The sequence below is a fragment of the Arenibacter algicola genome (assembly GCF_000733925.1).
Classification (GTDB): Bacteria; Bacteroidota; Bacteroidia; order Flavobacteriales; family Flavobacteriaceae; genus Arenibacter; species Arenibacter algicola.
Genome location: NZ_JPOO01000001.1, coordinates 1,730,144 through 1,787,814 on the forward strand (window position 1 = coordinate 1,730,144; position 57,671 = coordinate 1,787,814).

Annotated in this window: 39 protein-coding genes (1 of these 39 cut by a window edge); 26 read left to right on the plus strand and 13 right to left on the minus strand. The window is 41.0% G+C overall.

Annotated elements, in window-relative coordinates:
* The 8 genes from U735_RS0107440 to U735_RS0107475 all read left to right on the plus strand — a co-directional run.
* Window positions 1–763, plus strand: the 3' end of a protein-coding gene (locus tag U735_RS0107440; RefSeq protein ID WP_031443219.1) for a DUF1549 domain-containing protein. The gene continues 2,075 nt to the left of window position 1, outside the view; only the last 763 of its 2,838 coding nucleotides appear in the window; the start codon falls outside the window, past its left edge; it ends in the stop codon at window positions 761–763.
* 8 nt (window positions 764–771) lie between these two features.
* Window positions 772–2,223, plus strand: a complete 1,452-nt coding sequence (locus tag U735_RS0107445; protein ID WP_031443220.1) for a DUF1501 domain-containing protein — start codon at window positions 772–774, stop codon at window positions 2,221–2,223.
* A gap of 20 nt (window positions 2,224–2,243) precedes the next feature.
* On the plus strand, window positions 2,244–5,066 hold the full coding sequence (locus tag U735_RS0107450) for a DUF1553 domain-containing protein (RefSeq protein WP_051891909.1): 2,823 nt from the start codon (window positions 2,244–2,246) through the stop codon (window positions 5,064–5,066).
* Window positions 5,067–5,076: 10 nt separating this feature from the next.
* Entirely contained in the window at window positions 5,077–6,531 is a 1,455-nt protein-coding gene (locus tag U735_RS0107455; RefSeq protein WP_031443222.1) for a DUF1501 domain-containing protein, read from the plus strand.
* 11 nt (window positions 6,532–6,542) lie between these two features.
* Window positions 6,543–7,910, plus strand: a complete 1,368-nt coding sequence (locus U735_RS0107460; protein WP_031443223.1) for a DUF2231 domain-containing protein — start codon at window positions 6,543–6,545, stop codon at window positions 7,908–7,910.
* Window positions 7,911–8,028: 118 nt separating this feature from the next.
* Window positions 8,029–8,280 (plus strand): toxin-antitoxin system YwqK family antitoxin, encoded by a 252-nt coding sequence (locus U735_RS0107465; RefSeq protein WP_031443224.1) that lies wholly within the window; start codon window positions 8,029–8,031, stop codon window positions 8,278–8,280.
* A 609-nt stretch (window positions 8,281–8,889) separates the two neighbouring features.
* Window positions 8,890–10,329, plus strand: coding sequence for a sulfatase family protein (locus U735_RS0107470; RefSeq protein WP_034248086.1), 1,440 nt, complete (start codon window positions 8,890–8,892; stop codon window positions 10,327–10,329).
* 138 nt (window positions 10,330–10,467) lie between these two features.
* Entirely contained in the window at window positions 10,468–12,318 is a 1,851-nt protein-coding gene (locus tag U735_RS0107475; protein ID WP_031443226.1) for a sulfatase family protein, read from the plus strand.
* 171 nt (window positions 12,319–12,489) lie between these two features.
* Here the strand turns inward: U735_RS0107475 and U735_RS0107480 are convergent, their stop codons facing one another.
* From U735_RS0107480 to U735_RS0107515, 7 genes are all read right to left on the minus strand, one after another.
* Window positions 12,490–16,011, minus strand: coding sequence for a sulfatase-like hydrolase/transferase (locus U735_RS0107480; protein ID WP_031443227.1), 3,522 nt, complete (start codon window positions 16,009–16,011; stop codon window positions 12,490–12,492).
* 798 nt (window positions 16,012–16,809) lie between these two features.
* Window positions 16,810–17,613: a 3-keto-disaccharide hydrolase gene (locus U735_RS25545; RefSeq protein WP_034248087.1), complete on the minus strand. Its 804-nt coding sequence runs from the start codon at window positions 17,611–17,613 to the stop codon at window positions 16,810–16,812.
* A 3-nt stretch (window positions 17,614–17,616) separates the two neighbouring features.
* A complete protein-coding gene (locus tag U735_RS25550; protein WP_198036619.1) occupies window positions 17,617–18,846 on the minus strand; it encodes an FG-GAP repeat domain-containing protein in 1,230 nt (409 codons plus the stop codon).
* Window positions 18,847–18,848: 2 nt separating this feature from the next.
* Window positions 18,849–21,530: a c-type cytochrome gene (locus tag U735_RS0107495; RefSeq protein ID WP_031443230.1), complete on the minus strand. Its 2,682-nt coding sequence runs from the start codon at window positions 21,528–21,530 to the stop codon at window positions 18,849–18,851.
* Window positions 21,531–21,563: 33 nt separating this feature from the next.
* Window positions 21,564–23,057, minus strand: a complete 1,494-nt coding sequence (locus U735_RS0107500; protein ID WP_031443231.1) for a RagB/SusD family nutrient uptake outer membrane protein — start codon at window positions 23,055–23,057, stop codon at window positions 21,564–21,566.
* A gap of 58 nt (window positions 23,058–23,115) precedes the next feature.
* Entirely contained in the window at window positions 23,116–26,211 is a 3,096-nt protein-coding gene (locus tag U735_RS0107505; protein ID WP_031443232.1) for a SusC/RagA family TonB-linked outer membrane protein, read from the minus strand.
* A gap of 960 nt (window positions 26,212–27,171) precedes the next feature.
* Entirely contained in the window at window positions 27,172–28,212 is a 1,041-nt protein-coding gene (locus U735_RS0107515) for a GntR family transcriptional regulator (RefSeq protein WP_031443234.1), read from the minus strand.
* 216 nt (window positions 28,213–28,428) lie between these two features.
* On the opposite strand from U735_RS0107515, the gene U735_RS0107520 reads away from it, so the two are divergent.
* The 4 genes from U735_RS0107520 (at window position 28,429) to U735_RS0107535 (ending at window position 34,799) form a co-directional block, all read left to right on the plus strand.
* Entirely contained in the window at window positions 28,429–30,534 is a 2,106-nt protein-coding gene (locus tag U735_RS0107520; RefSeq protein ID WP_031443235.1) for a bifunctional rhamnulose-1-phosphate aldolase/short-chain dehydrogenase, read from the plus strand.
* Window positions 30,535–30,619: 85 nt separating this feature from the next.
* Entirely contained in the window at window positions 30,620–31,900 is a 1,281-nt protein-coding gene (locus tag U735_RS0107525) for a TIM barrel protein (protein WP_031443236.1), read from the plus strand.
* 9 nt (window positions 31,901–31,909) lie between these two features.
* The gene (locus U735_RS0107530; protein ID WP_034248089.1) at window positions 31,910–33,325 is read left to right on the plus strand and encodes an FGGY-family carbohydrate kinase; all 1,416 of its coding nucleotides are present in this window, start codon (window positions 31,910–31,912) and stop codon (window positions 33,323–33,325) included.
* A 67-nt stretch (window positions 33,326–33,392) separates the two neighbouring features.
* Complete coding sequence (locus U735_RS0107535; RefSeq protein WP_031443238.1) at window positions 33,393–34,799, plus strand: purine-cytosine permease family protein; 1,407 nt, start codon at window positions 33,393–33,395, stop codon at window positions 34,797–34,799.
* 51 nt (window positions 34,800–34,850) lie between these two features.
* Here the strand turns inward: U735_RS0107535 and U735_RS0107540 are convergent, their stop codons facing one another.
* Complete coding sequence (locus U735_RS0107540) at window positions 34,851–35,573, minus strand: head GIN domain-containing protein (protein ID WP_031443239.1); 723 nt, start codon at window positions 35,571–35,573, stop codon at window positions 34,851–34,853.
* Between the two features lie 225 nt (window positions 35,574–35,798).
* Between U735_RS0107540 and U735_RS0107550 the strand changes: the two genes are divergently transcribed.
* Entirely contained in the window at window positions 35,799–36,290 is a 492-nt protein-coding gene (locus U735_RS0107550; RefSeq protein WP_031443240.1) for a Cif family virulence factor, read from the plus strand.
* 245 nt (window positions 36,291–36,535) lie between these two features.
* Here the strand turns inward: U735_RS0107550 and U735_RS0107555 are convergent, their stop codons facing one another.
* Window positions 36,536–37,987, minus strand: a complete 1,452-nt coding sequence (locus tag U735_RS0107555) for a sulfatase (protein ID WP_034248091.1) — start codon at window positions 37,985–37,987, stop codon at window positions 36,536–36,538.
* Window positions 37,988–38,469: 482 nt separating this feature from the next.
* Between U735_RS0107555 and rhaM the strand changes: the two genes are divergently transcribed.
* The 4 genes from rhaM to U735_RS0107580 all read left to right on the plus strand — a co-directional run bounded on the left by rhaM (window position 38,470) and on the right by U735_RS0107580 (window position 42,078).
* Entirely contained in the window at window positions 38,470–38,784 is a 315-nt protein-coding gene (gene rhaM / locus U735_RS0107560; protein WP_031443242.1) for an L-rhamnose mutarotase, read from the plus strand.
* 222 nt (window positions 38,785–39,006) lie between these two features.
* Entirely contained in the window at window positions 39,007–40,020 is a 1,014-nt protein-coding gene (gene fbp, locus U735_RS0107565; protein WP_031443243.1) for a class 1 fructose-bisphosphatase, read from the plus strand.
* Window positions 40,021–40,289: 269 nt separating this feature from the next.
* A complete protein-coding gene (mgrA, locus tag U735_RS0107575; RefSeq protein WP_031443244.1) occupies window positions 40,290–41,306 on the plus strand; it encodes an L-glyceraldehyde 3-phosphate reductase in 1,017 nt (338 codons plus the stop codon).
* Between the two features lie 91 nt (window positions 41,307–41,397).
* Window positions 41,398–42,078: an FAD-binding oxidoreductase gene (locus tag U735_RS0107580; RefSeq protein ID WP_031443245.1), complete on the plus strand. Its 681-nt coding sequence runs from the start codon at window positions 41,398–41,400 to the stop codon at window positions 42,076–42,078.
* A gap of 120 nt (window positions 42,079–42,198) precedes the next feature.
* On the opposite strand, the gene katG is transcribed toward U735_RS0107580, so the two are convergent.
* Window positions 42,199–44,454, minus strand: a complete 2,256-nt coding sequence (katG, locus tag U735_RS0107585) for a catalase/peroxidase HPI (RefSeq protein WP_031443246.1) — start codon at window positions 44,452–44,454, stop codon at window positions 42,199–42,201.
* Between the two features lie 416 nt (window positions 44,455–44,870).
* On the opposite strand from katG, the gene U735_RS0107590 reads away from it, so the two are divergent.
* From U735_RS0107590 to U735_RS0107630, 9 genes are all read left to right on the plus strand, one after another.
* Entirely contained in the window at window positions 44,871–45,740 is an 870-nt protein-coding gene (locus tag U735_RS0107590; protein WP_232233196.1) for a class I SAM-dependent methyltransferase, read from the plus strand.
* Window positions 45,741–45,815: 75 nt separating this feature from the next.
* The gene (locus U735_RS0107595; RefSeq protein WP_031443248.1) at window positions 45,816–47,315 is read left to right on the plus strand and encodes a YfcC family protein; all 1,500 of its coding nucleotides are present in this window, start codon (window positions 45,816–45,818) and stop codon (window positions 47,313–47,315) included.
* A gap of 221 nt (window positions 47,316–47,536) precedes the next feature.
* Window positions 47,537–47,953 carry an SRPBCC family protein gene (locus U735_RS0107600; protein ID WP_031443249.1) on the plus strand — a complete coding sequence of 139 codons (417 nt, stop codon included), beginning with the start codon at window positions 47,537–47,539 and terminating at the stop codon, window positions 47,951–47,953.
* A gap of 138 nt (window positions 47,954–48,091) precedes the next feature.
* Window positions 48,092–48,463 (plus strand): hypothetical protein, encoded by a 372-nt coding sequence (locus U735_RS24940; RefSeq protein ID WP_157365013.1) that lies wholly within the window; start codon window positions 48,092–48,094, stop codon window positions 48,461–48,463.
* A gap of 126 nt (window positions 48,464–48,589) precedes the next feature.
* Window positions 48,590–49,450, plus strand: coding sequence for a DUF3347 domain-containing protein (locus U735_RS0107610; RefSeq protein ID WP_031443251.1), 861 nt, complete (start codon window positions 48,590–48,592; stop codon window positions 49,448–49,450).
* 7 nt (window positions 49,451–49,457) lie between these two features.
* Window positions 49,458–51,680 carry a multicopper oxidase family protein gene (locus U735_RS0107615; protein ID WP_031443252.1) on the plus strand — a complete coding sequence of 741 codons (2,223 nt, stop codon included), beginning with the start codon at window positions 49,458–49,460 and terminating at the stop codon, window positions 51,678–51,680.
* A gap of 180 nt (window positions 51,681–51,860) precedes the next feature.
* Window positions 51,861–52,406 (plus strand): GNAT family N-acetyltransferase, encoded by a 546-nt coding sequence (locus tag U735_RS0107620; protein ID WP_031443253.1) that lies wholly within the window; start codon window positions 51,861–51,863, stop codon window positions 52,404–52,406.
* 172 nt (window positions 52,407–52,578) lie between these two features.
* Window positions 52,579–53,436: a sugar phosphate isomerase/epimerase family protein gene (locus U735_RS0107625; RefSeq protein ID WP_031443254.1), complete on the plus strand. Its 858-nt coding sequence runs from the start codon at window positions 52,579–52,581 to the stop codon at window positions 53,434–53,436.
* A 13-nt stretch (window positions 53,437–53,449) separates the two neighbouring features.
* Window positions 53,450–54,457 (plus strand): phosphotriesterase family protein, encoded by a 1,008-nt coding sequence (locus U735_RS0107630; protein ID WP_031443255.1) that lies wholly within the window; start codon window positions 53,450–53,452, stop codon window positions 54,455–54,457.
* A 104-nt stretch (window positions 54,458–54,561) separates the two neighbouring features.
* On the opposite strand, the gene U735_RS0107635 is transcribed toward U735_RS0107630, so the two are convergent.
* From U735_RS0107635 to U735_RS0107645, 3 genes are all read right to left on the minus strand, one after another.
* Window positions 54,562–56,049, minus strand: a complete 1,488-nt coding sequence (locus tag U735_RS0107635) for a cryptochrome/photolyase family protein (RefSeq protein ID WP_031443256.1) — start codon at window positions 56,047–56,049, stop codon at window positions 54,562–54,564.
* Complete coding sequence (locus U735_RS25245) at window positions 56,033–56,179, minus strand: DUF2256 domain-containing protein (protein WP_084681077.1); 147 nt, start codon at window positions 56,177–56,179, stop codon at window positions 56,033–56,035. The genes U735_RS0107635 and U735_RS25245 overlap by 17 nt, the downstream gene beginning before the upstream one ends.
* Window positions 56,180–56,544: 365 nt before the next feature.
* On the minus strand, window positions 56,545–57,633 hold the full coding sequence (locus tag U735_RS0107645) for an FAD-binding domain-containing protein (protein WP_232233197.1): 1,089 nt from the start codon (window positions 57,631–57,633) through the stop codon (window positions 56,545–56,547).
* Between the last annotated feature and the right edge of the window lie 38 nt (window positions 57,634–57,671).

Consider the following 57,671-nt stretch of genomic DNA (forward strand, 5'->3'; position numbering starts at 1 on the left):
CAAACCTATAGCGAGTGCAGCCGTCCTGATTTCCGTAGATCATTCATATACGCTTTACATCAATGAAAAAAAGATATCAGAGGGAACGGATTGGACGAAAGTGGATAAACTGAAGGTACAAAACGCTTTGACCAAAGGAACAAATACAATCGCTATCGAAGGTGTTAATGAAGGGAATATTGCAAATCCAGCTGGAATACTGTTCTCCATGAAAATAAGTTATGCAGATGGCAGTAAGATGATTTTGAATTCCGATAGCAGTTGGAAAAGTACGGCCATCAAACCAAATGAAGATTGGACAAGTGCCGGATATAATGATTATGCATGGAAGGAAGTCCGCAATTACGGTACGTCAAATTGGGGCAATCTGATAGATTTTACTTTTGATGACCATGACGGGGAATTTGCCAGGGCCAGCCTTGTGGAGCAGCACCCGTTCCTGAAAGCTTTGGGGCGACCAAGTAGGGAAAATGTAACCACTTCACGTGACGAACAGGCCACTTTATTGCAGGCCTTGGAATTGACCAATGGAGAGTTTTTCAACAACGTTCTCGAAGAGGGAGCAATTATATGGCTTGAAAGGTACGGAGGTGATAGTGAAAAAATTGTAGAGGAACTCTATCAGAAATCGTTGGGCAGGGAAGCCAGTGATCAAGAAAAGAAAATAATGATTTCAGTATTGGGGAGCGAACCAAAAAAAGAGGCCTTACAGGATTTGTTTTGGTCAACCTTGATATCTCCTGAATTTCAATTTATCAATTAAACCCGGCAATGGATAAACTAAACGCCCGTAGGGATTTTATAAAAAAAATGACGGCTGCCAGTTTGGCCGCCTCAGCAACAACCATACCAATGGCCAGCTTTTTAAGCTCGTGCACTAACCCGGTTCCGAAGATCCCATCTACGGCAGATACAGTTATTTTGTTGTGGATGGCCGGAGGAATGGCCCACACGGAAACCTTCGACCCCAAGGCCTATGTCCCTTATGAGAAAGGAGTTGAAAGTAAAAGGGTATTAAGTACTTTTCCGAAGGTGCCCACCATAGTGGCCGGTCTCGATTTTTCGAAGGGACTGGAATCAATTGCAGGAGTAATGGATAAAGGTGCCATCATTCGTTCATATAAATCTGCTGATCTTGGTTCTATATTGCACACAAGACATCAGTATCATTGGCATACCTGTTACGAGCCGCCACAGTCTGTACAGGCTCCGCATATTGGTGCATGGATAGCTAAGGAACTTGGGCCAGCCAACCCCGTTATTCCTCCATTCATTGCAATGGGACAGCGATTTACTGTTGGAGAGGCTGAAGAATTGAAAGCTTTTCATTCAGCTGGATTCCTAGGAAGTGAATTTGGCCCATTCCTGATACCAGACCCATCTTCTGGTTTGGACAGTGTTAGACCTCCACAAGGGATGTCATTAAAAAGGTTCGAGGCCCGTTATAAGCTATTTAAGGAATTGGCCAACAAGAGCAAGGTCATGGAGAAGGGTAGCGATTACCAGCGCGAGTCCTTGATGCGTTCCATGGAATCATCGTATCGGTTGCTAAATTCCCCGGAGGCCAAAGTATTTGATCTGAGCCAAGAACCAAAGGAGGTGTACGACACCTATAATACGGGAAGATTCGGTTTGGGATGCCTTCTCGCCAAAAGGCTGGCCATGAACGGTGGTAGGTTCATAAGTGTCTCCACCGAATACGAACCGTTCCTTGGTTGGGATACGCACGAAAATGGACATACCCGTGCAGCGAAGATGAAAGAGCTCATTGACAGGCCAGTTGCCCAGTTGATCAAGGATCTGGATGAAAGTGGTCATTTGGACAGGACGTTGATTATTTTGGCCAGTGAGTTCAGCCGAGATGCAATTATGGAAGGTCGCCCTGGCGAGCCTGTTAAAGACCAAGTAGATCAACCGGATATAATTGAAGATGAGAAATTCTATGGGATGCACAGACATTTTACTGATGGTAGTTCTATACTGATGTGGGGCGGGGGGATCAAAAAGGGCCTCGTATATGGTAAAACGGCCGATGAAAGACCTTGTTCCTCAATTGAAAATCCTGTGGTAATTGATCAAGTACATCAGAGCATATATCATGCCCTGGGAATACACCCGGAAACACATTATACGATAGAAGGAAGGCCATTTTACACGACCCCGGACGGGCATGGAACCCCTATACTAGATTTATTTGGTAATCCAATAGCTAGGACAACATAAAACCTTAAAGGCATTTATTAATGAGATATATTTACACATTACAAAAGATAAAATTTATTGCTACCAATAGCTTATATACACTTTCTTGGGTTTTGACCATCCTATTTTTAGGATCCTGTAATGACTCATCAAACAATGAAATAAGTTTTAATCGCGATGTTCGCCCCATCTTAAATAACAAATGTTTAAGATGTCATGGAGGAGTCAAAGCTAGCGGGGAGTTTAGTTTATTATTCGAAGAGGATGCTTTTAGTGAAACTCAATCTGGCAAACCTGCCATTGTGCGGGGAAATCATGAAAAAAGTGAACTATATAGAAGATTGGTGTCCAAAGATCCAGAGATTAGAATGCCGTTTGAGTCTCCACAACTCTCACAGGAAGAAATTGATATCTTGGCTAAATGGATCGATCAAGGGGCGAAATGGGAAAAACACTGGGCCTATATTCCGCCTAAAGAAAACATCATTCCCCCTGTTGTCGCGGATAGTGGTTGGTCCAATAATTCAATAGATCAATTTGTATTTTCCAAATTAAATAAAAAGGGACTATCTCCTTCAACGAGAGCAGACAAGAATACCTTGTTAAGAAGGCTTTATTTGGATCTAACGGGACTTCCTCCGACCGTTGAACAGGCCAAGACCTTTTTAGAGGATAATTCTTCCGATGCATACAAAAAATTGGTAGATGAATTATTGAGGTCTCCGCATTTCGGTGAAAGATGGGCCAGTATGTGGTTGGATCTGGCACGATATGCAGATTCCAAAGGATTTGAAAAGGATACCAACAGGGAAATTTGGAAATTCCGGGATTGGGTAATAACCGCCTTTAACAAAGACATGCCTTTTGATCAATTTTCTGTTGAACAGTTGGCGGGAGATCTGTTACCCGAACCAACCCAGGAGCAGTTGATTGCAACGGCCTTTCACAGAAATACACTTGCCAATGACGAAGGTGGAACGGATAATGAAGAATTCAGAGTGGCCTCTGTTGTAGACAGGGTATCAACAACCTACGAAGTATGGCAAGGAACTACAATGGCTTGCGTTCAATGTCATAGTCACCCATATGACCCTTTTAGGCATGAGGAGTTTTACGAATCCATGGCTTTTTTTAATAATGCGGTTGATGACGATTCGTATTTTGAACGTCCCAAACTTTTTACCTATTCCCATGAGAATAAAAAAGAAGTAGAAGGCCTTTTGGAATATATAAATGGTCATTTGTCTGCAAATGACAAACAGACTGCAAAGCCACGTTTCTTGTATGATCAAAAAGAGGCCTTGTTAACGCATCTGGGATATCGGTTTGTAGAAGCGGAAGCATTTGATAAAACCAGTCCATTTATTGAGTTGGATGGGAGCTTAAATTTTTTATGGCAGATCCAGGATAGTTCGTGGGCGAGCTATAATAATGTGGATTTGAGGAAAGTTAATAAAATGGGCTTTTTGGCCTCTGCTTCCCTTGATTATGCAGGGGATATTTCCATTCATTTGGATTCCCTTAATGGAAAAAAAATTGGGGAAGTGCGCATTAGCAGTACGGAAAGTTCCAATCGTGAGGAAAACGGGTTGAAATTAAAGGAGTTTATCGCGGATATACCGGAGATTACAAGTGAACATGATGTTTATTTACAGTTCCACAAAGGCGACAGCTACGTAGCTCATCTTTTCTATTTGGATAAGATTTTCTATTATGAAAAAGAACCTCTTATGGAGAAATATAATAAGGAAATTAAACAAAAACTAGGGGAACTTGCCCAAATCCCAACGACAAGTACTCCCATAATCCAAGAACTGCAAGAAGACAAAGCCCGTAAAACTTTTGTATTTGACCGTGGTAGTTGGCTAAATTTAGGGGAAGAGGTCAATGTGGGGATTCCAAATATCTATGATATACCGGAAACTGAAGAGCCGAGTAATAGGTTGGAATTTGCCAAGTGGATGGTAAGTGATAAAAACCCGCTTTCCGCACGCGTTTTGGTAAATCGTTTTTGGGAACAGATCTTTGGCAGGGGCTTAGTCGAGTCTATGGAGGAATTTGGTTCGCAGGGTAAAAATCCAAGTCATCCGGAGTTGTTGGATTGGTTGGCAGTAAAACTAATGAAGGAATATAATTGGCAGATAAAACTTTTGTTGCGCGACTTTGTTCTTTCGGCAACATATCAACAATCATCTATTGTTAGCGCCAAACAATTAGAATTGGACCCAAGTAATAACTATCTTTCCAGAGGGTCGCGAAAACGTCTATCTGCTGAGCAGATCCGTGATGAAATCCTGTTGGTGAGCGGCTTGTTGAATAAAACGATCGGAGGGCCAAGTGTAATAAATTCAGATGTTGAAATCGCAGGTGGGTGGAACACCCTTCCTGATTACGTTATAAAAGGTGATGAAGCTAAGTATAGGCGCTCGCTATATACCTTTTGGAAACGGGTCAACCCACCAATGAACATGATTGTATTCGATAGTCCGGATAGGTCGGCTTGTGTTTCCAGTCGTGTACTGACTAATACACCTTTACAGGCCCTTAGCTTGTTAAATGACAAAACTTTCTTTGAAGCATCGCAGGAATTGGCAAAACAGATGTTCGAGGCTGATAATCAGCTAAAAAATCAAATAAAATTTGGGTATTTTAAAGTAATGAACAAAGACATAGAAGAAGACAAATTGTTAGAATTGTCCAAACTCTATAATGATGCATTATTGCATTATGAAAATAATACAGGAACTATAGAATTTCCCGAGGCTGCATTGCACTATTCAGGAAAAAACAAGTATAAGTTGGCGGCACTGACCATGGTGGCCAATGTATTCTTGAATATGGATGAATTTATTGTTAAAGTATAATTTATTTATTATGAATATTTTAGACGAGGCTCATTATCGGGAGAGCGAATATAATACCCGGAGGCACTTCTTAAAAAACTGTATTTCAGGCATGGGAGCGTTAACACTAGGTTCTATGTTAGGTGGAGATTTGTTTGCCAACAATTCAACTGCCCTAATGTCCGAGGGCCGAATCCCACATTTTTTGCCCAGAGTAAAGCATGTTATCTATTTGCACATGGCTGGCGGACCTTCACAGTTAGAACTATTTGATTATAAACCGGTGCTAAATACCTTAGATGGACAGGATTGTCCTCCATCCTTGTTGGAAGGCAAACGGTTTGCATTTATTAGAGGTACTCCTAAAATGCTGGGCTCTCAGGCCAGTTTTAAACAGTACGGAGAATCCCGTACTTGGATATCAAATTACTTGCCAAATTTTGCAAAGGTGGTCGATGAAGTTAGTTTTCTAAAAGCAGTTCATACAGATGAGTTTAACCATGCCCCAGCACAGTTTTTAATGCAGACGGGATCACCCAGACAAGGAAGACCGTCAATTGGTAGTTGGGCAACATATGGGCTGGGTTCCTCCAATGAAGACTTGCCCGGTTTCATTGTTTTGCTTTCCGGAGGGGTGGTCACCGGAGGGAAACGTCTATGGGGAAGTGGATTTCTACCTAGTGTATATCAAGGTGTACAATGTCAATCAAAAGGACCCGCGGTTAGAAACCTACAAAACCCGAAGGGCGTCGATGCGGAATTAAGAAAGCGATCCGTTGATGCCATAAATAAAATAAATGAACTAGAATATCAAGAATCCCAAGATCCTGAAATTTTAACTCGAATGTCACAATATGAGTTGGCGTTTAAAATGCAAACATCAGTACCAGGTGTTATGAGTATAGATGATGAACCTGATTATATCAAAAAGTTATATGGAGTAACGCCAGGGGAAAGCTCCTTTGCAAATAATTGTCTTCTAGCAAGGAGGTTGGTAGAAAATGGGGTGCGTTTTGTTCAGCTTTATGACGAAGGTTGGGATACACATGGAGTTGGAGCTGGCAATGGGGTGGATGTTGGTTTAAACTCGAAATGTAGTCGTATAGACCAGAGTATGACAGCTCTTCTTACCGATTTAAAACAAAGGGGGCTTTTGGAAGAAACCCTGATTGTTTGGGGCGGGGAGTTTGGCAGAACTCCTATGATGGAGGCCAGGTCGGGGCAAGGTTTCTATGGGCGGGACCACCATGCAGAGGCCTTTACCATGTGGATGGCAGGAGGAGGAATTAAGAAAGGGACCACCTTTGGCGAAACTGATGAGATAGGATATTCGGCAATAAGAGATAAGGTTCATGTTCATGACGTACAGGCAACAATTCTTAACCAATTGGGTTTGGATCACGAAAGGCTTACGTACCATTTTCAAGGTAGGGATTTTAGACTTACAGATGTAAGCGGACATGTAGTAAAAGATATTTTAACATAGTAGTAGTACTTATGGAGTTGGACTTGTTTTTGGGGAGATTTCACCCCGTGGTTGTACACTTGCCCATCGGGTTTATTGTGTTGGCTGTAATTATTGAAAGCATTGGTCTATTTAAGAAAGATAGGCAGATATACAACCGGATTGTTCAATATGCTCTAATAGCAGTTATAGTGTCCAGTCTTATTACGGTTACTACCGGACTCCTTTTGTCCCAGGGAGGGGAATACAATGCGGAAACACTTAGTCAGCACAAATGGCTGGGAATCGGGGTGGTGGTATATTCTATTTTGGCATTGGTCCTTAAAAGGAAAATACCTAACTACGATCGAAAGCATTCCATGATAATATCTTCGGTATTTATAATCCTTGTTGGACTAACAGGGCATCAGGGCGGTGTGCTTACTCATGGTGAAGAATACCTTCTTACCTATGCCCCGGATGCCATAAAGAATATGGCAGGATTTGAAATTGCGGATTCGAAAAAAGGAATCCAACTAAAAAATCAAGATTCAATTCTAATTTATAAGGATATTGTTCAACCTATGTTCGTCCAAAAGTGCACGTCTTGTCATAATAATGATAAACAAAAAGGGGGGCTTAATCTCTTGGGATATAAGGACTTATTCACTGAAGCAGAAAGTGGATATCCAATTGTACAAGGGATTTTGGAAGAAAGTGAATTATTTCGGCGTATAAGTTTACCATTGAATAACAAAAAATTTATGCCTCCAAAGGGTAAGCCTTTAAGTTATAGTGAAATAAAAATTCTTGAATATTGGATAAATACAGGAGCGGATAGCTTGGCAGTGTTCGACCATAAAAATATGACAACAGAATTGTTGCAACTCATGATCAGGGATTATAATTTGGACTACAATCCCAGGCCCTATATAGAAACTATTGTAGTCGAGGAGGTTGATCAACAAAAAGTGGCGTTATTGACCGAAAATGGATTTTCGGTCAATAGGTTAGGAGAAGATAATTTTTTATTGGATGTAAGTTACGACCAATCAATTATAGGTGAGAAACAAATTGAATTATTGAAACAAATTGGTGAAAATATTACATTTTTAAACCTATCCAATTGCAGACTGACTGACGATATGCTTGCAAATTTACCGGAATTAAGCCATCTAACCAAAATTGATTTACATTCAAATCCAATCTCCGATAATGCAATTCAGCAATTACAAAAGTATATGCATTTAGAAGTGATCAACCTTTACGACACGGAGGTTTCCGACCAGGGCTTAAAATTATTATTGAACATTGAATCTTTACAAAGGTTGTATTTATGGAAAACTAAGGTAACCCAACAGATGATTGACAAAAAAGTTAATAGCGGAAATGTTTTAATTGATCTAGGAGTTGCCATTTAAACCCTAATATCCCCGAGTATGGTATAAACAAGGTACTATTTAATGATTTATTGCAACCAATTGGCCTAAGAATTGAAACCATAATTTGAAATATATTTATCATAAACAACTCATAGGTATGACAATAAGTAAAAATGATAATCCAAAAAAAACTGAAATTGTTGACGGCTTCACAATTAAGTATCATGCAAACGGAAAAACTATTTGGTCAAAAGGTAAAATAATAAATGATCAGCCAGATGGTTATTGGGAATGGTATCGCATAGACGGTACAATTAAACGCTCAGGACACTTTAACCATGGCCATCAAATAGGTGAATGGACTACATATGACAAAAATGGAAAAGTGTATAAAGTGACAAAAAAATGATATCCACTGAATAACACCTTTCACAAAAATATTATTTTCTTAAGGATAGACTGGTTATGTAAACTAACTAGTATGTCAATGAAATACAAAACCTGTGTTGTTCAATGACTTACTACAAGATTTGATTGCACTGATTGAATCCAAATCATTCAAGTCAGGGGTACAATTAATACCCAAAGAAGCATTAATCACTTTAAGGTAAAAAGAGTTTAGTAATGCTGAACCATAAACTACTGCCTAATTATTTTTACAGAAACATTATCTGCAAGTAAAATCTACAACAATATCTTGCAGTACAGTACAGGATACTCCCACGAACATTTTTTTTAAACTTGTTGTTACATTAAAGAAAATATTTTGGGGAAATATATAAGCATGACTTTAATACCATTGAGGACGGACTTAAATATAGGATGGTGATGACCAATCCCTATAAGCATATCGTTCCCGACCTTAAGAACAGGCCAATGAAAAAATCCAGCTGTACGATATTTTTAAAGATACGTTTGAAAAAGTAGATCTGGCCGGTGAAAGGCCCGAAATTGTAGACGATTTATTGAAAAGATTGAAACCTCTTGGAGTACTGAATCATAATTAAGAATTTAAAGCATGAAAAAAAACCATTATTTAATCACCTTATTGGGTATAATCATTCTTGGGAGCTGTGCTGAGAAAAAGAAAACAGTAGAAGCTCAACCCCCCACCCAGCCTAACGTACTGGTACTATTAACCGATCAATGGCGGGCACAGGCCACTGGATATGCGGGTGATCCCAATGTAGACACCCCACATCTGGATAGTTTGGCAGCCATAAGTGTTAATTTTAAGAATGCGGTTTCCGGCATGCCCGTATGTTCCCCATTCAGGGCATCGCTCTTGACGGGGCAACGCCCATTGACCCATGGGGTCTTTATGAACGACGTACAGCTGGACACCAATGCGGTAACTATTGCCAAAGTGTTCAACAAGGAAGGATACGATACCGGCTATATCGGAAAATGGCATATGGACGGACATGGAAGGTTACAGAATGTAGCCCCTGGCCAAAGAAGGCAAGGATTCCAGTTCTGGAAAGGCAACGAATGTACCCATGATTACAACAAATCTGTGTACTATGACAACGATGACCCCACAAGAAAAATTTGGGACGGCTATGATACCTTTGAACAGACCGATGCAGCCATAGATTATATTGTGGAACGCAAGTCGTCCAAGAATCCGTTTATGATGATCCTTTCCTACGGTACACCACATGCGCCATACCATACGGCCCCACTGGAATACAGGAACCGATTTGATCCGGAAAAGATCCAACTCCGCAAAAATGTACCCGATAGTCTTCAGGAAAGGGCAAAAAAAGATCTGGCAGGGTATTACGCACATATAGCGGCACTGGATGATATGATCGGCAAGGTGATAAAAAATCTAAAGGAATCCGGGCAATTTGATAATACCATCATTGTATTTACGGCAGATCACGGGGATCTCTTGGGCTCCCACGGTGCCTATAAAAAGCAGCAACCCTATGAAGAATCGGCCAGGGTGCCCATGCTTTACTATATTCCTGAAAAATTAAAGATCGCTGCTGGAGAACGTGAAGCTTTAATGAATTCGGAAGATATTATGCCCACCCTCTTAAGCCTATGTAATATTCCCATTCCCGATACGGTGGAAGGATTGGATTATAGGCCTTATATGGAAGGGAAGGAGAGTATAGGACATGCCACCCTGCTCACCTGTGTACAACCCTTTGGGCAATGGAACAAAGTGCAACATGGAGGCCGCGAGTATAGGGCCATAAAGACCATACAATATACTTATGCACGTGATTTGAACGGGCCATGGCTGCTGTTCGACAATATCAATGACCCGTACCAACTCTTCAACCTTGTTGGCAATGAGGGCTATACTACACTGCAGGACGAATTGGAAAAGCAGCTATCCCATCGATTGAAGGAAACCGGGGACGAATTTCTTCCGGGAATGGAATACATTAAGAAATGGGGGTACCCGGTTGATGAAACGGGTACGGTTCCTTATACCAACTGATTTGTTTTTAAGATTATATCATTAATCAACAAGACCTTTTTTATCAGTACGTTATTTTATAACCCTAGCTTATACTTAAGCTTTATTTGTTAATTTGAGGTCTAATTGAACACACTGTTCAATCCAAACAGCCATAAAATGAATTTTTCCATCAGAAGTATTGCAATAATAGTACTAACAATTGTCGCTACTGGTAAGGCAGAGGCCCAGGACTTGCCCAATATACTATGGATTACCAGTGAGGATAACAGTGCCTTTTTAGGTTGCTACGGGGATGAATTCGTCAAAACCCCCAATCTGGATAAATTGGCCAGTGAAGGTTTTTTATATACCCATGCCTACGCCAATGCCCCGGTATGTGCCCCGGCACGGAATACCATTATATCGGGAATTTATGCCAATTCCGGCGGTCATTCCAATATGAGAAGCAAATATCCCCGAGGTAGTGGAGTTGAATTTTTGGCAGAAACCATGAGGGAATTGGGATATTATAGGACCAATAATAATAAAACGGACTACAACACCAATGTGGACAAGGAAATATGGAATGAAAGCAGTTCGGAGGCCCACTTTAAAAATGCACCAGAAGGTAAGCCTTGGTTTGCTATTTTTAACACCACTATTTCGCATGAGAGCAAAATACACGATCAATTGCCCTTAGGTGAATTAAACTACGACCCCAAAAAGGTGCCCATTGCACCCTACCATCCCAGAACCCCGGATATGGAAAGGGATTGGGCACAATATTATCATCGCATTGAACAAATGGATGCTTTTGTAGGTGAAAGGTTGCAAGAATTGGAGGCATCGGGAATGGCAGATAATACTATCGTAATATATTACGCAGACCATGGAGGAGTGTTGGCACGTAGCAAACGCTATGTTTACGAAACAGGTACACACGTTCCCTTTATTGTACGCATTCCTGAAAAGTACAAAAAGTTCTGGCCCGCCGAAAAACCGAATTCAAAGGTAGAACGTTTGATCAGTTTTGTTGATCTATATCCTACCATGCTAAATTTGGTTGGGGCCCAAGTGCCAAAACGCTTGCAAGGCACACCATTTTTAGGTGAAAATTTAGATCCCGACCCGGAATACGTATATATGTTCCGTGATCGTATGGATGAGTGGTACGATATGAGTCGGGCCGTTAGAAGCAAAAAATACCGATATATTCATAATTACATGCCGCACAGAATTTATGGACTACCAATAGAATATTTATTCAGGGCAAAGTCCTTGCAATCGTGGAAAACAGCATATGAGAACGGGGAATGTAACGAAATACAAAGTGCCTTTTGGAAGACAAAGCCAGTTGAAGAACTCTATGATATGGAAAATGATCCTTGGGAAGTAAACAACCTGGCCAAGGACCCAAAATACGCCGATGTATTGAGGGAAATGCGTAAGGCAAATAGGGATTGGCTCTTGGAAATTAGGGACACCGGTTTTATGCCCGAGGACGAGCGAAGCATAAGGGCAGACGGTAAACCTATATTTGATTACTTCCAAAGTGGTAAAGTGGACGTAAAGCAAATCATAGAAGCGGCGGATCTGGCATCCCTTGGGAAGGTTGAAAATAAACAAAAATTGATGGATTTCCTTAAGTCCAATGAATCCACGGTTCGTTATTGGGGGGCAACAGGCTTGCTACTTCTCGGAGAAAAAGGGGAATCTGCAATTTCAAGTTTAAAAATGGCCATCAAGGATCCATCGGTGAGTGTGGCGGTGGTAGCCGCGGAAGCACTTTACCAGCTTGGGGAAAAGGAAGAAGCCTACAAAGCATTTAAAAGGGCTTTGGGAACTGATCGTGAATTTGCACAGACACAGGCCATGAATGCTATCTATTTGATTGATGATGACAGTCCAATTATGAAAGAAGAAGTACAAAATGCGTTAAATCGCATGAATTCTTTAGATCGTAATCAATATAATTACCGTGCAGCAATGAACCTTATGAACAAATGGGGACTGCAATTGGATAACTAGGCCTTTTAGCTCGCTGAGTACTTACAATAGTGTACCTAATCATCCAAAACCCGTGCTTTTATTAACGTTATACAGGACCTTAATCCTTGGTCTTGCCAACTATATTGTTATTATTCGAATATCGTCGTTATTGTACCTAATTATATTGGAGATAAAGGCTTTTATGTTCCATCAAAAGGAATTTATCATTAGTCTTATCTCATGCTTCCCAGGCTCCAATCTTACCGAACCAAAGGCCGATGCCACTTTCTTGCCATTGTGCATTAGTTCTTTTCCTGCTCCGGGAACCATTTCAAATTCGGCAACCATATTGGCAGGGATTTCAATGGTATATATCTGCAATCTAGGATTTGCGTAGATATAGTTTGCTTTAATGGTTCCTTTAATGGTGGGGACCTCTATACTGCTATTTTTTAAATCGCCCATCTGTGGTTTAATGGAGGCAATGCCAAAGCCTGGGGTTTTGGGCTGAATTCCCCATAGTCCACGAGGAATGGCATTGGCCGGAACAGCCCCCCAAGCGTGGTTCCAATCCAAATTGTTTTTATACTTTAAATCCCAGGCTTCCAAGGTTATGGTAGAGCCTATACGGATCATATTGTACCAACTTCTGTCGCTGGTATCGGTCAAAAGATCCAGCGCATAATCTTCCGCGCCTGCATTGTACAGACCATCCATTAAATATTGTGAGCCATATACGCTACAGGCCATTCCCCTCGATTTTACAAATTCAACTACCGAGCCTATATGTTCTTTCGGCACCATATTGAATGCCAGCGGCATCATGTTGGCATGTAAGGAGGCGTGGTCTGTACCGATTCCATCTATATAAACTCCTCTCTTGGCATCGAACATTTTTTCATTGAAGGCTTTCTTCGCTTTCAATGCCCTTAATTTAAAATCCAAAGCTTCTTGGGTTTTACCAAGTACTTCGGCAAATTCGGACATGATTATCATGTTCTGGTAATAAAATGCGTTCACTACGGTATTGTAATCCTTAAAAACATAACCGTCACGTTCACCTTTATTGTTGGGATCGCCACCCCAGCCTGCAGAGGGCCAATCCACTATATCCCTAAAAGTTTCCTTCATGGTTTTAGGGAACCCAAGCTTGGCCATTAATTCCGGAGTCATCTTGGTAGAGGTTATCAATCCATCTTCATTGGCGAGTTCATAAAGGGTTTTATATTTTAACTGATCGTAGTATTTCTGTATAAGTTCTGTATTGCCCGTGTACATATAATCCGCATAAAACATAAGTGCTACGTGCTGTTGCCACTCGGTAGGCCAAGTGGGATGCTCCATAAAATACTCTATGGTTTGTCTGGCAATGGCATATTCGCGATCGGTAGTATAATGGCTCAATTGGTTCAAATAGGCGTCGGCCTCATAGGGAATTCGTTCCCGGTCCCCATCTACGTAGAGTCCGTTAAAAGTAGTGGCCTTGATGGAGTACTTACAAAGGTCCCAAACCTGATTCAAAATATCATCGGAACTGCTAAAACTGCTGGAATCATCCTCCCAATAACTATGATGGGCAAGTTGTGTAAAATTTTCAGCGGTAAAAGGTTCATGCGCCCCTGCCACCTCTGCGTATCGGAAAGGCATTAAGACCGGGAAGCCTTCGGGCAGAGCAAGTGCTTTGCCTGGCAGGGTGTTTCTCTTGTCCGGTTTTATTTGAAGTTGATATTGGGTCTGTTTGGGCGTCACCGGTACTTTAATTTCTTGATACCTGATATGGCTCTTTTCAAAGGGTTTCCTATTGATATTTTCTCCTTCCAACTGTTCCCCAATTCGAAAAGTAAGGGTGTGGGCGGTTTTGGCCATATAAGTGAAATCGATGGTAGCGAAGGCCGCCTTACCAAAATCCACAAAATAGGTGTCACCTCTTTTTTCGAATAGGACCGGTTTTATTTTATCTATTTGAAATCCGTTCGGTGTTGTAATGGTTGCTTTTGGACTGCCCATCGTAAAAGTTTGGGTTTTGGAATATCTTGATAGTCGATTGTCTTGGTCCCAAATACGTACTTTCCAGTAATAGGTCTCCCCACTTTTTAGTTGGGTTCCTCCGTGTTCTATTTCTGTTGAGGCATTGGATTTTATTTGCCCACTGTTCCAAATATCCCCTATGTTGTTATCTATCTTTTCCTTAGTGGAAGCTACCAGTAATTGATAGGCAGATTGCGTAACAGCGCCATCAGGTACCACCCAACCGTATTCCGGCTTGGGATCAATAATGGTTACCCCGGCCGTGTTTCTAATCCATTCAACAATTAGGTTGGAAGGACCTTTGGAATAATCGTCCGAAAGTTCAAGTAACAGGCTGTTGGTTTTATTTCGAAAGGATTCAAGTTTATCGGCATATTTTGAATCTTTCGCAAGGTTATTGATCTCTTTTGGATCATCTTTTAAATTATAAAGTTCCTCAAAGGACTGGTCATTTACATAACGGAAGTATTTCCAATCTTTGGTACGTACCCCTTCACTAGGTGGTATATTCTCAAATTCCCAAAGATGTTCTATCAAAATGGTATCCCGTTCAAAATCGGTTTTGGGATTATTAATGATGGGCATTAGGCTTTTGCCTTGCCATCCCTTGGGTTGTTCCAATCCTGCCAAATCTAAAATGGTGGACGGAACATCAATATTCAATGCTAGGGCATCGTTGTCCTTCTGTTTTTTTAAACGCGGGTCGAACACAATTAAAGGCACCCTTATGGAATTATCATACAGCAACCATTTTCCGGCAAGCTGGCGTTCTCCCAAGAAGTAGCCATTATCGCCCATCACAATGATTACGGTGTTCTTATCGAGCCCTTTTTTTCTTAGCTCCTCCCTTATCTTGGCAATTTCTCTATCTATGCCCGAAATCATCCTGTAATACCCCTTTACGCTATGTTGGTATTTTTCGGGAGTGTCGTACCGCCAAGTCCAGCGTAAACGGTTAAAGCCATCACGTACAAATTTTGGCTGGGCCTCAAAGTATTTGTCTTCCCCTAGTTCCGGACCGGGCATTTCCATGTTCTGAAGCAACGCATCGGATTCAGCTTGCCAGAAATATTGATCTACGGCATTGTCATGGGCATGGGGTGCACTAAAGCTCAACGAAAGGCAAAATGGTTTATCGGTTTTGGCGTCGGCAATATAATCTATAGCCTGTTGACCCGTATATCGTGTAAGGTGTACCGTATCTTTGCCCAAGGTCTTATAATAATATCCTCTTCGATCAGGATAGGCACCATTCCGGTCATAGGATTCGTAAACATCGAATTGTTGGTCCAACTCATCATATCGTACCCCATATTTTCCAAAAAAACCAGTGTGGTATCCATTGTTCTTTAGTATGGTGGGATAGGAGTCGGCCATATAGCTATCCCTAATATTTCCAGTTTGAAAATTGTAACTGTGGGTGCGCTCGTAAAGCCCGGTCAGTATGCTTGCCCTACTGGCCGCACAGATAGGTGTGGTTACAATGGCATTCTTGAAATACGTGCCTTCTTGGGCCAATTTATCCATTTCCGGAGTAGAAATGAGTTTGTTGCCTGCATAGCCCAGGGCATCAAAACGTTGGTCATCCGTTAAAATAAAGATGATATTGGGTTTGTTGGTTTGCTGTGGTTCTGTTGTTTTTTGTGCGTTTAGTGGAAAAGCGCAAACGTAAAGGAGTGCAAAAACAATAATTCTTATTTTCATCAATGCGTGTTTTTTGTTTTTAATTGGCAGCACTAATTTGCCAATGGTTATTTGGTCCATAAATTAAGCTATATCAAGTCTGTCATCAAAAAAAAAATAGTTTTCCAATGGATTGGAATTGATAATCCAATATAAGAAAACAAGGTACTATAGCGATTGAAAATAGACTTTATCAAACTTAATCTTTATATGGCCATAACCTATCCTGTGCTGTCCTGTCCACAAGTAAATTTACTCACTAAGGGAGTTTTAAATACTCATACACTTGCCCGTTCCGTTCCGGCGGGCCCGCCCTTGCCATTGGGCCAGGTGTAGAAATGTTATGGGTAGTTTCCTTCAGATGTCTCATGGGGATACCTTTGCCGAAATAAACAGGCCTGCCCTGATATAATTGACTTTAATCAAATAACGTGAATTTGAATTAACATAAGCTCCAAATAACTGATGATCAAATAATTAAAATTAATGTTGCTGTCTCCTCGAGCGGAGTCGAGAGGTAATGGATACTGCTATCATCAAAATTAGGTCTATCCTGATAACCTTTGGGATGTTCCTGCGGTAGGCAGGCTCGAGGAGACAGCAATATTACCATGAACAACTCATTCACCAATAAAATCGATTTAAATCACTTTAAATAGTTGGAGTAGGAGGAGTGGACTTCCTTTGGGCAACAAAGAAAAAAGGATGAAAATTTTATTTTTCATCCCTTCTTTTAATAGTGAACTTTCCAAGCTTCAAACAAAACCCAACAATTAATGCTCAGGTTTCGATCTTCTTGAAAAGAAGAAAATATAAATGCTATAAATTCTTCAGTCTTATATTTCTATATTCTACCTTCATAGGTGGACCTACATGCACCTGCACTCCCAAATGCCCTGAGGACGTCCTATTTACGGTATCATCGTCTATTACCTCACTCATTAGAACGCCGTTGATGTAGTGCTGTAATTTGTTGCCTTTAATAACAAGGTGGGCTTCGTTCCAATCTTCACTTTTGATCTTAGTCTTTAGCTCGTCCGAATCTCCAAGTGATTCCAAAATCTCCCTGCTCTGCCAGGCATTCTTTGCCACATTGGCCCGCAAGGACCCGGGTGCATCCGGGTTTTCCTGAGACGTTATTCTGGCCTTTTCACCTCTATAGGCCAAAGTAGTACGCTTTTTCTCTTCATAGTTCTGCCCGGTATACCTTATTTTTCCATCTATATCGGCCTGATAACCTCTTAATGCAAAAGGAATGGTATCCACTTTTTCGCTGCGGTAGTTTATACCGCTGTTCCCTGCTTCCGCTATGCGGAATTCTAGCTTCAGTTCAAAATCTGCGGGTTGTCCGCCTTGCCAAATAATAAAGGTGTTGTTCTTTAGTAAGGTCGTTGGAGTTACTTCTCCCACAAGATTACCGTTTTCTACCCTCCAATAGTTGGGATCTCCTACCCAGTTATCAAGTGTCTTGCCATCAAAGATCTGTACAAATCCGTCTTGCTCCGTAGTGGCCACAGCCACTTCCTGTTGCGGTGCGTTTTCTTTTTTCTCCTTACAGGATTGTAGGCCAACAATTGCAAGTAGTACTAATATATGAGGCTTAAAAATTCTTTTTAAATTCATGTTTTATTGTTTTATTGGTTCGTTGTAATAAATGTTAAGGCCGTCCTTGCCGGCCACGATTATATCTTTCATTCCGTTATTGTCCACATCGGATACACTAAAGTAGACTCCGGTTCCCTTTCCACGACCATAGGGTCCGTAATCAATAACTTGTTTACTAAAATTCTCCCCGTTCCACTTGAAATAATAAAGACCAAGTTCATCGGAACCACCGGGGTCTTTTCCATTATGGGCACGGTAACGCTTCCCTGTTATCAGTTCATTTTCCCCATCTAGATCAATATCTGTCCATTCCATACTGTGGTACTGCGAATTGTAGGGGTCTATGGGGTGTTTTGTCCATTGGGTTTTTTGTTTCTTGGTAGCAGCTTTTTGTTTGTACCAAGAGAGGCCGTAATCATGTCCTTGGCCAACAATAAGGTCCGAAAGCCCATCCTTGTTCACATCGGCAACTATTATGGGAACACTTGCAGTGCCCAAGTCAAATTCATGATGCATTCTCCATTCCCCTTTATAGGTATCCTCCGGTGCTTGCAACCAACCTTTTGATACAATAATATCAGTGAATCCGTCGCCGTTTATATCGCCAAATCCAAGGCCATGTCCATGCGGACCAAAAATGGAGTGTTTGCTGAACATTCCTGCACCTTTTTTATTGCCATCCAATTGCAATCTATAAACCACCAAAGAGTCGTTGGGAGTATTGGGAATAATTTCTATGATGCCGTCTCCGTCCAGATCCCAGGAACGTGTACTTTCAATATTGCCCGCTTCAGCTATCAAATGTTCCTGCCATTCACCGCCATCACCAGGATTTTGTTTCCAAACCAATTGTTTCCCGAACCAGCCACCGGTAATGAAGTCCAATAGGCCATCCCCATTCACATCCAATGGAATAGTGGAAAAATCATCATAATATTCGCCATAACGTTTTGCCGAACCTATATAGTGACGGGCTTGAAAATCAGGCCCCTTATACCAATAGGCTCCTGAGACTAGGTCTAGTTTACCGTCGTTGTCCACATCGAACACTCCTACGGTTTCATAAGTTTCGGAAGCAATCTGTTGTTTGGTAAACTTTAAGGGTTTCGGTTGTGCAAATAGGAAAGCAGCAGTTAGTAAAAAGACCGCGTTTATAAAAAACGCTGCACCGTTTAAGTTCATAGCGTTTAACTTAAACGGTGCAGGTCTTTTTAACCTGTAAGGACTGGTCAATGCAATTGAAATAGCCATTGCTACTGGTTGGCCCCTGTTTCGGTATAAATTGGATTATCAGGATTTCCCCCGGCAACCAAATAGGCCAAAAGGTCTTTAACTTCTTCGGCATTTAGTCTATTGATGGTTCCTGGTGGCATCCAGGATACTGTGGAAAGTTTGGTGTCCACAACTTGATCCTTGGGTATTTCACGGGTTTGATCGGGAGCATATGGGTTTTGCGAGACAATATAATTTTGTTCCGTCTCGTTCATCAATCTTCCTACGATCGATTTTCCATCCTTCAGGGTGTACACCGTGGTATTATATTGATCCGAAATTACATCGTTGGGTTCAATAATCGCCTTAAGTATATCCTGGGGTGAAAAACGGGTCCCCAATTGTGTTAGGTCCGGGCCAATATTCTCTCCTTCTCCTAGCATGGAATGACAAGTGATACAGGTGGTAGCCGCGAACATACTTTTGCCGTATTCAAAATCCCTCCCATTGAGGCCTTCTGCTACCAAGGGTTCAATATCTTCCACTTTCCAATTGTGGCGTGGGCCCTTGGGCTGAACTGTAGACACCGCTAAATCATTACCGGAACTGGACAACAGATCCGCGCCCGACATCTTATCGTAAAAATCGAACTGATCCTTAGGTACATGTGTCAATGCCTTTTGTCTGGCCTTGTCTATGAAACCGATATAGCTTCTTCCCGCCTTAAATGAAAAGGCCTTGTTGAACCACTTAAAATACTTTTCACGAAGTTCTGGGGTCCATCCCTTGTCGACATCCTCCAACACCATTCCATAATAAGTGTGCTGGGCAGGAGGCATGTTTTTCAGGGTCAGGGCTATATCCATTCCATATTGAGGATTTCTCAAAATAAGGTCCGAAGCCTCCGTAGCCGTATTGGCCATTACATCTACATTCTCCCCTGTATTCGATTCCAACAGTGCCAATGTTTTGGTGGCTACTGTGGGGTCGTCCAAATAGGCGAGCGTTTTGCTAAGCATTTGGTTCAAGACATCTGTAGTCGCCGGATATTGCGGCGAAAGATAATCAATGACCTTGTTCTTAACGGATGCACCTGGAAGACCAAAGCGGGACAAAGTAAGCTCGAAAGCCCGTAAATGGGCCACTTGCTGTTGGGATGTAAGCGTGGAGTAATCTACCCCCAAAAGGGCATTCAGCATCTGGTCTTGCTGGGATTTGCTGCCATGTCTGGCCAAGGCTATAATTCCCTGAGCCAAGGTAGCCGGGTCCTTTTCGGAAAGCACCTTGCCCTGCCATTCCTTAACTGGTTGGTGCTCCACAGCAATACGTGCCGCATATTGGATAAATCTGTCCGCATTGTTTAGATACGGCCATGCAAATTCTACCGCACCACTCTTTGGACCTGTATGATATTCTTCCAACTGTCTTCTTATTTTATTCCCCTCGGTAAGTTCGGATGCCTTGTTTGCAGCCGCTACGTCCTCGGTTCCTGTATAGTGTACCCTGTAAAGATCGGAATCCAATCTACGCCCTCCGGTCATGAAATACATGGCACCATCAGGTCCTATCACGCCATCCGTTAAAGGAAGCGGTATCCCTGATAAAAATTCCTCCCTCTCTCCGTCATAGGAGGATCCATTGGCCTTAAGGTGAATGGCGTAAATGATACCAAAACTCCAGTCGAAGGCATAAATGCTCTTTTGATATTTTTCAGGAAATTTCGCCCCTCTTCCGTAAACCACATTGGTGGGAGATCCCTGTCCAATATTTACAATAGCAGGAAGGTTGTCCGGATACGCCGGGGACCATTTTCCATTCCCCGTTCTCCAACCAAATTCGCTACCACTGGTAACATGGCAGATACGGGTAGGACGGTACCATGGCATGCCAAGATCCCATTCCATGTCCGAATCGTATACGAACATGTCCCCTTCATCGTTAAAGTCAAGGTCAAAAGGATTCCTGAAACCGGCACTGATCAACTCCCAGTGTTTCCCTTCCGGGTCTATTTTAGCTATCCATCCCCCTGGGGCACCGCGGTCATTGGCATGGCCGCGGGGATCCTTAACTTGGGGGAAGAGGTTGTCATCCTGCCAAACATTGGGCAGTCGATAGTCATCCATTTCCGGAAGATCGGTATGGTTTCCGGCAATAACGTACAGGGATTTTCCGTCCGGACTAGGGACAATACTGTGCGGACCGTGCTCGCCTGCTCCGTTCAATGCCTTTAACTGGGTGATCTTGTCATATTGGTCATCGTTGTCCGTATCCTGCAAACGATATAGTCCACTGCCTTTCTCGAATTCATCATCACCACGATGATTTACCATAACATACAGGCTGTTAAAAGCGTAGAGCAGTCCTTGGGCATAGCCCATTTGGATTATCGAATCGGCCACGGCCTCCCCGGTTTGTATCCTAAGTTTTTCAATCTTGGGAGTTAGCACATCAGATCCGATGGCAGGGAGCTCCAGGCGATATAACGCACCGTATTGATCGGCAGTGATGAGTCGATCCTTGTTGTCGAAGGCCATGGCTACCCATGAGCCCTGATCATTATCAGCGGGACTATAAAGGTGTTCCGCTTCAAAGCCGGGCTGTAATTTTAGCTTCGCCAATTTTGGAGGAAGCTCCTGGCCACTTGCAGTTTCCATTTTCTTGGAATCCTCGCAAGAAACGGACAAAAGCATTGAAAAAATAAGTACGGCAATTATTCTGGTCATTATCTTTGGTTTTTAATTATCTGCCTAATATAATTAGAAATTAGGATTTAGCGACGATTCTGAGGCCGGAAGTGCATATCGTTCTGAAATATTTGAAAAAGCATTACCTCTTGGTTCAGCACCCACTGGGTAGTAATAGTCAATTGGATTGGCCTTTATTTTATTCCCAAGAGCGGTTATTACGTTTATAGCGCGACCGGTTCTTACCAAATCGAACCATCTTTTGTTCTCAAATGCAAGTTCTACCCGTCTTTCATTAAAGATAGCTTCTCCCAAATCCCCGGAATAATCCCCCAACCCGGCGCGGTCACGCACCTCTTTTAGGTAGTCTTCGGCACCTGCCTTATTTTGCTCCTCAAGAGATTCGGCCAATAATAATAATACTTCCGAATAACGATAGACTGGCCAGTTCATACCATGGTTACCATTCAAGGCGTGTGGCTCCACATATTTCTTAATGATAGGGTAAATACCATCTTCCCAGAAACTTTCACTGGCAGTGATGTACATTATTGAAGCATCTTTTCTTAGATCCCCATCTTCATAGGCTTCTATAATATCTGGTGTGGGTATATTGTTTCCTTCACCGTTAAGTGGCTGGGGATTGGACGTGCCCGTTACTAAACCAACTTCTTCGGCAGTAAGTGGCCTTGGAAGAAAGTTGTATAAGAAATTACCATTTAGTCCGTCTGCGCCTTCCCGATATTGGATTTCAAAGACCGACTCCATGTTGTTCTTGTTGTCGCTGTTCCCAGAAAAGGCATCTTCATAATTGGGCATCAACATATATTCCTCACTATCCACAACTTGCTGTAACACGGTTTCAGCCTCGCCCCATTGCTTACGTACTACATAAACATTGCCCAAAAGGGTTTGAGCGGCACCGGAGGTTGCCCTACCAGCCTGTTGTTGCGATTTAAGGGGCAATAATGTAATGGCCGCTTTGGCGTCTTCTATAATCTGCCCATAAAGCTCATCTTCAGAAGCAAGTGGTAAAGCTGCTCCCTCGCGGTCCACTACAGGCTCAAGGTGCAAAGGTACACTGCCAAAGAATTGGGCCAAGTCAAAATAGGAATAGGCCCTTAAAAAAAGTGCTTGTCCTTTTACATTTGCTTTCACAGCTGCATCGATGTCAGCCTCATCAATGGTTGCCAAAATCTGATTGGCCCTGGCAATAACTTGGTAGTAACTAACATAAACATTCAAGACATGGGTATTTGCGGTAATACCTCCATCACTTGGAATGGAGTGGTCGGCAATATCCTCCTGATTGTCCGTAGCCCCGAAAGCGGTGTTACGTGCATAATAGGTATTGTCCGAGGCCATCTCGGCCAAATAGGGCTTGGATGCATTGTTGATGCCGCGCAGGGGTACATAGGTCCCATTGATGGCTTGAGTAAAATCCTCCTCCGTTTTAAAGAAAGTGGGTACACTTAAAGAGTCTTCTGGGAAAATCGTTAATTCCTTGTCACAACTACTTGCCAGAAAACCTAACATTGCTGCGATTAAATAGAATATTTTTTTCATTTTTTCAGTTTTAAAATTTGTCGAAAGTGAAATAATTTTTGACATAATAGTTTGCGATTTAGAAGTTTAAATTTAAACCTAAACTAAATATACGTGGAACCGGATATCCTGAAATATCTACCCCGGAGGCAAGGTTTCCACCATCTCCTTCTCCATTGTTCTGTACACTAATTTCAGGGTTTGGTCCACCCCAATACTTAGTGAATATATGTACGTTCTGGATTGAGCCATATACTCTTGCCGACTTGAAATACTTGTCCACTTTCGGGATAGTAAATCCTAAAGTTATATTTCGAATGTTGAAGTAGGAGGCATCTGCCACGAAACGGTCATTGATCCAGTCCCTTTCTATACCGGTAACATTACCGCCACCTACAGTAGTTCCGTAAAAGCCTCTACCTGGATTTTCAACAGATCGGAACCTGTATTTTACATCTTTTAAAAGATTGAATACCCCATCCAAGTTGGTGGTACTGTACAAGTGCCTAACAAGTAATTCATTGCCGTAAGACCCGGTGCCCACTACGGAAAAATCAAAATTATTGTAGTTGATGGTGTTGGTAATACCATAGGTGAAATCAGGGAAAGGACTGCCCATAATGGCACGGTCGTCAAAATCCCCACCATTGGTGATGATCCCATCACCGTTCACATCGAGTAATTTAATACTACCCACAGTAGAACGTCCTGGAACTTGGGGCGAGCTGTCCAAGTCTTGCTGATTTAGATAGACCCCGTCGGACAGATGCCCGTAAAATTGGCCAAAGGGTTCTCCTACCTTGGTAATATGCCATCCACCTGGTCCATAGACCCTATCAATACCATCGGCTAGGGCAACTACCTCATTTCTGTTGAAGGATATATTGGCGTTGGTGGTCCATTTCAATTTACCTGTAGTATTAACGGTGTTTATACCAAATTCATGGCCCCAGAACTTTATTTCACCAATGTTATCGCTAAAGTTGGTAAAGCCTGATTCCCTTGGAACTTGTACATTGTAAAGTAGATTGGTAGTGTTCTTGGTGTAATAGTCGTACACTAAAGATACCCTGTCATTAAAGAGACTTAAATCCAATCCTATATCGAACTGTTTTGTGGTTTCCCATCCCAAATTGGAATTTGAAAGTGAATTTACCGCTGAACCTGGAGCAAAATCGTTGCCAAATACGGCATTCACGGTATTGTCGATCAAAGCGTATTGGGTGTAGTTACCAATATTGTTGTTCCCGGTAACACCATAGCTTGCGCGAAGTTTAAGAAGTGAAATGGATTCCACATTTTCTAGAAAAGCTTCGTCCGAGGCAATCCAACCGGCAGATACCGATGGAAAGGTACCCCATCTATTATCGGAACCGAATCTTGAAGACCCATCACTACGAATGGAGCCTGTCAATAGATATTTTCCTTTATAATTATAGGTAAGCCTGGAAAGAAAGGATACTAAACTCCATTCCTGTACCTGGTCAAAAGTTCCTCCTCTATTAATGTTGGCAGCTCCCTGAATATTGGGTAATCTATCATCTGCGAAATCACTGGCCGCAACCCTACTGCGGTCCATTCGATATTTTTGATAAGTAAAACCTCCCAAGAGAGAGAAATTATGTTCACCTATACTTTTGTTGTAATTAACCGTGTTTTCGTTCAACCAAGAAAAAGTGGTCCTGTCATCCCAAACTGCCTCATTGTTGGTCGGTATAGGACGGTTGATGGCATAGGTGGCATTGGTTGGACTGAAGTATTCATATTGGTCATTGTACAATTCTGCATTAAGACTGGATTTAATGCTAAGTCCCTCAATTGGTTCATATTCAATATAGGCATTGGACAAAAGATTGACCTCCTTGGATCCATCTTGAATCCTTTCTGCGGAATTAAGCCAGTTGGCATAAGAGAAAATGTTACCTGTATTTGCCGGAAAACGATTGAATTCCGTTCTGGTGCCGTCCTCATTGTAGATTGGCATGATGGGCCAAGTGTGCAATGCGTTAAACAATAGACCCGTACCCCTACTACCATCTGTTCTTGGTATGTTGTCCAAGATGTAATTTGGAGCTATATTCACGCCAATCCGGACCTTGTCCGATAAGCTATAATCCAAATTTGCCCTTAAAGAATATCGCTTATAATCTGAACTTAAGACCACACCTTCCTGATCAAAGAAGCCTAGAATCACTGAAGTTCGCAGTTTTTCCTTGTTGGAGGTAATGGTAAGATTGTAATTGGTCATTGGGGCTGTCCTTAGCATCGCATCATACCAATCATTGGTCTGACCCTCATATTGGGAAGGATTCTGGAATATATCGGGCACTGGATCGCCTTGATCCTCATAGTACTCCTTTTTAAATTGGGCGAATTCAACTGCATTCATCATTTCTATCCTTCCCCTATCAGGCACGCTCTGCATTCCGGTGGAAACATTTAAACTTACACTGGTTTCACCGGCTTTTCCACTTTTGGTGGTAATCAAGACAACACCGTTGGCTGCCCTTGACCCATAAAGTGAGGTGGAAGCGGCATCCTTCAGAATAGAAATATCCTGGATTTCATCCGGATTTATATTGTTGATTCCACCAGAAATGGGGAAGCCATCAACCACATACAATGGGTCACTTCCTCCGGAAACCGATAGTTGCCCACGAATACGTACCGACATACCCTGGCCAGGTTTACCTGTGCTCTGATTAATCTGAACCCCTGGAATCCTACCCTGTATTTTTTGGGTAATCTGGGAGACCGGAATATCGGCGAGTTCTTCTGCCTGTATGGTAGACACTGACCCGGTTACCTGTCTTTTAATTTGTGTACCATAACCAACAACAACTACTTCATCAAGAGCAGCCGCATCTTCGGACATGGTTACGTCTAATTGGGTTTTTCCGTTGATTGGAATTTCTTGGGCGGTAAAACCAATGTAGGTGAAAACCAAGGTGCTGTTTGCACTGGGGGCAACAATACTGTAGTTGCCATCAAAATCTGTAACTGTTCCCGTAGTTGTTCCCTTAACAACAACATTTACTCCCGGCAAGCCCATTGAATCGTCTGCCGATACCACAGTACCGCTTACAGTTACATCTTGTGCCTGCATAGCAATGCCATAAAGCATAGTTAAAAGGAATAGGAAATTCCGGGAAATCCTGTAATTTCTTCTTTTCATAATCTTGTATTATTTAGTTTAGTTTAATTAGTAATCCTTAAAAAATCAACAATTAATTAAGAATTATATAAATTTATGGATGTGAATAGCCTTAACTATCCTGTACTATGCTGGTCTAGTATGTTAAATTTTTAACACGGCACATATTATATATAAGCAGGTATATTTTATATATAACACAGGGTATATTAGCTAATTATGGTTTCACTTGAGGTATATAGTTTTTATAAACTTTTGTTCAGTAAGGGGTCTACAGTTCAAAATCCGTGCTTTTAGAATGTGTACTATAATTTGAATTTTAAAAGAAGAATATTTTCAATTTTATACGATAACCATATAGCTTTATAAAACGGTTCGTTGTTGGCAATTGTCTTTTCTGTTTTCAAAAACGCCGTAGCACCAAAATCCCTCTAACCCGTATAATTTTTGATTGTAAGAAGAATGGAGTTTAATTTTAAAATGGGGTAGGATATTTATTGTTGCCCTTGTTTTGTATTCCTTATCAAGAACTTCAAAAAAACTCATCATTATTCCGACCATAATTCAATAATTACCGTGAGTTCGATATGTATTTTATTTAAAATCAGTTGTTTATATGACATCTGTCTGGTCGAGCGGAGTCGAGACCTCATTGTAAATACATTACAGTAAAATAACCTCTCGACTCCGCTCGAGGGGACCGTAGCATTTATTATAACTTACATTAAATCAATGTATTGATAATATTTTTATGTCGAACTCACGTTAATTAAAAGGGGCCGGTACTTGCCTAGGAGTTTTAACTTGTGACTAAACCTATATAAGTTATTCTATTGAACTATTCTGTTGGATGCTGTTAATAGAATTTGGAGGTGCTCATGTAGTATTAATGGACTAAAATGCTGTTCTAAAGTGTTGACAACAATTAGTAATTTTAATTTTTGATATACTATATGGATATGAGAGAGGTACTTGAAGGCCTTAAATAGAATTCCTGTCTATAAAATTAAAAGGGTTTTTAATTTTTCCTTTTTCCTTGTTCAAAATCATTCTGGAGGCAGTTTCCCCCATCGCCTTAAAATCTGTAGAAATAACGGTAATGCCCAACAACTCCTTGAGCGGGGTATCGTTGTAGGAGATTACCCCGATCTCTACACCTAATATAAATTCCTTGTCACGGATCTGGTTTACCAAACTTACAAGGTCCGTTTCTTCAATGGTAATAAAGAGATCTCCTTTTTTTAGGATTATATCGTCATAAATCTCATCAATAATCTCAAAGTCTAATTTGTGTTCTACACAAAACTTGCGAAAGCCGTGTAAAATTCTTCTGGGATATGGGTATACGGCATTTTCAGGATAGACCAGAATCATTTTTCCATATCGCGATATCTTTGCCAATCCTTCCTTCAGGGCATTATAGATATCATTCTCGAAATCCTGGTAGATTTCAATGAAATCCCCTTCAATATCAAGTTTATTATTGTCCATCAAAACAAGTTTGTTCTTAGGAATCATATTGATGGCCTTAACGGCTTCATCTGTATAGCTTATGTGTTTAAGATCGTCTGTCTTAAAATGCGGCATGATGACGTAATAATCATATGCGTTGATATTCTTCTCTATTAAATTTACAAAAAGTGTATTGTCGCAATGGTATATATGTAGGTCCGTATGGGAGTTGCCCCCAATGGTGTTTATAAACGAATTGTAAATACGCATTTTATAGGCGCTCAACTTGTTGATGAGGAATAGGATATTGACCTTGGCAATTAGTTTTGTTCTGGTTATGTAATAACCTTTTCCCCTAATAGAGGTAATAATCTTGCGTTCCTTTAATATTTGGTAGGCTTTTTCAACAGTATCGCGAGAAAGCAGAAACTCTTCACTAAAACTATTGATAGAAGGAATTTTTTCATCGATCTTAAGGTTTCCATTGGAAATATTATTGATAACGGAATCCACTATCTGCCTATACTTAGGGATCCTGGAATTTTCATCAATTTTAAGGTATTTGAACATATCTATAATAATGGAAATTTAATATAATAGGTTTGACACTTTTGTTTATATTCCGATAATAAGCTATTTATATAGAATTTTATTGATAAACTTAAGCTCCTTTGGATCTCGCCTGGTCAAAACATAAAAAAATCATTGGTTGCAGTACAGTACAGGATGCATACAGGAGAACTGTGTAATACTTTAGCGAATATAAAAATTATCAAGCTATTAAATATGAATCATTCCGTAAAGAATTTTAAATACGTTAATTATCTCTGGGAGGAGAGCAAGGCGGAAGCGCTGGGTGACGATCAGGTAGAGCTGTTTCTTTATAGGTCCAATATTTTGGGGGCCGATCTACGAATCACCAATTATGGTGGAGGGAATACCAGTTGTAAGACCGTTGAAAAGGATCCTCTGACCAATGAAGAGGTAGAGGTCATGTGGATCAAAGGTTCGGGAGGCGATATAGGTACTTTGAACAAGGCAGGTATTGCTGGACTGTATACAGAGAGATTGAGAAACTTGAAAAACGTATATGGAGGTCTTGCGGATGAGGATCGAATGGTTGGCCTTTTTGACCATTGTATATACGACCTGGACAGCAAGGCTCCGTCCATAGATACGCCTTTGCACGGTTTGCTCCCCTTTAAACATATAGACCATTTACATCCAGATGCCTTGATAGCGGTAGCTGCGGCCAAGGACAGTGAAAAGGTGACCAAGGAAATTTGGGGAGATACCATGGGCTGGGTGCCATGGCAAAGGCCAGGATTTGATCTAGGCCTGCAATTGGAAAAATGTTTGAACGACAATCCGGGCATAAGGGGAATCGTTTTGGGAAGCCACGGACTTTTTACCTGGGGCGATACCTCTTATGAATGTTATATCAATAGCTTGGAGGTTATAGAAAAGGCTTCAGAGTACATTGCTAAAAAGATTGCGGAAAAAGGCAGCGTTTTTGGTGGACAAAAAGTTAAAAGCTTGCCCCAAGAGGAACGCGCCGAAAAAGCTGCTCAATTAATGCCATTGCTCAGAGGGCTTTGTTCTTCAGAGAATAGGATGATAGGACATTTTTCCGATAGTGATGTGGTCATGGAGTATATCAACAGCAATGACTTGGCACGCTTGGCACCAATGGGTACTTCCTGTCCCGATCACTTTTTAAGAACAAAAATACAGCCATTGGTTTTGGATCTGGACCCTAAAGAGGATCTGGGTGATGCCAAAGCTGTTCTAAAAAAACTTGAACCTGCCTTTGAAGCCTACAGACAGGGGTACAAGGACTACTATGAGGCCTGTAAAAGGGACAATAGCCCGGCTATGCGAGACCCCAACCCCGTAATTATAATATTTCCTGGTATAGGGATGTTCAGTTTTGCAAAGAACAAGCAGACCACCAGGGTGGCCAGCGAGTTTTACATCAATGCCATCAACGTAATGAGGGGCGCGGAGGCCATTACGGAATACACCTCCTTGCCAAGACAGGAAGCCTTTGATATTGAATATTGGTTGCTGGAAGAAGCCAAATTGCAACGTATGCCGAAAGAACAACCCTTATCCCGAAAAGTAGCTTTGGTTACCGGAGCTGGTGGAGGTATTGGTAAGGCAATTGCCGATAAATTGGCAAAGGAAGGTGCCAATGTGGTATTGACCGATATAGCGGAAGACCGACTGCAGGAGGCCGTGGGCACCTTTAAGCCCGATACGGCCAGTTATGCCGTTTGCGACGTCACCATAAGCGAGTCTATCCAGGAAGCATATAATAAAGCCTGTTTGGAGTTTGGCGGTGTGGATATTGTGGTACATAGTGCCGGACTAGCCATTTCCAAGCCCTTGGACGAGACCACGGAAAAGGATTGGGATATATTACAGAATGTTTTGGTGAAAGGGCAGTTTGAACTTGCCAAACAGGCGGTTGCCATAATGCGCAAGCAAGGTTTGGGAGGAGATTTTATCAGTATAGCCAGTAAGAACGGCCTTGTTTCCGGTCCAAACAATGTGGGCTACGGAACGGCCAAGGCAGCACAACAACATATGGCCCGCTTGTTGGCCGCCGAATTGGGCGGGGACAAGATCCGTGTCAACACAGTGAACCCTGATGGGGTAATCGTAGGCAGTAAGATTTGGGAAGGCGATTGGGCCGAAGGCAGGGCCAAAGCCTACGGAATTACCGTAGACGAACTGCCTGCACACTACGCCAAAAGAAATTTATTGAACGAGATTATTTACCCAGAGGATATTGCCAACGGTGTTTTTGCCTATGTTGCCATACTGGATAAGACTACGGGCAATATAATAAATGTGGACGGTGGTATGGCCAATGCATTTGTAAGATAATTGGTAAGTTAGTTTGAGTTATTTTTTAAGACCTGTCAGGGGAGAGTACCAATTTCTGACAGGTCTAATTCTAAACGGGAATATAATGAGAATAGATAAAGAAAGAATACAGGAAAAGAACCAAAAGGATTTAAAACCGCACCAGGAAAAATTCGATTTTTTGTCGAATTACTTGTTAAAGGATGGGCATGATGTAGTAGAAATCATTAATAAGTTGTCCAAGTTTCAAGTAGCCATTCCAAGTTGGGCTTTGGGCGCGGGGGGAACAAGATTTGGGAGATTTTCTTTTCATGGGGAACCGTCCACTTTGGAACAAAAAATAGATGATGTAGGTATTTTGCATGCCCTTACCCAGACGGCCGGAGCCATTTCGTTACATATTCCTTGGGATGTACCCAAAGATTATGAAGCCATAAAGCAATTAGCCACTTCGCACAACATTGTTTTTGATGCAGTAAATTCCAACACCTTTCAGGATCAAAAAAATGCCAAGGCAAGCTATAGGTTCGGTTCGTTGAGCAATAGGGAAAAGGCTATCAGGGAACAGGCAGTGCAGCACAATATTGATGTTATTGATATCGGCAACAAATTGGGTTCTAAAAGCCTTACCGTCTGGTTGGCCGATGGTTCCAATTTTCCGGGACAGAACAATTTCCAAAACGCCTTGCAAAACACCCAGGACAGTCTAAAGGATATCTATAGGGCCTTGCCGGAAGATTGGAAGTTGTTCATTGAATACAAACCCTATGAACCAAATTTTTACAGTACCGTTATCCAGGATTGGGGCACCTCCTTTATGTTGGCCAAGGAATGTGGCGATAGGGCGTATACCTTGGTCGATTTGGGCCATCATCTGCCCAATACCAATATAGAACAGATCGTTGCCACCTTGATGATGAAGGGCAAATTGGGCGGATTCCACTTTAATGATAGTAAATACGGGGACGATGATATTACCGTAGGCAGCATTAAACCTTATGCCCTCTTTTTAATTTTTAATGAATTGGTCTATGGGATGAACAATAATCCCCAAAATCCATATCCCGCTTGGATGATCGATGCCAGTCATAATATTAAAGACCCTTTGGAGGATTTGATCCAATCTTTGGAAGCCATCCAAGAATCATATGCCAAGGCACTTTTGATAGATCAGGACCAATTAAGGTTGGCACAAATGGAAAACGATGTAGTTCGTTGTCAAGAGATACTTCAGAATGCCTATCGTACAGATGTAAGGCCTCTATTGCAGGAGGCAAGGCGTAAGAGTGGAGGCGCACTTTCTCCCTTAAATACCTATAGGTCGCTTAAGGTGAGGGAAAATTTGATCCAGGCAAGAGGCAAAAATTCCGTAGCTTCAGGATTATAATACAACCGCATGAAAAAGAAGGTAACAGCTGTATTTGATATTGGTAGAACCAACAAGAAATTCTTTCTATTCGATTCGGATTTTCAAGAGGTATATCGGGAGTATAGTCGTTTCGATGAAATTACGGACGAGGACGGATATCCTACCGAAAACCTGGAAGCCTTGGAGAAATGGGCCAAAGAAGTATTTGATAGGATGATGGAGTCGCCCGAATTTGAGATACGGGCCTTAAATTTTTCATGTTACGGGGCAAGTTTGGTGCACATAGACAAAAACGGGAAAGTTCTCACGCCACTCTACAACTATATGAAGCCGTTAAAATCCGAAGTATTTGATGCCTTCTATGACAAATATGGTCCCGAAAATGAGCTTTCCAGGTCAACGGGATCGCAGAAATTGGGCATGCTAAATACCGGGATGCATTTATTCTGGCTAAAATATACAAGACCGGAGGTATACAAAAAGATAAAATATTCGCTGCACCTGCCCCAATACCTTAGTTATTTGTTTACTGGAATAGCTGTAAGTGAATTTACCAGTATTGGATGCCACACCATGCTGTGGGATTATGAAAAGAAGGATTATCATGACTGGGTGTTTAAGGAGGGAATAAATGAAAAATTGCCTCCTATTGCTTCCTCTAGGGAAACAACCCCCGTAAATTATAAGGGCAAGAATATTCAAATGGGAGTTGGTGTTCATGACAGTTCCTCAGCTCTTTTGCCATATATCCGAAGTATTAAAAAGCCTTTTTTGCTAATTTCCACAGGTACTTGGAGTATTTCCATTAACCCATTCAATAAAGGAATGTTGACCATGGAAGATATTGGTAACGGTTGTCTTTTTAATATGCGTATAGATAGTAGCCCTGTAAAGGTCTCAACACTATTTTTAGGCAACGAATATAAACTTCAGATTAAGGAATTATCGGCCCATTTCAAGGTGCAGGAAGATTATCACAGAACTGTGAAATTTAATCAGGACACTTTTTTTGAAATCAATAAAGACTTTGAGCACATGTTTAAATGGGCGAGTATTGTGTCCGAAAACATGCCTGAGGAGACCAAAATTCCCTACGATAAATTTGAACGCGCCTATCATCAGCTGATGTTGGAGCTGGTTCTGTTACAAGTAAAAAGTATAAGATCTGCCATCGGAAATGAAAATATTAAAAGACTTTATATAGATGGAGGCTTTAGTGATAACGAGGTGTATATACAACTACTATCAAGATATCTAGACAACATGAAGATCAGTACTACGGACTCTTCTTTAGGTTCTGCCTTGGGAGCAGCCATAGTTATATCCGATGTGACTTTGGAACCGAAATTCCTAAAGAAAAACTATGCCTTAAAAAAGCATGTGCCGTTCATAATGCAAAAGTCAGGAACACTAAGAAATTCAGGCAATGATCAACTAACCTAACTTTAAATCTTTAGAAGATTGAATTAAATTTAATCGCACACCTAACTAAAAATAATAACCAACCAATATGAGCCAATTTAACATAGAAGAAGAAATAGAGGAAATAGCAGGGGGAGAATTTGAACGTGTACCCGTACCCACCTCCAAACTGAAAAGTTGGAAGAGTTTTCTTGGGATGTACGCCGGGGAACATGCCGCAGGAACCGAATTTGTAATAGGACCACTGTTCCTGACAACTGGGGTAAGTGCCTTCGATCTTATTATAGGACTTCTGTTGGGCAACCTTTTGGCCGTACTCAGCTGGCGATTCCTGACAGCCGAAATTGCCGTAAAATACAGATTGACCTTGTACTACCAACTGGAAAAAATCTGCGGAAAAAATCTGGTTACCGGTTATAATTTGGCCAATGGGTTACTTTTCTGTTTTCTGGCAGGTGCCATGATCACGGTTTCGGCCACAGCAGTGGGAATTCCCTTCAATATGGAAATGCCCAAGCTTACGGATACCATGCCCAATGGAATGACATGGGTTATAATTGTTATCGCCCTCGGTGCGGTGATCTCTTTGATAGCCTCTAAAGGATACGACACCGTGTCCAAAGCTGCAAATTGGATGTCTCCGGTTATAGTATTGGCATTTTTGGCATGTGGGATTGTGGCCTTAAGTCAGTTGGGGGTAGGCAGTCTATCGGAATTTTGGAATATATGGGGCGAAGGTTCAGAACCTTTTCCTGGACAGATAAAATATACCTTCTGGCATGTGGTTATTTGGTCTTGGTTCGCCAATGCGGCCATGCACGTAGGAATGTCCGATCTATCGGTATTCCGTTTTGCGAAAAAGGCAAGCAGTGGATGGACAACCGCAGCAGGTATGTACGTAGGACATTATATGGCATGGATAGCGGCAGCGCTATTATATGCTGTATATTTAAAATCGCCCGAAGCCCAAGGACTGCTTTCTAATGGGGAGGCACCTACAGTAGCCCCTGGGCCTTTGGCCTACAATGCTATAGGCGTATTGGGAATAATTGCCGTGGTCTTGGCCGGGTGGACCACAGCCAACCCTACAATATATAGAGCGGGTCTAGCCTTTCAGGCCATAGTACCCAAATTATCCACTTTTTGGGTAACAATAATTGCCGGGACATTGGCCACCGTAGCTGGTCTTTTTCCAGCCTTTGCCATGAAATTGTTGGATTTTGTAGCCCTTTACGGGTTTATCTTGGCGCCTTTCGGTGCTATTATCGTGTTCGAGCATTTTTTCCACAAACAGGCTGGCATCGTTAAGAATTTTGCCGAAGTGGCAAATCTAAAATTTAATAAGGCCGTATTTTTTGCATGGGCAATAAGCTTTGGTCTTTTTTATTTTATATCTGTCCAGTTCGATGTGTTTCTATCCTTTGTAACCTTACCGGCATGGCTACTGTGTGGTGTCCTGTTTTTGGTATTTAGCAAAAGGATACAAAAGGGTTGAAATAATGCTATAGGTTAAGTGTGTTAACCCACACCTTAACCTATAGCTGTTCTATAGTTTTTTGATGATTTCAGAAGCTCCGGATAGTTTGCTTTTGATAATGATGGGACTTCCTTTGTATCTCAATTTGCTGGCACCGGAGGCGTCGATATCTATGGTTTCGGTAACCGAAAGATAGGCATCACTTGCTCCGGACAATCGGATATCCAATGCCTTGACCGATAAATCGTAATTCTTTAGAGTACTTGCCCCTGATAGGGAAGCGTCCAATTTGTCTACTTGTCCAAAAAGATCTACATAGGCAGCCCCACTTGCTTCCAGTTCCAACTGCTGTATATCCAATTCCCCCGTAAATTCGGAAGCCCCTGATAATTCAATGAAGACGTCGGACGCCACCAGTTCAGATTCCAGACTTAGCTTGGAAGCACCTGACAAACCAAAATCGGTAATGCTTTTGGTGACAATGTACACATTCAGGGTAGGGTTTCCCCTTATGCTTGTATGGTTCTTTAACCTGATACGCAGGGTACCGTCCGTCATTTCAACAATGACCTTATCATGTAGATTCTCATTTGCCTCAATTTCTATCTTTTCTTCCGTATCCGAAAATCGGACATAAGTGCTGAAGGGATCCGAGATTTTTAAAGCAGAATACCCGGTAAAACTTACTTCCCTAGTGGTAATATCTCCCCTTGGCCTAATTATTTCATGATCACAGGATGAAATAAGAACACATAATATAATAAGACCGATGCCAATAGATTTTGTTTTCATGTACTCAAGATTTTATGATTGATGTTCTAAAGACAAACAAGAAGTTGAAAGGTTGCATTTTTTTAAGGATTATTTTTTTAGAAAGAGATATCCCCTTTTTGGTATTAATGAAATCCTCAATTTTGGCCTACTTTTATTATTTGCAAAATGTGGGTTATCTTGCAGACAGCAATTAAAAAACCATGGATTAAAATATTTTAGGACAGATTATTAAAAGATAAATAAATGGAAATCAGGGTAGTGTTAAAAGTAGCTTTCATAGGTTTATTATTCACTTGTAATTCGTTTGCACAGAATAGAATAACTGAGCTGAACGCATATTGGAATGTAGTAAAGGAAAAAGTGGAAGCCGGGGATGTTATGGGATATGGGGCAACATTCCATGAAGATGGGATTTTGGTTTCGGATAGGGGCAAGGTCTGTTATTCTTTAAAGGAGGCATTGGAAAAGTGGAAGGACGGACTGGAAAAAACAAATAAGGGAATAACTAAAGTAGAATTGGATTTTCGGTTTTCGGAGCGGACAGGGGATATTACCACTGCTTTTGAAAGGGGCATATTTAGGCATGATCTATTGGATGAAAATGGAGAACGTACGGAAAGGTTCATACATTTCGATGCCCTATTGACAAAAAAGAATGGAAAATGGCAGCTAATGCTGGAGCATCAAAAATTACCTGCAAGCAAAGAAGAATGGCTTAGCATGGCTAAAATGTGATAGTGAATTTACCTATGTATTCTTTCTTTTGTAATAGGTTGTCAATAGGTTAGGTGTCTGGGAAGGTATCTTAAGGAAAGTGTTTTAATAACTATAAATTCCACCATGAAATATCGGTCATTTTTGCCAGCTTAAAAAGTTTGGTAGGTATGGTTTGTTTGGTGTAACAAGAATAAAAGTGGCTGTCTAAAAAGGCAGTCGCTTTTTTTTGTTTTGGATTTTAATAAAGTTGAAAGGCATACTGATTACTTGTTCTCCCTTTCTGTAGCCTCATAAGATTCGTGTCCGGTGGAACCATTCCCCAGGATATGATGCCTGTTCATGGGCACTTGAATTCTGTGCTTCCCAATTACTTCCGCATATTCCGGCTTGCCTATAACGTTATACCATTCTTGGGGGTCGTTTTTATGGTCGTAAAACTCCTCGGATCCATCGTTGTACTGTATATAACGATACTGCTCCGATACGATGGAATAGTTGCCCGGTCCAAAACAGGTTCTGGCATAATGGGGCCATTCGGCGTCCATATTTTTTAAAAGGGGCACTAGGGAATTACCCTCGTGTTTTGGATCGGGTTTTAGATTGCATAATTCCAGCAGGGTAGGGTAGATGTCCAGTAATTGTACGGGCTTATGAATAACTTGTCCTTTAGGAATATCGGGACCCATAATGATCATTGGTACTCGCGCCCCATCTTCCCATAGGCTACGTTTGGCAAAGCGTTCTTTTTCGCCCAAATGAAATCCGTGGTCACTGAACAATACAACATAGGTGTTGTCTCCATAAGCTCCCTCGTCCAATGCATCCAGCACTCGCCCTACCTGATCATCCACAAAACTTACACAGGCCAAATAGGACTGTACCAAAGGTTTCCACTGCTCATTTTCCGTTACCCATTCAAAAGTTGGCGATACATGTTTCAAGCGGCTGAGATCCGTGCCGTATGGCGAAATATCATCTAGGTCTCCGGTTATTGTTTTCGGCAGTTGTAAAGATTTCAAGGGATACATATCGAACCACTTTTGGGGGGCAAATTGCGGCACATGTGGCCGGTAGAATCCTACGCCCATCCAGAAGGGCTGGTCCAGCTTTTCTGTCAATTTTTGCGCTGCCCAACTCGCAATTTGATAATCGGGCATCTGATCATCACGTTCTGGATAAACGCCCCAATCCCATAAAGGATGTCCAGGATAAGTGCTTATCTTTTGTTCTGGCATGGGACCAAAGCCTCCAAACTGCCCTGCATAATTTGGAATATGGGTTTCGTTGATTCCTTTTCCATTATGGAAGATCTTTCCAGCTGCAGAGACATTATAACCTTCTTTCTGAAACCGCTTGGGCATTACTATATTTCTGCTCGCCACAGGGGATTCTACGATATCAGGATTTAAAAAGTAAATACCAGAGGTGCTGGGATATAGGGAGGTCATGACACTTGCCCTACTGGGATTGCATACGGGAGCCTGACAGTGCGCATTGCTAAAAAGAACGCCACGTTGCGCCAGTCGGTCCATATGGGGTGTTTTGGCCTGGGGATGCCCCCCTAAAACTCCTATCCAATCGTTAAGGTCGTCTATGGCGATAAATAAAACGTTGGGTTTGTCCTTCTTTTTAGGTTCAGTTCTGGCATTTTTATATCCAAAGGAAGTGGTTAGGATAATACCAAGTATTAGAAAGATATAGTTGCTTATTTTCATAATTATGAATCTTATTTAAAGGACACTCCCGTTATTGTTCTTAAAGCTAAGACATTTTAAGATGTTAATCTTCCAACTCCACTTAGCCTATAGTTTTCTTATAAATATTGAACCTTTCAATTTTTCGTTGGGTTATTGATTATATTGGAATGAAAGGCTTCAATTCATGGACTGTGATTACACTATGTTTCAGAATTTTGTCAATTGTATTATAGTCATTTTCAAAGTTAATTCTGCCCAGTTTTTTTGGAAACTGCAATCCGAAAGTCCATGCAGACCGTTTTAAAACTGGTAAACAAGTCTAACAAATATTGTTCTCGAAAGCATCCTGTACTATGCTGTTTTACAGGGCATATATCACTTATTTGAAGCTAAAGCAGTACTGTGCAGGATACATAAATTTACCTCAAGGTTTAAATTTGTCAAAATAAATACCTGTATGGATTTAAATTGATTGCACTAACTCCTATAAGAAAATAAAAATGATACGAAAAGCATTTAAAATGAAGGTCTATCCCAATAGCATAGAAGAATATGCCCAAAGACACAACCCAATATGGAAGGAGTTGGAAGAGGTGTTAAAAAAGCATGGGGTTCATAATTACAGCATTTTTCTGGACCGTGAAACCCATATTTTGTTTGGTTATGCAGAACTGGAGTCCGAAGAAAAATGGAACACCATTGCCGACACCCAAATCTGTAAGGATTGGTGGGTGCATATGGCAGGCCTCATGGAGACCAATGAAAATAATAGTCCGGTTTCGACAGATTTAGAGCAGGTCTTTTATTTAAAATAAAGTTTAAAAGATCAATCAAGTAAGTAATGCTTTGATAGCGTTAAAAAAGTCACTACCTTAATGTTTAACAAGAATCAACTCTAAATGTTGTAGAAGCAATTAAGAAGATTTTAGCTGTCATAGCCTGTGGTAAAAATTAGGGCTTCCTGGTCAATAAAAGGGAATATTACCTTCTACACCATTAAAAAAAAATACTAATTCTAGAGCATTAAATATTATCCTATGACCAACACAAATCAAAAAAGGACCCTTGGCGAGTTTATTTTTGACAATCAATCCTCCTTTCCATATTCCACCGGGGAATTGTCAAAACTGATAAATGCCATACGGCTTGCTGCCAAAATTACCAACCATGAAGTAAACAAAGCCGGCCTAGTGGATATTTTGGGTGATGCCGGTAATACCAATGTTCAAGGGGAAGACCAACAAAAGTTGGATGTCTATGCCAATGATAAGTTTATACAAACTCTAATACAGCGTGGTATTGTATGTGGTATTGCCTCTGAGGAGGAGGAGGATTTCATTGCCGTAAACAGTATAGACGGTAACAATAACAATAAGTACGTTGTGCTCATCGACCCCTTGGACGGGTCTTCCAATATTGATGTAAATGCCTCGGTAGGTACCATATTTTCAATTTACAGAAGGGTATCCCCATTGGGAAGTCCAGTGGAGCTAAAGGATTTTTTACAACCAGGAAGGAACCAGGTAGCTGCGGGCTATGTTATGTACGGTACTTCCACTATGTTGGTATTTACAACAGGTAATGGTGTAAACGGCTTTACCTTAAACCCCGCTCTTGGCACCTTTTATCATTCCCATCCCAATATGCAATTCCCGGAAACCGGCAGGATCTATTCCGTTAACGAGGGCAACTATGTTCATTTTTCCAAGGGGGTTAAGGCTTACATAAAGTATTGCCAAAAAGAGGAGGGGGACAGGCCTTACACTTCAAGGTATATAGGTGCAATGGTAGCCGATTTCCATAGAAATTTAATAAAGGGCGGTATTTATATGTATCCAAGGATAGGACCTAAGCAAAATGGTAAATTACGTCTTACCTACGAATGTAATCCTATAGCTTTTCTAACCGAGCAAGCCAAGGGCAAGGCCACTACGGGGACTAAAAGAATTATGGATATAGAACCTACGGAACTGCACCAAAGGGAGGCAATTTTTTGCGGAAGCATTAAAATGGTCGAGAAATTGGAGGAGTTTATTTTGAATGAGGACTAAGGGTTGAGTCAATTTTTTTTATAGTATTATTTTGTCTTTGATTTGGTTTTGGGCCTGACCAATATATCCAAAGAAGAATAAAATTTGAAGACCCTCTATATATAAAACTTTATAGAACCCAACATATCTTGCTTTGGATTGAATTTTTTCCTGCCAAAAAATCAACTTGAGCTATTTGTGATACGCATATGCATCAAAAAGCCTTCCTTAACTTAAAAGATTTGCTAACTTAGGGGTTTGTTCAAATTAATTAGATAATAATAGTAAAAATGAAAATAAACGACTCTTTTGATCCCGGCCATTATAGGGCCAATGATAATCGTTACGATACTATGCAATACCGTCGCTGTGGCAACAGTGGTATTCTTTTGCCCTTAATTTCATTAGGGCTTTGGCACAATTTTGGTCATACAGATAATCTGGAAATGGGCCGCAACCTTTTGCGATGTGCCTTCGACAACGGGATTACCCATTTTGATCTGGCCAATAATTATGGTCCTCCATACGGTGCTGCCGAAGAAAATTTCGGACGTATTTTTAAAAGGGATTTTAAGACTTATCGTGACGAACTTATTATTTCCAGTAAAGCAGGGTGGGATATGTGGCCCGGCCCTTATGGGAATTTTGGATCCCGCAAATATTTGATTGCCTCTGCCAATCAAAGCCTTAAAAGAATGGGGCTGGATTACGTAGATATATTTTACCATCACAGACCAGATCCGGACACCCCCTTGGAAGAGACCATGGGTGCGTTGCATCATCTGGTACAAAGCGGTAAGGCACTATATGCAGGTATTTCCCAGTATCCTGCAGAGCTTACAGCCAAGGCTTCAAAAATAATGAAGGATTTGGGCACGCCATTATTGATCCACCAACCTAGATATAATATGTTCGATCGTTGGGTAGAAGATGGATTACTGGATGTGTTAAAAGAACAGGGGATAGGCTCCATTGCTTTCTCTCCATTGGCACAAGGCGTATTGACCAAGAAATATTTAAAAGGCATCCCTGAAGATAGTAGGGCAAGCAAGGATGGCCGTTATTTGAAGGAGGACCAAATTACACCTGAAGTTTTGGACAAGGTAGGTCGACTCAATAAGTTGGCCGGGGATCGTGGACAAAGCCTTGCCCAAATGGCCATTGCCTGGTTGCTGAAAGACCAACGTATATCTACGGTACTTGTTGGTGTAAGTCGCACAGAACAATTGCTGGATAATTTGGAAGCGCTAAAGAACATTAATTTTAGCGGGGCAGAGCTGAAGGAGATAGAAAGTATTTTAGGGTAGTGGATAATTCTTATTTTCAGTCCGTTCTAAGTTGGATTAGTTTGAACAATAAATAATTTATTACCTTGATATCTTCAAATTGATTACAATTATGCCGAAAGCAAATAAGCAACATATCGTTAAGATATTGGAGACACATTATATTACCCATGATGTGAAACGTTTTGTGGTGGAAAGACCAGCGGGTTATAATTTTATCCCGGGACAGGCAACTGAGGTTGCCATTAATTTACCGGAATGGAAAGACCAATTGAGGCCCTTTACCTTTACCTCCATAATGGAACATGGATTCTTGGAATTTATGATCAAAATCTATAATGATCATGAAGGGGTGACCAATTTGTTGGGCCGCACCCACGCTGGGGCAGAACTTATTCTTCATGAGGTTTTTGGAGCAATCCAATACAAGGGGCCGGGCGTTTTTATTGCCGGTGGAGCTGGTATTACACCTTTCATATCTATTTTTAGGCATCTATATACCCATAAGAACCTACATGGCAATAAATTGATTTATTCCAATAAAACGTCCGGAGACGTTATTATGGAAGCAGAATTGCAACAGATGCTCGGTGGTAATTTTATAAAAATATATACCCGCGAGAATGTGGTGGGATTTAGGGGAAATAGGATAGATCGCAAATTTTTAATCGACAATATTTCCGACTTTGGCCAGAACTTTTATTTGTGCGGACCCAAAAAGTTTGTACAAAATATTACAGAACTGCTCTTGGATCTTGGCGCTTCAGCGGAGACCGTCATTATTGAAAAGTAAAGGTCGTCAATCTTAATTGATCTAAAGTAATTACAAGCGGTATTAAAAAAGGTGGTCTGTACGGACCACCTTTTTTGGTTATAAATTCTGAGCCCATAGGCTTATTATTGTTAAGCAGATCTATGCCAAATCAAAACGATCCAAGTTCATCACTTTGGTCCAGGCCGCAACAAAATCTTTTACAAACTTATCTCCAGAATCCTCACAGGCATACACTTCTGCAATGGCACGTAGCTCGGAATTGGATCCAAAAATAAGATCGGCGCGGGTGCCGGTCCATTTAAGTTGGCCCGTTTTACGGCTATGTCCTTCAAAGACGTCTTGGGAATCGGAAATAGCCTTCCAAGTGGTGTCCATGTCTAGTAAATTTACAAAGAAATCGTTGGTCAAGGACTCGGGCCTCTTTGTAAAAACTCCATGCTGGGACCCGTTGTAATTGGTGTTGAGCACACGCATTCCCCCAAGAAGTACGGTCATTTCGGGAGCGGTCAATGTTAATAATTGAGCCTTGTCAACAAGCATTTCCTCTGCCGTAACTTCGTATTTGTCTTTGAGATAATTTCTGAAACCATCTGCACGTGGTTCAAGTGGCTCAAAAGATTCCACATCGGTTTGCTCCTGGCTAGCATCGGTACGTCCAGGAGAAAAAGGAACCGTTACTTTCTTCGCGGCATTTTTTGCGGCCTCCTCTATAGCAGCGTTCCCTGCCAACACAATAAGGTCTGCCAAAGAAACTTTTTTGTTTCCGGATTGTGCGGCATTGAATTCTTTTTGAATGCCCTCCAATTTGTCCAAAACTTGGGCCAATTGTTTGGGGTTGTTTACCTTCCAGTTTTTTTGTGGTGCCAGTCGTATACGTGCTCCATTGGCACCGCCACGCTTGTCAGAACCTCTAAAAGTAGAAGCGGAAGCCCAGGCGGTAGAAACCAATTGGGATATGGAAAGACCCGTTGCCAAAATTTTGGCCTTCAGACCGGCAATATCCTTATCATTCATCAGTTCATGATCTACGGCAGGTACGGGATCTTGCCAAATCAATTCTTCCTTAGGTACTTCTGGTCCAAGATAGCGTGATACTGGCCCCATATCCCGGTGAACCAGTTTAAACCAGGCACGTGAATAGGCATCGGCAAACTCTTCCGGGTTTTCCAAAAAGTGCCTCGATATTTTTTCATAGGCCGGATCCATACGCAACGAAAGATCCGTGGTCAACATAAAAGGCGCATGCTTCACATCTGGATTATGGGCATCAGGAACCGTTCCTGCACCAGCATTGTTTTTGGGTTTCCATTGGTGGGCCCCAGCCGGACTTTTGGTCAATTCCCATTCGTAACCGAATAGATTTTTAAAAAAAGTATGGCTCCATTTGGTAGGGGTATCGGTCCAAGCGCCTTCTATACCACTGGTAATAGTATCCGCACCTACTCCGGTCCCATAGTTGTTCTTCCATCCAAGGCCTTGGGCTTCTATTCCTGCAGCCGCAGGTTCTGCTTCCACATATTTAGTAGGATCTGCGGCACCATGGGTTTTACCAAAGGTATGCCCCCCGGCAATAAGTGCCACGGTTTCGTAATCGTTCATAGCCATACGGCCAAAAGTATCGCGGATATAATGTGCGGACTCTACAGGGTCCGGATTGGCATTATGGCCTTCCGGGTTTACATAAATCAATCCCATGTGGGCAGCACCCAGAGGAGTTTCTAACTCCCCGTTTTCGGAATAACGTTCCTTGTTGCCCATCCATTCCGTTTCAGATCCCCAATATACATCTTGTTCTGACTCCCAAATATCCTCACGACCCCCTGCGAAACCAAACATTTTTAATCCCATGGACTCGTGTGCACAATTCCCGGCCAATATCAAGAGATCTGCCCAGGATAACTTCTTGCCATATTTCTTTTTTATTGGCCATAACAATAAACGGGCCTTGTCCAGATTGGCATTGTCCGGCCAACTATTTAAGGGGGCAAAACGTTGCGATCCGGAACCGGCACCGCCACGACCGTCCTGTATACGATAGGTACCGGCACTATGCCAGGCCATACGGATAAAGAAAGGGCCATAATGTCCATAATCTGCCGGCCACCAATCCTGACTTGTGGTCATTAATTCGTAAAGATCTTTTTTTACGGCCGAAAGGTCCAGTTTTTTAAATTCCTCCGCATAATCAAAATCGGGGTCCATAGGATCTACCAAGGACGAATTTTGACGCAGAATATTTAACTTTAATTGATTCGGCCACCATTCGCGGTTGCTGGTACCCCCTCCTGCAGTCTGATGCAGTTCTCCATTTAAGAATGGGCATTGCGAGCTTGATTCGTTTACATCCCATACTTTTCCGTTTGATGATGGGCTTGAATGTGTTTTATTCTCCATTTTATATAGTTTTAATAAGTTTTCGATTAGTTCACCCTTAAATTTACAATAATTTTTTCTGATGGATTTGAAATGCTTATCAATAAAACTTATGGATATTAGGGAAAACTTATGGCTCCAATAAAGTGGCTACAATTCTAGGGTCAAATAATAAAACCGGTCATATTTGGATGTATGTTCCCTGTTACAAATACTTTTAATCCAAACTTTAGGAATAGTCACTACACCGGCTCAAAGTGAAAAAGATGCTTCTGAGTTTTTGGGGTCGATAAAATTGAAGATTTAGTATTACTGGGATATAGTGGTATCATCTGTCCTTCATTTTTATACATCCAAAAACATAGTATCCATTTATCCATCGAAATAAAAGATTTTTTACCTTAGGAATTAAATCATTGTATGTATCACAACAAGCTGTGAACAATAATTCTAACTTAAAAAATATGCTGGGCAGCGATCATTTGGAAATACATGAGACGGCATTTGTAACCTCTGCCCTTCGTGCTACTGATGTAAACTTAAGTGGGGATCATTTTGCCTATTTATGGAATAATCCAAAAGCAGAAAAATGGGCCGAAGAATATTTGACCAAGGTGTCCTCCGAGGAAACATTTACCCACTGTTTAGGGAACAGATATTTCTTGGATAAAATAAAGGAGAATATCATCAAAAATGGAATTGAGGTTATGATCAATTTAGGGGCTGGTTTCAGTATGTATCCGTTTTTGCTGGATCAAAAAATTATCCACATTGAAATTGATAAACCTGAGATAGTGGCCCACAAAAAATATAAAATAGAACAATGGCAAAATGAGGATTTACTGCCCAAGCGAAATATACAGTTTGTAGGAGTTGATTTTAGTAAGGAATTTAAGGAGGGCTTATTGGCAACCATTGATTCTGTTAAGGGCAAAAAAAAGTGCTTTATTCTTATAGAGGGGGTTTTGTTCTTTTTGGATAGGGAGGAAACGGATAGCTTGTTTCAATTATTCAACCTCATTCAGGATACTGGAGATATTATTGGAAGTGCATCGTTTCAGGATAATTTGAAACAAACTTTGGCTTTTAAAAGGTTACTTAATTTTTTTGGGGAAAAGGTATCCAAAACCAAGGCGAGCGATTATCAAACCATTCAAGATTCGTATTATCGGGAAATATCAGGGTACAGTTTGGTGGATCATCAAGATTATTTTAGCTTATCCAAAACCTATAGTCATGAAATATTACAGGACAGGGAACTAATTTTAAATGAGAATTTTTACCTCTTGCAGAAAATAAAATCTTAAACAATATTATGCGCCAAAGGAATGAATTAAAATTATGTACCTTGACCTAACACCAAACCTTGACCATGACCGGACATGAAAAAACTAAAATTTCCAACTGCCCAAACCATACTAATACTAATCGCTGTATTGGTGACCATATTAACATGGTTTGTTCCGGCCGGAAAGTATGATAGTCTGGCTTACAATGCCGAAAAAAACAGTTTCACCAAAATAAGTATTGGGGAAAGTGTAGAATTACCGGCAACCCAAGGAACTTTGGAAGGGCTGGGAATAAAAATTCCAATTGAAAAATTCATCAATGGCGATATTTATAAGCCCATTGGCATTCCCAATACCTTTAAGGAAATGGAGGCTCAACCCCAAGGTTTTTCAGCCTTGGTACAATCGCCCATAAAGGGAATAATTGCTGCCGCAGATATTATATTTTTAATTCTTATTATCGGAGGTCTAATTGGAATAATGAATCTCACTGGGGCATTTAATGCCGGAATATCCTGGATGGCCAAAGTACTTAAGGGCAGAGAATACATTCTAATTATTGCCGTAACAACACTAATTGCGCTTGGAGGCACTACTTTTGGACTTGCAGAGGAAACTATGGCGTTCTATCCTATTTTAATTCCCGTATTCTTGGCGGCCAAATACGATGCCATGGTTGGTCTCAGTTGTGTGTTTCTAGGTTCCAGTATTGGCACCATGTGCTCTACAGTAAATCCGTTTGCTACCATTATTGCCTCTGATGCGGCAGGAATAAATTGGACGACAGGGCTCAATAACCGTATCATTATGCTGCTACTGTGTACCACCATCACCATAGTTTATATTCTTAGGTACGCCAAAAAAGTAAAAGCCGATCCTTCAAAGTCGATTATTTATGATCAAAAAGAGAACATTGAACATCTTTTTGGTTTGGATTCGATGAATACCAATGTAAAATTCACCCATAGACTGCGGTTGATTACCTTGGTATTTTCATTGAGCTTCGTAATCATGATAGTCGGAGTTTCCTTTTTGGATTGGTGGTTTGTGGAAATGACGTCCACATTTCTTGTTGGGGCCATAATCATTGGTATTATTGCGAGAATTAAGGAAAGCGACTTTGTGGACGCCTTCGCCAAGGGAGCGGCCGATTTGCTCAGTGTGGCCTTTATTGTGGGTATAGCAAGGGGGGTAACCATACTGATGGAGGACGGACTTATTAGTGATACCATTTTGTTTTATGCCAGTAACATCACCGAAGACATGCACAAAGGGGTATTTGCCAACGTAATGCTTTTTATTTACGGGGGTTTATCGTTTTTTATGCCATCTTCTTCTGGTATGGCCGTATTGACCATGCCTATTTTTTCTCCTCTGGCAGATACGGTCCATATAGGCAGGGAAATAATTGTCGACACCTACCAATACGGTATGGGCTTATTCCATTTGATCAATCCCACAGGTTTAATCCTGGCAGCATTGGCCATAGTTAAAATAGGATTCAATAGGTGGTTGAGGTTTGTGATTCCCCTGATGTTGATTTTGGTCCTCGCTACGATGATTTTTTTGACTGTTTCAGTGTATACCAATTGAATGCAGAACTAATCTCTTTTTAAGAATAACCGGCAATTCTTTACAGGAATTAAGGTCAAATAACTAACTTTAGTAAATGAAAACGGGAAGGCTATGACTGCCGTTTTCAGTGACTATGTATGACAAGTGAAATTAATATATGCATATACGATCGCACCTAATAGAAGTATTGTCAAGGCCTGCTTTTGGGTAATAATTACATCAATAAAAATAAAACGGAAATGGAAAAGACAAAAATAATGGTACAAGCTACCATTTCTGAAGGAATGGATAAGGTTTGGGATTATTATACCAATCCGGAACACATCATAAAATGGAATTTTGCTTCGGACGATTGGCACTGTCCATATGCATCCAATGACATGCAGGTAGGTGGAAAATACATGGCGCGAATGGAAGCTAAGGACGAAAGGTTTGGGTTCGATTTTGAGGCCGTTTATGATGAAGTTGAACCCAATAAACACTTTACCTATACCATGCCTGATGGGAGGCAGGTAAAGGTCACTTTTTACGAGCTAAATCATAAGACAACTGTGAAGGTAAACTTTGATGCTGAAACCGAAAACTCCTTAGAAATGCAGAAAGAAGGCTGGCAGTCTATCCTTGATAACTTTAAAAAATATACAGAATCCAATTAACTAAGGTGCAAATTGCTGCAATCGGGTACTTTGCTTAAAAGTTCAACAAAACAAAAATTGGGCGCTATTGGATTATTGGATATCGCCCCAAATTTGATCCAATAAAAAGATAATTGAGTAACTTTGCCTTTGGAAAATATGAAAAACAGAACCCACATATTATTAACGCTTGTTTTTTTGCTGTTTCTTTCGACCAGTGATGTTTCGGCCTGTGGGACTTCTAAGGAGGAATCCAGATCTGAAAATATCCATTCTTGCAGCAAGGACCATAATTCTGAGGATAAGTCATGTTGCGACTCCGTAACAGACAAAGAGGATGAGGGATGTAACGGAAATTGTAGTAATAATTTGTGCCACTGTCCAGTTGTGGTAAATACTCTCCTCTATTTAAACGGATTTGAAGTAAAATTATCAAATATCAATACTGAATTGGAAAATGATTGGGCTTATATCCAGCAAATTCCAAAATTGGTTTATCTCCCCATTTGGCAACGCCCCAAAATAGGTTAACTATATCATGATAGCCATAGGTCTGTCTTAGTATTTTTGGTCAGAATCTATGTGATAACCTAGAATAATTAGTTTTTATAAATCGAAAAGGAATTCCCAAATTCCTTTTTATCAAATATGAGTACGATGAAAAATTCAATAAAATTATTGATGGCAATTTCCGTATTGCTATCCTTTGTAGCGGGTAATGCCCAGAGAGAAAACTTAAAATCAGAATCTGTAAAAATTTATGGAAACTGCGCCATGTGCGAGAAAACCATTGAAAAAGCAGGTAATCTAAACAATGAAGCCGAGGTAGATTGGGACAAGGACACGAAAATGGCCATTATTTCCTTTGACAGTCTGGCGACCTCCAAAGAAGAAATTCTTAAGAGAATTGCACTGGCAGGTTATGATAGTGAACTCTTTTTTGCTCCGGGAGATACCTATGCCAATTTACCGGAATGTTGCCAATATGAAAGGGCCAAGAATGATTCCCATAATATGGAGGCGCATAAAAAGAAAAAGACAGCCGAACATTCACAGCATGGAGCCATGGCCCAGGAGTATCAAAGCAAAAATCCACTTGCAGGTGTAATTGAACACTATTTTTCGGTCAAGGATGCCTTGGTAAGCACAGATGGTTCCTTGGCTTCCAATAAGGCTGAAATACTTTTGAAATCGGCAACGGAGGTGGAAATGGATAAACTTCCAATGGAGGTGCATATGACATGGATGAAGGTACTGAAAGATCTCAAGGCAGATATAGGAAATATAGCGGCCACAAAGGACGTTGGTGAACAAAGGGTTTATTTTAAGTCCTTATCAAAAAATATGTTTGAGGTAATAAAGGTTTCCAAATCGGAAACACCCGTTTATTATCAATTTTGCCCTATGGCAGATGGTGGAAAAGGTGCCAATTGGCTCAGTTTGGAGGAAGACATCAGAAACCCTTATTATGGCTCCCAGATGCTAAGTTGTGGCAAAACCATTGAAACCATAAAATAACTCGGACATGACCAATTACAAATATTGTTTGGCAGTATTTATACTAATACTGTCCGAACATTTTGGCTATGGCCAAAATGTAGTTAGATACGATTTAACAGTAACGGACACCATTGTAAATTTTTCGGGCAAGGAAAAAAGAGCTATTGCCGTTAACGGGCAGATTCCTATGCCAACACTAACCTTTACAGAAGGGGACATTGCCGAAATTGTGGTACATAACAAGCTAAAGGAAGGGACCTCTCTGCATTGGCACGGGGTATATCTGCCCAATAAGGAGGATGGTGTACCTTTTTTGACCCAAATGCCGATTGCACCGAACACTACCCATACCTATCGTTTTCCAATTATTCAAAATGGAACACATTGGTATCACAGTCATAGTGGTTTACAGGAACAAATAGGAATGTACGGATCCTTGGTTCTAAAGAAAAAGGATACGGACCCCACCTTTAGGGAGGGTATTGATGATTTGCCAACTGTTCCTGTAATTTTGAGCGAATGGACCGATATTAAACCTGAAAATGTGCATAGAATGTTACACAATGCCAATGATTGGGGGGGAATTAAAAAAGGTACTGTTCAGAGTTATTCTGAGGCCATTAAGGCGGGGCATTTTAAAACTAAATTGGAAAACGAATGGAAACGTATGCTGGCCATGGATGTCAGTGATGTGTATTACGATAAATTTCTTATCAATGGGAAGAATGTAAGTCAACTTTCCCAATTTAAAGCTGGGGACGAAGTACGGTTACGTATAGCGAATGGCGGGGCCTCGTCTTACTTTTGGCTCTCTTATGCAGGGGGTAAAATGACTGTTGTAGCAAATGATGGCAATGACATAGAACCTGTTGAGGTAGACAGATTGATTATAGGTGTTTCGGAAACCTATGACGTTGTGGTTAGTATTCCACAGGAAGGTACGGCCTATGAATTCTTGGCCACCCCTGAGGACCGTACCAAGTCGGCCTCGATATATTTAGGAAATGGTATCATTCAATTGAAAAGTAGAATGCCAAAACTCAAGTATTTTGAAGGAATGGAAATGATGAACGGCATGATGAATATGGACGGCTCTATGGATGATATGGGTATGGATATGTCCCTTCAACAAATGGATATGAACACGGTGATGTATCCAGAGGTTAGCGGTAGTGGTGATATGAAAAAGGACGATAATATGGACCACTCGGGTCATTCCATGAAACCAGCTCAAGATTTGGTGACCCTGAATTATGGCATGTTGAAAGCACCACACCCTACCTCCTTACCAAAAGATGCCCCCGTAAGGGAATTGCGCTTTGAACTTACAGGTAATATGAACCGTTACGTGTGGAGCATGGACAATAAAGTGCTTTCGGAAACAGATAAAATCCTGATCAAAAAGGGAGAGAATGTACGGATTACACTTTACAACGGATCTATGATGAGGCACCCCATGCACCTGCACGGACATGATTTTAGGGTGCTGAACGGGCAAGGGGAATATGCACCCTTAAAGAACGTTTTGGATATTATGCCTATGGAAACGGACACCATAGAGTTTCTGGCAAATGCCGAAGGCGATTGGTTTTTTCACTGTCATATTCTTTATCACATGATGGCAGGAATGAACCGCGTATTTTCTTATGAGCAGCAAGCCCCCAATCCATATCTGCCCGATAAGAAATGGGCCTACAAAAAGTTGCAAAAGGAAAGTAATGAATTCCATTTTATGGCAGAAAACGATTTTGCATCCAATGGTAATGACGGGAGGGCCATGTTGCAAAATACCCGTTGGAGTATAGGCACCGAATGGCGATTGGGATATCATGATGACCATGGTTATGAAAGTGAAACCCATATTGGCAGATATGTTGGAAAGAACCAATGGTTTATGCCTTTTGTTGGGTTCGATTGGCGTTATCGAAAAACAGAGGGCATGGCTGAGAAAAACATTTTTGGTCAAGGAAACACTAAGGATAACAGGGCTGTTTTAAGTATTGGGGCTGAATATACCTTACCTCTGTTGGTAACCTTGCAGGGAGAGGTGTTTACGGATGGGTATGTACGATTTCAATTGATGCGTGAGGACATTCCTATTAGCCCCAGATTACGATGGGCCTTTATGATCAATACAGATAAGGAATATATGACGGGCTTTAAGTATATTGTAACCCGCAATCTGGGGATTTCTACCCATTATGATAGTGATATGGGATTCGGATTGGGGGCTACTTTAAATTATTGAGACCAGGAAGTGAATTGCCAAGCCTGGTTATTAAAATGATACTATGTCAAAGCCCTATTTTGAATTCCGAATGCACAATCAAGAACAAAAAATAGGGCTTTTGCTATAGGGCTGCTTAACCTTAAAGTTTCAAATAGCCATGCCGTACAAAATCTGATCAGTTGATGGTATATTTATAAAATGAACTCAATTGAAAATTTTAAGGAATTGGAAACTAACCGACTACGCCTGAGGAGGTTGGAGGAGAACGACTGGCCTATGATTCTTTACCTGCGTTCAGATAAGGAGGTAAACAAGTATGTTAATCGTCAGTCTGCTGAAACCAAGGAAAAGGCACTCGCCTTTATAACCAAGACCAACAACGATATAAACAATGGACAGTTGTACCAATGGTGTATTTCCTTGAAGAACAGCCCGGCAATGATCGGAAATATCTGTTTGTGGAATTTTTCCCAAGATCGTAAAACGGCAGAAATAGGGTACGACCTAAGTCCTGAATTTCAAGGCCAGGGTATCATGAATGAGGCAGTGAAAGCAGTGCTCAATTTTGGCTTCATCCAACTGGAATTGGATCTAATTGAAGCCTTTACCAGTAAACGAAATGAGAGCTCCAAAAAATTACTGCTTAGAAATAATTTCAAATGGAATGGCAGCCGAAACGACCCCGATGATCCAGATAATCTTATTTATGAGATTTATAAAGAGAATTACCGGTGTAAACCTTAGCTTCAACTTATTTCATTAGCCAATAGTCCGCTCTACAATTACCTATTGGGTGTCGAAAAACTTCACGGGAGCGGCTTTAATGTTTACACTTTTAATATTCTACCTGCAAGAACTCAAAAGATTTTATATCTTACAGTATTGATCTTTAAAAAAGTATTAAAATCCATATTCCATGCAATACTCAAGAAATTCATTTTTAAAAACCCTCGGACTCGGTGGCTTGGTGGCCACTAGCTCAGTTTTGACCGCTAGCCCATTTAAAGAAATTTTAGGGGAAAGCTACCTAAGTGGGGCAACGAGAAGCCTTAAACTGGGGCTGGCATCCTATTCCACGCGAAAATTTAGTTTAGATGAAACTCTGGTTATAGCCAACCGATTGAATCTAAAACAGATTGCTGTCAAGAGCATGCATATGCCATTGGAGAGTAGTGAAGAAGAGATTAAAGCTATAACTGCAAAATTCGAGAAGGCTGGAATAGGCCTTTATGGAGGGGGAGTCATTTATATGAAAACTGCCCAAGAAGTTGAAAATGCCTTTAGGTATGCCAAAGCTGCCAAAATGAAGGTGATTATAGGAGTGCCCAATCACGAGCTATTAACTTTGGTGGAAATGAAAGTAAAGGAGACCAATATAAAGCTGGCCATCCATAACCATGGTCCGGGAGATGAGGTGTACCCAACACCCGAAGTGGTTTACGACAAAATTAAAGGGCTCGATACCCGTATTGGACTTTGTATGGATGTAGGTCACATACAAAGATTGGGGTTGGATCCTGTAAAGAACATTAAAAAATATGCAGATCGTATATATGATATCCATCTTAAGGATGTGGACAAGTCGGAGGCCGATGGTAAGTCGACCGAGTTTGGAAGAGGGGTTCTGGATATCCCAGCGGTACTGAAAGCTTTGAAAGCGATTAACTATACCGGGGTAATGGCTATGGAATATGAAAAGGATTCCGAGGATGTTTTTGCTGGCCTTGCCGAATGTGTGGGTTATGTAAACGGGGCATTGGATGCCATTAAATAGATAATTCAAAAAAATGGTTGCACTTCAGAGATACCATTGGTTGTTTTTCCTTATTGTGCTCGCATGTGGGGGTACAATAAATGGCCAGCAAGCTTTTATACAGGATGTTCAGGGGAGACACCCAGTGGATTCCGATCGCATGTGGTTGTCCCATGAGCACGTTTTGGTCGATTTTATTGGGGCCGACAGCATTCAGTTCCATACTTGGAACCACGATGCCGTAATTGCGGAAGTAATGCCTTTTTTGGAAGAAATACAAGCCTATGAGGTAGACTATTTTGTGGATGCCACCCCGGCCTACTTGGGACGTGATGTTCTACTTCTTGAAAAAATAGCCAAGAAAACAAGAATTAAAATAGTCACCAACACTGGGCTATATGGTGCCGGCAATAACAAATACCTTCCCAATTATGTCCAAAAAATATCCGCCGAAGATTTAGCGGAAAAGTGGATTTCCGAATTTGAAGATGGCATAGACGGCACCACCATCAAGCCAGGTTTTATCAAGATCGGGGTAGATACGGCAGATCCGTTGGATACTCTGCAACAAAAATTGGTCAAGGCAGCCGCCATAACCAATTTAAGGACAGGCCTTACAATAGCTTCCCATACAGGAAAGGCCATAGGGCTTTGGCCACAACTGGAGATCCTTGGGGAAATGGGGGTTTCCCCGGCCCAATTTATTTGGGTACATGCCCAGGCAGAAGAGGATAATAGCAATTATCTTAAGGCGGCAACCATGGGCTGTTGGATTAGTTTGGACGGACTGGGGTGGGATGTGGAACGACATCTGGAAAAATTAATATATGCCAAGGAACATGGCATTTTGGATCGCATTCTTTTATCACACGACGCTGGTTGGTACGATCCTCAAAAGGAACAACAAAACATTACCCCTTATACCAATATTTTTACAAAACTCCTTCCCGAACTTAGAGCCCATGGTTTCACGGACAAGGAAATTAAACTATTGTTGTCTGTTAACCCGGCCAACGCCTTTGCCATAATGGGCAGTAATTGATCCTTCAAAAAAGCCGTTGGAATTTGTATAAGGTTGAATATTGTTTAATTACATTTTCTTCGTCTAACAGAAGGCTTTAGGGAAAGATCAACACCACAGTTTTCCTAGTCATCACTCATTATTTTCTCTATAAATTCTTCGGCATTTTTAATATGAAGGGCTCTTTTATCTTCTGACATTCGGTTGTAGGAATGATAAAGCATAGAGGTTCTTGGGTTTGATTTAAAAAATTCCTGATGTTCAGCTATAAAACGCCAAAATAGGCCGTCCCAAATTTTTTGCCAATCACCTTTCGGGTAATTGCTCATTTTATTGATATAGTTGGAGGCTCCCACATATGGTTTGGTGGCAAAGGTACCGCCATCTGAAAACTGACTCATACCATATACATTGGGGACCATTACCCAGTCATAGGCATCAATAAATAACTCCATAAACCATTTGTATACTTCATCCGGATCAAATTCGCACAACAGCAAAAAATTACCCAGGATCATCAATCGTTCTATATGATGACAATAGCCTGTTATCAATACTTGTTTAATGGTTTCGTCTATTGGCTCAATTCCTGTGCTGCCGTCATAGAAGCTCTTCGGTATTTTTCTATCAAAGCCCCAAAAATTCTTTGTTCTAGAGTAGCTTCCCTTGCATTCATACATGCCTCTGATAAATTCTCTCCAGCCAATGAGTTGTCTTATAAAACCTTCGGTGGAATTGATAGGGATATTCTCTTTTTCTGCAAAAGAAAGACTTTGGGCAACAATATGATTAGGTAATATGAGACCTATGTTAAGTAGGGGAGAAAGAATGCTATGGTTTAAAAAGGACTGTTGTTTTACAATCGAATCTTCATAAATACCGAAATCAAAGAATCGGTACTCTAGAAACTGTACAAACCAATTCTCGGCTTGCTTGTGGCTTATGGGATATATGGGATCTTTTGATAACTGCCCGGGATTGTTCTTAAAGTGTTTTTCTGTATATGTTACGGATTCGGTCCAAAAAGAGGTTACCTCTGGAAAATGGATGCTCGGAGGTGTTTTTCCCTTGGGATACTTTTTACGGTTATCCGTATCGTAGGTCCACTTTCCTCCCATGGGTTCTTGCCCATCTTCCAGTAAGATATCCAGCTTTTTCCGTTGCTGTTTGTAAAAAGTAGTTTGAAAAAATGATTTTTTATCCGCCCTGAAAAATGTGGAAAGGTCTTCTTTGGAATTAATAAACAATGGGCTTCCAAAAGAATTGAGCTTATAGTTTTTGGCAATCGTCCCAATTCGCTTTTCAAGCCAATTGTCAACGGGGTCAATAATGTTGATTTCAGTTATGTTTTTACTCTTAAGTTCTTCTTCGAACTGCCTAATGTCCGATAATTTATTGTTGGATTCTATATAGTTGACCTTAATCCCTTTTTTCTCCAAAAAATGCTGATAACATTTCATGGAGGCCCTATGGAAAGCTAGCTTCTGTTTGTGAAACATGAATTGTTTAAAGAAAAGGTACTCTTCAATTAAATAGACCTCTTCTCCATTGTCAAGTAGAGGGCTTTCAGCAAAAAGCTGGTGTGGAAATATAAGGTTAATTGCTTTCTTCATTCTTTTTATTACGCCTACACCTTTCGCTGCAGTATTTTACGTTATTCCAATTTCTTTCCCACTTTTTAGGCCATGTAAAAGGTCTTTTGCATATCGGGCATATTTTTATGGGCAAGTCACTTTTTTTCATTTTCAATTAGACAATTTCTTCTTTGCTTTCAACGGCAAAGGGCTTTATAATAAATTGCCCAAGGTGGTAAATGAGGCTTGAAATTTATTAGTGAAACTCAATTTTGAGAAGTCAGTAAGACGCACTGAAAATTGCAAGTTGAACTAATCCCGCCTTTTTCGGCGGGATCTAGGTTCAATACCTCGACCCTTGGGTCGATTCCTATTATTGGGTTCAGGGCCTGCCTTTGTTGGCCAGACAGGCTTGCCCTGAGGTTTAATACCTTTTATTTAGGCAGTATGCTGCTAAGTCGAGTATTCCATAGTCTATAGCAGTAATACCAAGCAGACCTTTAATTTAAAGCACCGGCCATTGGTTCCTTAAAGTTATAATTCTTTTTTGCATTTTTTCCAGAATGCGAAAAAAGAAGGGAAGTAACCTGTAATGGAACTCATCCATTCCCTTGCTTCTTCCTTGCCTTGGTAATGACGGTTGGTAGGGTGTTCCTTAAATACCACAAGCTCAGGGTTCACTAGGGCTATTAATTCTGAAAATTCGCCAACAAATATTTTTATGCCTTCAATATTTTTTGTCAGTTCAATGGCAAAATCAATACATTTTTGGTTTACCGGATTTTCTTTGTAAAAAGAGGGCTCCATTAAAAAAATCCGCTGAACCTCCTGGTGCTTATACCAATAGGGATCAATATTGTAATAGTTGTAGATTAAAGTTGTTTTATTCTTGTTCAGTTTCGGGTTATTAATCTTGGGAAGTGTCATTTTAACCTCAATGGGAATGGTGTCTTTTAATATTTTCGGGATATCCAAATTTTCAAATGCACTGTATTCAACATCCAAAAAAGTATCTTTCTGAGTACTTTTAAAGAAGTTGTTGATGTTCTCTTGGTTGGCATAATACTTCTTGTTGGAAAAAGCACCTGCTACCCATTGCCAACTTAAAAAGTTACTGGCAAGATCCCCGTCCAATAAGTGACTATACATCCATTTAGCGGGTTCAAGCCAATGTGAATTGGCAATGTTGCAGCAGATAGATGCCACATACATGCGCATATGGTTATGCATATATCCCGAAGTATATAGTTGTTTTATGGCAATGTCGATTTCTTCAATGCCAGTGTCGGCATTTACAATAGCCTTTGGAATTTGATAATTTGATATGGGGGTTTGTGTGTTTTTCAAATCTTGCCTGATAGCGTCATTTTTTGCTATCCAAACTTGTTGCCAATAATCTCTCCAAGCCAACTCTTGAATTAGTTTTTCCGTTTTATACCAAGGGAGGTCCAGCGTTTTTATGTACTGATAGACCTGTCTTGTTGATATTACACCTCTGGAGATATAGGGGCTCAAGTGGGTTACCGCCCCATCTTTATGATTTCTGGTTTGGGCATACCTTACGGGGTCTAATTCCCGTAACCTGTTTTCTATTGCCTGAAGATCTGTAGGAAAGTTTATCACTGTGGTATTTCTGATTTTGGAAGATTCATGCCCTTATC

Excerpts from the sequence above, each read along its gene's own strand:
- U735_RS0107445 (WP_031443220.1), top strand. The coding sequence starts at position 772 with ATGGATAAACTAAACGCCCGTAGGGATTTTATAAAAAAAATGACGGCT.
- U735_RS0107450 (WP_051891909.1), top strand. The coding sequence starts at position 2,244 with ATGAGATATATTTACACATTACAAAAGATAAAATTTATTGCTACCAAT.
- U735_RS0107455 (WP_031443222.1), top strand. The coding sequence starts at position 5,077 with ATGAATATTTTAGACGAGGCTCATTATCGGGAGAGCGAATATAATACC.
- U735_RS0107460 (WP_031443223.1), top strand. The coding sequence starts at position 6,543 with ATGGAGTTGGACTTGTTTTTGGGGAGATTTCACCCCGTGGTTGTACAC.
- U735_RS0107465 (WP_031443224.1), top strand. The coding sequence starts at position 8,029 with ATGACAATAAGTAAAAATGATAATCCAAAAAAAACTGAAATTGTTGAC.
- U735_RS0107470 (WP_034248086.1), top strand. The coding sequence starts at position 8,890 with ATGAAAAAAAACCATTATTTAATCACCTTATTGGGTATAATCATTCTT.
- U735_RS0107475 (WP_031443226.1), top strand. The coding sequence starts at position 10,468 with ATGAATTTTTCCATCAGAAGTATTGCAATAATAGTACTAACAATTGTC.
- U735_RS0107480 (WP_031443227.1), bottom strand. The coding sequence starts at position 16,011 with ATGAAAATAAGAATTATTGTTTTTGCACTCCTTTACGTTTGCGCTTTT.
- U735_RS25545 (WP_034248087.1), bottom strand. The coding sequence starts at position 17,613 with ATGAATTTAAAAAGAATTTTTAAGCCTCATATATTAGTACTACTTGCA.
- U735_RS25550 (WP_198036619.1), bottom strand. The coding sequence starts at position 18,846 with ATGGCTATTTCAATTGCATTGACCAGTCCTTACAGGTTAAAAAGACCT.
- U735_RS0107495 (WP_031443230.1), bottom strand. The coding sequence starts at position 21,530 with ATGACCAGAATAATTGCCGTACTTATTTTTTCAATGCTTTTGTCCGTT.
- U735_RS0107500 (WP_031443231.1), bottom strand. The coding sequence starts at position 23,057 with ATGAAAAAAATATTCTATTTAATCGCAGCAATGTTAGGTTTTCTGGCA.
- U735_RS0107505 (WP_031443232.1), bottom strand. The coding sequence starts at position 26,211 with ATGAAAAGAAGAAATTACAGGATTTCCCGGAATTTCCTATTCCTTTTA.
- U735_RS0107515 (WP_031443234.1), bottom strand. The coding sequence starts at position 28,212 with ATGTTCAAATACCTTAAAATTGATGAAAATTCCAGGATCCCTAAGTAT.
- U735_RS0107520 (WP_031443235.1), top strand. The coding sequence starts at position 28,429 with ATGAATCATTCCGTAAAGAATTTTAAATACGTTAATTATCTCTGGGAG.
- U735_RS0107525 (WP_031443236.1), top strand. The coding sequence starts at position 30,620 with ATGAGAATAGATAAAGAAAGAATACAGGAAAAGAACCAAAAGGATTTA.
- U735_RS0107530 (WP_034248089.1), top strand. The coding sequence starts at position 31,910 with ATGAAAAAGAAGGTAACAGCTGTATTTGATATTGGTAGAACCAACAAG.
- U735_RS0107535 (WP_031443238.1), top strand. The coding sequence starts at position 33,393 with ATGAGCCAATTTAACATAGAAGAAGAAATAGAGGAAATAGCAGGGGGA.
- U735_RS0107540 (WP_031443239.1), bottom strand. The coding sequence starts at position 35,573 with ATGAAAACAAAATCTATTGGCATCGGTCTTATTATATTATGTGTTCTT.
- U735_RS0107550 (WP_031443240.1), top strand. The coding sequence starts at position 35,799 with ATGGAAATCAGGGTAGTGTTAAAAGTAGCTTTCATAGGTTTATTATTC.
- U735_RS0107555 (WP_034248091.1), bottom strand. The coding sequence starts at position 37,987 with ATGAAAATAAGCAACTATATCTTTCTAATACTTGGTATTATCCTAACC.
- rhaM (WP_031443242.1), top strand. The coding sequence starts at position 38,470 with ATGATACGAAAAGCATTTAAAATGAAGGTCTATCCCAATAGCATAGAA.
- fbp (WP_031443243.1), top strand. The coding sequence starts at position 39,007 with ATGACCAACACAAATCAAAAAAGGACCCTTGGCGAGTTTATTTTTGAC.
- mgrA (WP_031443244.1), top strand. The coding sequence starts at position 40,290 with ATGAAAATAAACGACTCTTTTGATCCCGGCCATTATAGGGCCAATGAT.
- U735_RS0107580 (WP_031443245.1), top strand. The coding sequence starts at position 41,398 with ATGCCGAAAGCAAATAAGCAACATATCGTTAAGATATTGGAGACACAT.
- katG (WP_031443246.1), bottom strand. The coding sequence starts at position 44,454 with ATGGAGAATAAAACACATTCAAGCCCATCATCAAACGGAAAAGTATGG.
- U735_RS0107595 (WP_031443248.1), top strand. The coding sequence starts at position 45,816 with ATGAAAAAACTAAAATTTCCAACTGCCCAAACCATACTAATACTAATC.
- U735_RS0107600 (WP_031443249.1), top strand. The coding sequence starts at position 47,537 with ATGGAAAAGACAAAAATAATGGTACAAGCTACCATTTCTGAAGGAATG.
- U735_RS24940 (WP_157365013.1), top strand. The coding sequence starts at position 48,092 with ATGAAAAACAGAACCCACATATTATTAACGCTTGTTTTTTTGCTGTTT.
- U735_RS0107610 (WP_031443251.1), top strand. The coding sequence starts at position 48,590 with ATGAAAAATTCAATAAAATTATTGATGGCAATTTCCGTATTGCTATCC.
- U735_RS0107615 (WP_031443252.1), top strand. The coding sequence starts at position 49,458 with ATGACCAATTACAAATATTGTTTGGCAGTATTTATACTAATACTGTCC.
- U735_RS0107620 (WP_031443253.1), top strand. The coding sequence starts at position 51,861 with ATGAACTCAATTGAAAATTTTAAGGAATTGGAAACTAACCGACTACGC.
- U735_RS0107625 (WP_031443254.1), top strand. The coding sequence starts at position 52,579 with ATGCAATACTCAAGAAATTCATTTTTAAAAACCCTCGGACTCGGTGGC.
- U735_RS0107630 (WP_031443255.1), top strand. The coding sequence starts at position 53,450 with ATGGTTGCACTTCAGAGATACCATTGGTTGTTTTTCCTTATTGTGCTC.
- U735_RS0107635 (WP_031443256.1), bottom strand. The coding sequence starts at position 56,049 with ATGAAGAAAGCAATTAACCTTATATTTCCACACCAGCTTTTTGCTGAA.
- U735_RS25245 (WP_084681077.1), bottom strand. The coding sequence starts at position 56,179 with ATGAAAAAAAGTGACTTGCCCATAAAAATATGCCCGATATGCAAAAGA.